This window comes from Nocardia sp. NPDC051787, from assembly GCF_040681325.1.
GTDB lineage: Bacteria > Actinomycetota > Actinomycetes > Mycobacteriales > Mycobacteriaceae > Nocardia.
On sequence record NZ_JBFAYO010000001.1, the window covers coordinates 1 to 56,430 of the forward strand.

The 56,430-nt window shown below is 67.2% G+C and carries 55 protein-coding genes and 2 pseudogenes; 29 read left to right on the forward strand and 28 right to left on the reverse strand.

Features of this window, described 5'->3' with window-relative positions:
* A partial coding sequence (locus AB0M45_RS00005) for a hypothetical protein (RefSeq protein WP_364320671.1) occupies positions 1-216 on the forward strand: 216 nt, incomplete at its 5' end.
* Between the two features lie 374 nt (positions 217-590).
* Here the strand turns inward: AB0M45_RS00005 and AB0M45_RS00010 are convergent.
* A complete protein-coding gene (locus AB0M45_RS00010; protein ID WP_364320674.1) occupies positions 591-1,196 on the reverse strand; it encodes a TetR family transcriptional regulator in 606 nt (201 codons plus the stop codon).
* A gap of 87 nt (positions 1,197-1,283) precedes the next feature.
* Here AB0M45_RS00010 and AB0M45_RS00015 point away from each other — a divergent pair, with 87 nt between their 5' ends.
* From AB0M45_RS00015 to AB0M45_RS00035, 5 genes are all read left to right on the forward strand, one after another.
* On the forward strand, positions 1,284-1,985 hold the full coding sequence (locus tag AB0M45_RS00015) for an NAD(P)-binding domain-containing protein (protein ID WP_364320677.1): 702 nt from the start codon (positions 1,284-1,286) through the stop codon (positions 1,983-1,985).
* A 34-nt stretch (positions 1,986-2,019) separates the two neighbouring features.
* A complete protein-coding gene (locus AB0M45_RS00020) occupies positions 2,020-2,307 on the forward strand; it encodes a hypothetical protein (protein WP_364320680.1) in 288 nt (95 codons plus the stop codon).
* Positions 2,308-2,325: 18 nt separating this feature from the next.
* Positions 2,326-2,553 (forward strand): aldo/keto reductase, encoded by a 228-nt coding sequence (locus AB0M45_RS00025; RefSeq protein ID WP_364320683.1) that lies wholly within the window; start codon positions 2,326-2,328, stop codon positions 2,551-2,553.
* A gap of 263 nt (positions 2,554-2,816) precedes the next feature.
* Positions 2,817-3,554: an SDR family oxidoreductase gene (locus tag AB0M45_RS00030; RefSeq protein WP_364320686.1), complete on the forward strand. Its 738-nt coding sequence runs from the start codon at positions 2,817-2,819 to the stop codon at positions 3,552-3,554.
* 96 nt (positions 3,555-3,650) lie between these two features.
* Positions 3,651-4,169, forward strand: coding sequence for a nuclear transport factor 2 family protein (locus tag AB0M45_RS00035; protein ID WP_364320689.1), 519 nt, complete (start codon positions 3,651-3,653; stop codon positions 4,167-4,169).
* A 264-nt stretch (positions 4,170-4,433) separates the two neighbouring features.
* Here AB0M45_RS00035 and AB0M45_RS00040 read toward each other — a convergent pair whose 3' ends face one another.
* The 6 genes from AB0M45_RS00040 to rpsF all read right to left on the reverse strand — a co-directional run bounded on the left by AB0M45_RS00040 (position 4,434) and on the right by rpsF (position 9,978).
* On the reverse strand, positions 4,434-4,658 hold the full coding sequence (locus AB0M45_RS00040; RefSeq protein ID WP_364320692.1) for a hypothetical protein: 225 nt from the start codon (positions 4,656-4,658) through the stop codon (positions 4,434-4,436).
* Positions 4,659-5,068: 410 nt separating this feature from the next.
* A complete protein-coding gene (gene dnaB, locus AB0M45_RS00045) occupies positions 5,069-7,663 on the reverse strand; it encodes a replicative DNA helicase (RefSeq protein WP_364320695.1) in 2,595 nt (864 codons plus the stop codon).
* 622 nt (positions 7,664-8,285) lie between these two features.
* The gene (gene rplI / locus AB0M45_RS00050; protein WP_364320698.1) at positions 8,286-8,738 is read right to left on the reverse strand and encodes a 50S ribosomal protein L9; all 453 of its coding nucleotides are present in this window, start codon (positions 8,736-8,738) and stop codon (positions 8,286-8,288) included.
* A gap of 17 nt (positions 8,739-8,755) precedes the next feature.
* Positions 8,756-9,007, reverse strand: coding sequence for a 30S ribosomal protein S18 (rpsR, locus tag AB0M45_RS00055; RefSeq protein ID WP_364320701.1), 252 nt, complete (start codon positions 9,005-9,007; stop codon positions 8,756-8,758).
* 57 nt (positions 9,008-9,064) lie between these two features.
* Complete coding sequence (locus AB0M45_RS00060) at positions 9,065-9,601, reverse strand: single-stranded DNA-binding protein (RefSeq protein WP_159841203.1); 537 nt, start codon at positions 9,599-9,601, stop codon at positions 9,065-9,067.
* Positions 9,602-9,690: 89 nt separating this feature from the next.
* Positions 9,691-9,978: a 30S ribosomal protein S6 gene (gene rpsF / locus AB0M45_RS00065; RefSeq protein ID WP_039803204.1), complete on the reverse strand. Its 288-nt coding sequence runs from the start codon at positions 9,976-9,978 to the stop codon at positions 9,691-9,693.
* A gap of 148 nt (positions 9,979-10,126) precedes the next feature.
* Between rpsF and AB0M45_RS00070 the strand changes: the two genes are divergently transcribed.
* A complete protein-coding gene (locus tag AB0M45_RS00070) occupies positions 10,127-11,518 on the forward strand; it encodes a hypothetical protein (RefSeq protein ID WP_364320706.1) in 1,392 nt (463 codons plus the stop codon).
* Positions 11,519-11,526: 8 nt separating this feature from the next.
* Here the strand turns inward: AB0M45_RS00070 and AB0M45_RS00075 are convergent, their stop codons facing one another.
* The 3 genes from AB0M45_RS00075 to AB0M45_RS00085 form a co-directional block, all read right to left on the reverse strand.
* Complete coding sequence (locus AB0M45_RS00075; RefSeq protein ID WP_364320709.1) at positions 11,527-12,150, reverse strand: Tellurium resistance; 624 nt, start codon at positions 12,148-12,150, stop codon at positions 11,527-11,529.
* 92 nt (positions 12,151-12,242) lie between these two features.
* The gene (locus AB0M45_RS00080; RefSeq protein WP_364320712.1) at positions 12,243-13,340 is read right to left on the reverse strand and encodes a DUF475 domain-containing protein; all 1,098 of its coding nucleotides are present in this window, start codon (positions 13,338-13,340) and stop codon (positions 12,243-12,245) included.
* Between the two features lie 163 nt (positions 13,341-13,503).
* Entirely contained in the window at positions 13,504-14,079 is a 576-nt protein-coding gene (locus tag AB0M45_RS00085) for a TerD family protein (RefSeq protein WP_364320715.1), read from the reverse strand.
* Positions 14,080-14,223: 144 nt separating this feature from the next.
* Between AB0M45_RS00085 and AB0M45_RS00090 the strand changes: the two genes are divergently transcribed.
* Genes AB0M45_RS00090 through AB0M45_RS00110 form a run of 5 tightly spaced genes read left to right on the forward strand, consistent with a single transcriptional unit; the run spans position 14,224 to position 20,125 of the window.
* Positions 14,224-15,438, forward strand: a complete 1,215-nt coding sequence (locus tag AB0M45_RS00090) for a hypothetical protein (protein WP_364320718.1) — start codon at positions 14,224-14,226, stop codon at positions 15,436-15,438.
* Between the two features lie 13 nt (positions 15,439-15,451).
* Positions 15,452-16,666, forward strand: coding sequence for an HpcH/HpaI aldolase/citrate lyase family protein (locus AB0M45_RS00095; RefSeq protein WP_364320721.1), 1,215 nt, complete (start codon positions 15,452-15,454; stop codon positions 16,664-16,666).
* Positions 16,663-18,138 carry a phosphoribosyltransferase domain-containing protein gene (locus AB0M45_RS00100; RefSeq protein ID WP_364320724.1) on the forward strand — a complete coding sequence of 492 codons (1,476 nt, stop codon included), beginning with the start codon at positions 16,663-16,665 and terminating at the stop codon, positions 18,136-18,138. Before AB0M45_RS00095 ends, AB0M45_RS00100 begins: the two co-directional genes overlap by 4 nt.
* A gap of 20 nt (positions 18,139-18,158) precedes the next feature.
* Positions 18,159-19,274 carry a cysteine protease StiP family protein gene (locus AB0M45_RS00105; RefSeq protein WP_364321704.1) on the forward strand — a complete coding sequence of 372 codons (1,116 nt, stop codon included), beginning with the start codon at positions 18,159-18,161 and terminating at the stop codon, positions 19,272-19,274.
* Between the two features lie 59 nt (positions 19,275-19,333).
* A complete protein-coding gene (locus AB0M45_RS00110; RefSeq protein ID WP_364321707.1) occupies positions 19,334-20,125 on the forward strand; it encodes an HAD family hydrolase in 792 nt (263 codons plus the stop codon).
* A 55-nt stretch (positions 20,126-20,180) separates the two neighbouring features.
* Here the strand turns inward: AB0M45_RS00110 and AB0M45_RS00115 are convergent, their stop codons facing one another.
* Positions 20,181-20,570 carry a MerR family transcriptional regulator gene (locus AB0M45_RS00115; protein WP_364320727.1) on the reverse strand — a complete coding sequence of 130 codons (390 nt, stop codon included), beginning with the start codon at positions 20,568-20,570 and terminating at the stop codon, positions 20,181-20,183.
* Positions 20,571-20,617: 47 nt separating this feature from the next.
* On the opposite strand from AB0M45_RS00115, the gene AB0M45_RS00120 reads away from it, so the two are divergent.
* The gene (locus AB0M45_RS00120) at positions 20,618-21,415 is read left to right on the forward strand and encodes an MBL fold metallo-hydrolase (RefSeq protein ID WP_364320730.1); all 798 of its coding nucleotides are present in this window, start codon (positions 20,618-20,620) and stop codon (positions 21,413-21,415) included.
* Positions 21,416-21,431: 16 nt separating this feature from the next.
* On the opposite strand, the gene AB0M45_RS00125 is transcribed toward AB0M45_RS00120, so the two are convergent.
* The 5 genes from AB0M45_RS00125 to AB0M45_RS00145 form a co-directional block, all read right to left on the reverse strand.
* Positions 21,432-22,277, reverse strand: a complete 846-nt coding sequence (locus tag AB0M45_RS00125) for a hypothetical protein (RefSeq protein ID WP_364320733.1) — start codon at positions 22,275-22,277, stop codon at positions 21,432-21,434.
* Between the two features lie 203 nt (positions 22,278-22,480).
* Positions 22,481-23,461, reverse strand: a complete 981-nt coding sequence (locus AB0M45_RS00130; protein WP_364320736.1) for a hypothetical protein — start codon at positions 23,459-23,461, stop codon at positions 22,481-22,483.
* Between the two features lie 413 nt (positions 23,462-23,874).
* Complete coding sequence (locus AB0M45_RS00135) at positions 23,875-24,639, reverse strand: AIM24 family protein (RefSeq protein ID WP_364320739.1); 765 nt, start codon at positions 24,637-24,639, stop codon at positions 23,875-23,877.
* Positions 24,640-24,641: 2 nt separating this feature from the next.
* Complete coding sequence (locus tag AB0M45_RS00140; protein ID WP_364320742.1) at positions 24,642-25,340, reverse strand: AIM24 family protein; 699 nt, start codon at positions 25,338-25,340, stop codon at positions 24,642-24,644.
* Positions 25,341-25,349: 9 nt separating this feature from the next.
* Positions 25,350-25,973 (reverse strand): AIM24 family protein, encoded by a 624-nt coding sequence (locus tag AB0M45_RS00145; protein WP_364321710.1) that lies wholly within the window; start codon positions 25,971-25,973, stop codon positions 25,350-25,352.
* A gap of 182 nt (positions 25,974-26,155) precedes the next feature.
* On the opposite strand from AB0M45_RS00145, the gene AB0M45_RS00150 reads away from it, so the two are divergent.
* On the forward strand, positions 26,156-27,628 hold the full coding sequence (locus AB0M45_RS00150; RefSeq protein WP_364320745.1) for a TerD family protein: 1,473 nt from the start codon (positions 26,156-26,158) through the stop codon (positions 27,626-27,628).
* A 28-nt stretch (positions 27,629-27,656) separates the two neighbouring features.
* Positions 27,657-29,225 (forward strand): TerD family protein, encoded by a 1,569-nt coding sequence (locus tag AB0M45_RS00155; RefSeq protein WP_364320748.1) that lies wholly within the window; start codon positions 27,657-27,659, stop codon positions 29,223-29,225.
* 29 nt (positions 29,226-29,254) lie between these two features.
* Here the strand turns inward: AB0M45_RS00155 and AB0M45_RS00160 are convergent, their stop codons facing one another.
* From AB0M45_RS00160 to AB0M45_RS00170, 3 genes are all read right to left on the reverse strand, one after another.
* Entirely contained in the window at positions 29,255-30,967 is a 1,713-nt protein-coding gene (locus AB0M45_RS00160; protein WP_364321713.1) for a glycosyltransferase 87 family protein, read from the reverse strand.
* 29 nt (positions 30,968-30,996) lie between these two features.
* Positions 30,997-33,339, reverse strand: coding sequence for a transglycosylase domain-containing protein (locus AB0M45_RS00165; protein WP_364321715.1), 2,343 nt, complete (start codon positions 33,337-33,339; stop codon positions 30,997-30,999).
* A gap of 547 nt (positions 33,340-33,886) precedes the next feature.
* A complete protein-coding gene (locus AB0M45_RS00170; RefSeq protein ID WP_169811140.1) occupies positions 33,887-34,306 on the reverse strand; it encodes a DUF5318 domain-containing protein in 420 nt (139 codons plus the stop codon).
* Positions 34,307-34,444: 138 nt separating this feature from the next.
* Here AB0M45_RS00170 and AB0M45_RS00175 point away from each other — a divergent pair.
* The 5 genes and pseudogenes from AB0M45_RS00175 to AB0M45_RS00195 form a co-directional block, all read left to right on the forward strand.
* Positions 34,445-34,609 (forward strand): annotated as a pseudogene (locus AB0M45_RS00175) (DUF1707 domain-containing protein); the annotation flags it as partial.
* A gap of 120 nt (positions 34,610-34,729) precedes the next feature.
* Positions 34,730-35,542, forward strand: a pseudogene (locus tag AB0M45_RS00180) (DUF1707 domain-containing protein); the annotation flags it as partial.
* Between the two features lie 4 nt (positions 35,543-35,546).
* Positions 35,547-36,344, forward strand: coding sequence for a DUF1707 domain-containing protein (locus AB0M45_RS00185; RefSeq protein WP_364320752.1), 798 nt, complete (start codon positions 35,547-35,549; stop codon positions 36,342-36,344).
* 112 nt (positions 36,345-36,456) lie between these two features.
* Entirely contained in the window at positions 36,457-37,014 is a 558-nt protein-coding gene (locus tag AB0M45_RS00190; RefSeq protein ID WP_364320755.1) for a PadR family transcriptional regulator, read from the forward strand.
* The gene (locus AB0M45_RS00195; protein ID WP_364320758.1) at positions 37,007-38,107 is read left to right on the forward strand and encodes an inositol-3-phosphate synthase; all 1,101 of its coding nucleotides are present in this window, start codon (positions 37,007-37,009) and stop codon (positions 38,105-38,107) included. The genes AB0M45_RS00190 and AB0M45_RS00195 overlap by 8 nt, the downstream gene beginning before the upstream one ends.
* 237 nt (positions 38,108-38,344) lie before the next feature.
* Here AB0M45_RS00195 and AB0M45_RS00200 read toward each other — a convergent pair whose 3' ends face one another.
* From AB0M45_RS00200 to AB0M45_RS00225, 6 genes are all read right to left on the reverse strand, one after another.
* Entirely contained in the window at positions 38,345-38,770 is a 426-nt protein-coding gene (locus AB0M45_RS00200; protein WP_364320761.1) for a GyrI-like domain-containing protein, read from the reverse strand.
* 9 nt (positions 38,771-38,779) lie between these two features.
* Positions 38,780-39,238: a GyrI-like domain-containing protein gene (locus AB0M45_RS00205; protein ID WP_364320764.1), complete on the reverse strand. Its 459-nt coding sequence runs from the start codon at positions 39,236-39,238 to the stop codon at positions 38,780-38,782.
* 252 nt (positions 39,239-39,490) lie between these two features.
* Entirely contained in the window at positions 39,491-41,767 is a 2,277-nt protein-coding gene (locus AB0M45_RS00210) for a transglycosylase domain-containing protein (protein ID WP_364320766.1), read from the reverse strand.
* Positions 41,768-42,102: 335 nt separating this feature from the next.
* On the reverse strand, positions 42,103-43,002 hold the full coding sequence (locus AB0M45_RS00215) for a carbohydrate ABC transporter permease (protein WP_364320769.1): 900 nt from the start codon (positions 43,000-43,002) through the stop codon (positions 42,103-42,105).
* Positions 43,003-43,108: 106 nt separating this feature from the next.
* Entirely contained in the window at positions 43,109-44,068 is a 960-nt protein-coding gene (locus tag AB0M45_RS00220; RefSeq protein ID WP_364321718.1) for a sugar ABC transporter permease, read from the reverse strand.
* A 108-nt stretch (positions 44,069-44,176) separates the two neighbouring features.
* Positions 44,177-45,478 (reverse strand): ABC transporter substrate-binding protein, encoded by a 1,302-nt coding sequence (locus AB0M45_RS00225; RefSeq protein WP_364320772.1) that lies wholly within the window; start codon positions 45,476-45,478, stop codon positions 44,177-44,179.
* 298 nt (positions 45,479-45,776) lie between these two features.
* Here AB0M45_RS00225 and AB0M45_RS00230 point away from each other — a divergent pair, with 298 nt between their 5' ends.
* Together AB0M45_RS00230 and AB0M45_RS00235 are read left to right on the forward strand one after the other, a co-directional pair.
* Positions 45,777-46,631, forward strand: coding sequence for a DUF2786 domain-containing protein (locus tag AB0M45_RS00230; protein WP_364320775.1), 855 nt, complete (start codon positions 45,777-45,779; stop codon positions 46,629-46,631).
* Between the two features lie 118 nt (positions 46,632-46,749).
* Positions 46,750-47,262, forward strand: coding sequence for a TIGR04338 family metallohydrolase (locus AB0M45_RS00235; RefSeq protein WP_364320778.1), 513 nt, complete (start codon positions 46,750-46,752; stop codon positions 47,260-47,262).
* Between the two features lie 8 nt (positions 47,263-47,270).
* Here AB0M45_RS00235 and AB0M45_RS00240 read toward each other — a convergent pair whose 3' ends face one another.
* Positions 47,271-48,254 (reverse strand): o-succinylbenzoate synthase, encoded by a 984-nt coding sequence (locus AB0M45_RS00240; protein ID WP_364320781.1) that lies wholly within the window; start codon positions 48,252-48,254, stop codon positions 47,271-47,273.
* Between the two features lie 106 nt (positions 48,255-48,360).
* Between AB0M45_RS00240 and AB0M45_RS00245 the strand changes: the two genes are divergently transcribed.
* Positions 48,361-48,765, forward strand: coding sequence for a hypothetical protein (locus AB0M45_RS00245; protein ID WP_364320784.1), 405 nt, complete (start codon positions 48,361-48,363; stop codon positions 48,763-48,765).
* A gap of 43 nt (positions 48,766-48,808) precedes the next feature.
* The gene (locus AB0M45_RS00250; protein WP_364320787.1) at positions 48,809-49,147 is read left to right on the forward strand and encodes a hypothetical protein; all 339 of its coding nucleotides are present in this window, start codon (positions 48,809-48,811) and stop codon (positions 49,145-49,147) included.
* 38 nt (positions 49,148-49,185) lie between these two features.
* Here the strand turns inward: AB0M45_RS00250 and AB0M45_RS00255 are convergent, their stop codons facing one another.
* Positions 49,186-50,355, reverse strand: coding sequence for an acetyl-CoA C-acyltransferase (locus AB0M45_RS00255; protein ID WP_364320790.1), 1,170 nt, complete (start codon positions 50,353-50,355; stop codon positions 49,186-49,188).
* Positions 50,356-50,466: 111 nt separating this feature from the next.
* Between AB0M45_RS00255 and AB0M45_RS00260 the strand changes: the two genes are divergently transcribed.
* Complete coding sequence (locus tag AB0M45_RS00260; protein ID WP_364320793.1) at positions 50,467-50,991, forward strand: helix-turn-helix domain-containing protein; 525 nt, start codon at positions 50,467-50,469, stop codon at positions 50,989-50,991.
* 201 nt (positions 50,992-51,192) lie between these two features.
* On the opposite strand, the gene ugpC is transcribed toward AB0M45_RS00260, so the two are convergent.
* Positions 51,193-52,275 (reverse strand): sn-glycerol-3-phosphate ABC transporter ATP-binding protein UgpC, encoded by a 1,083-nt coding sequence (gene ugpC / locus AB0M45_RS00265; RefSeq protein ID WP_364320796.1) that lies wholly within the window; start codon positions 52,273-52,275, stop codon positions 51,193-51,195.
* A gap of 214 nt (positions 52,276-52,489) precedes the next feature.
* Here ugpC and AB0M45_RS00270 point away from each other — a divergent pair, with 214 nt between their 5' ends.
* The 4 genes from AB0M45_RS00270 to AB0M45_RS00285 all read left to right on the forward strand — a co-directional run bounded on the left by AB0M45_RS00270 (position 52,490) and on the right by AB0M45_RS00285 (position 56,362).
* Positions 52,490-53,284, forward strand: coding sequence for an LLM class F420-dependent oxidoreductase (locus tag AB0M45_RS00270; RefSeq protein ID WP_364320798.1), 795 nt, complete (start codon positions 52,490-52,492; stop codon positions 53,282-53,284).
* 150 nt (positions 53,285-53,434) lie between these two features.
* The gene (locus AB0M45_RS00275) at positions 53,435-55,231 is read left to right on the forward strand and encodes an ABC transporter substrate-binding protein/permease (RefSeq protein ID WP_364320801.1); all 1,797 of its coding nucleotides are present in this window, start codon (positions 53,435-53,437) and stop codon (positions 55,229-55,231) included.
* Positions 55,232-55,957 carry an amino acid ABC transporter ATP-binding protein gene (locus AB0M45_RS00280; protein WP_364320804.1) on the forward strand — a complete coding sequence of 242 codons (726 nt, stop codon included), beginning with the start codon at positions 55,232-55,234 and terminating at the stop codon, positions 55,955-55,957.
* Between the two features lie 108 nt (positions 55,958-56,065).
* Positions 56,066-56,362, forward strand: coding sequence for a hypothetical protein (locus tag AB0M45_RS00285; protein WP_364320807.1), 297 nt, complete (start codon positions 56,066-56,068; stop codon positions 56,360-56,362).
* Positions 56,363-56,430 lie beyond the last annotated feature (68 nt).

The following is a 56,430-nucleotide window of genomic DNA, read 5'->3' on the forward strand; positions in this document are numbered from 1 at the left end:
GTCAAGGGCGAGAACATTCCGGAGCCCGGCATCCCGGAGTCGTTCAAGGTCTTGCTCAAGGAACTCCAGTCGCTGTGCCTCAACGTCGAGGTGCTCTCGGCTGGCTCCGCCATCGAATTGCACCACGGCGACGACGAGATCGACCGCACCGCCGCCAATCTCGGAATTACGCTCTCGCGCAACGAATCCGCATCCGTCGACGACCTCCCAGGCTGATCCTCCTATCGGAGCTGCCGCGCACCGGATATTTGGTGCGCGGCATTCCGAGATATGCGGGGTGCGGCTGTCGAGCGGCCGCCATGTAGATTCTCAGGCCCCATGTCGAGGATCATCGCGATGACCTGTGAGTGGTCCGTCGTTCTCACGACGGTGTCATGCCGTGATTCTCGTTCCAACGTCATTTCCTACCGGTCGAGGTGATCGTGGTACGGCTGCGTTGTTACGGGAGCTGTGGTGGACAAGCGTGGGATCGAGCTGTCTGTTGATCACCAAGGTGGGCCGGTCGATGGCCGGCCCACCTGCTGGCCTCCGCGATGTCAGCCACGCCCGCCCTCACGCCAGTGTGGAGGGCGTGTGCGTTTCTCGCGCTTCTATGGCAGTGGGATGGCGAGCCGGCGTGCGGCCTCGACGACCGCGGCTCGGCGTCGCGCCAGCTCCTGCTTGCTGTCGCCGGGGCCGGCGATCATGCGGGTCACCTGCGGCAGCATCGACCAGTAGCCGGTGACTCCGAGGATCAGCACGTTGAGGATGTCGGGGTCGAGGGAGCCGGTGACCGCGCCGGTTGCCTGACCACGGGCCAGCTGCGCGGTGCGGTCGGCATACATTTCGCTGCGTCGTTGCTCGTCGGGCACGGTTCCCGACATCGTCAGCGCCTCCCATTGCAGTAGCCGTATCAGGTGCGGGTGCTCGGCGAGGTAGTCGAACAGGCGGCCGGCGTAGTCCCCGACGTCCTCGGCGCCGGTGGAGGGAATCGGGACCGAGGCGGTCGCCGTGGCCATCTGCTCGCGCAGCACATGAGCGAACAGGGCTTCTTTGCCGCCGAAGTAGGTATAGATCCGTTCCTTGTTGACCCCGGCCTCCTTCGCGATTCGCTCGATCGTTGTCCCGGCCGGGCCCGTCGCGGCGAATCGTTCCGTCGCGGCGTCGACGATCTTGCGTTTGGTCCCCTCGGTATCCCAGGCCATCCCAGAACTCATCTCCAACGTTGGCGTTGCAATTCTGCACCTAGCGTACTACAGTTGATTGCAACGCCAACGTTGGAGATGGATTTAAGGAGGAAGCGCATGAAGATCGCTGTAATCGGTACGGGCATGGTCGGCCGGGTCCTCGCTGCCCGACTTTCAGGGCTGGGGCACGAAGTCGTGATCGGGACGCGCGACGTGGAGGCGACGATGGTGCGTGCCGACACCGACGCTCTCGGCACGCCTCCGTATGCCCAATGGCAAGCTGAGCATCCCGAGGTCGGCCTGCGAACGTTCGCGGCCGCCGGGGCTTTCGCCGAGCTCGTTCTCAACGCGAGCAACGGTGCCAATTCGCTGCGCGCCCTCGAGCAGGTGGGTGCGGACAACCTCACGGGCAAAGTCCTCGTCGACGTTGCGCTGCCGCTGGACCTGTCACAGGGGATGCCGCCGACGCTCACCGTCGCCAACACCGACAGCCTCGGCGAACAGATCCAGCGGGCGTTCCCGGCGGCACGCGTGGTCAAGACGCTCAACACCGTCTTCTGCGAGGTCATGGTCGACCCGGCCCGCGTGCCCGGCGAGCACACCGTCTTCGTCGCCGGCGACGACGCCGACGCCAAGAACACCGCACGCGAGCTGTTGTCGGCGTTCGGCTGGCCCGAACGCCGAGTCATCGACCTCGGCGACATCACCGGCGCCCGGGGCAGCGAGATGTACATGCGTCTGTACTTCCAGCTCGCCGGACTGCTGAACACCTTCGAGCTGAACATCGAGGTCCACCGCTCCCAGACCGCAAGCCGCTGACAAGACCTCACACCCCAGACCAGGAGAAACGATCATGGCCATCGCCTTGACCCTGCAGTACGACACGCTCACCGTCGACGACTACGCAGCCGCTGGGAAGGCTCTCAACTTCCCTGACGACTGGCCCGACGGGCTGCTCTACCACGACTCCGTCGTCATCGACGGCAAGCTGCGGGTCTACGAGGCGTGGGAGTCACGTGCCGCATTCGACCAGTACGCCGCCGAGAAGATGGCGCCTGTCATCCCCGCGGTGCTGGGCGAGCGTGCCGAGGCGCCCACCATCACCGAGCACAACCTGCACACCTGCTACCCGCGAGCCTGACGAAAGGCGGAAACGCTCATGAAGAAACTGACGCTGAACAACGGTGTGCAGATGCCGATTCTCGGGCTCGGGGTGTTTCAGATGGACGACGAGCAGGTCGCCCAGACGGTGCCCGAGGCGCTCGAACGCGGCTACCGGCTCATCGACACCGCCTCGCGCTACTACAACGAGAACGCCGTCGGCGCTGCTATCAAGGCCTCCGGCGACCAAGCCCGCCCGCCTGCAGGCCAACCTCGACGCCCTTGAGGTCTCGCTCACCGCCGACGAGATGACCGCCATCACGGCGCTGGATCGTCAAGAGCCCAATGCCGGTTTCACCCACCAGGACCCGCGCATGCTCGAACTGCTCCAGCGCTTCGAATAGGGACCCACTGAAACGTCAGCCACCGTGACCCCCGGCCTCCGCGAACCTGCTCGCCGGCCAGGCCATCGCCGGCACGCTGCGGCTCGACATCGGCTGAGCAGCCGCATTCGCGTCGTCAGCCCTACTCGATTCGGACGGAACTGCTATGTCCCACAAGGTTATTCTCCTCACCGGCGGTGGATCCGGGATCGGCCGAACAGGCGCTCGCTCCCTGGCCGACGCCGGGCATCACGTCGTCATCGTCGGACACCACGAAGCCGACCTCGCCGAGACGGCCCGCGAGATCCCCACCCTCGACTACGTCGTCGCGGACATCACCGATACCGACGACCTGGCCCGCGCTGTCGCTTTCGTCACCGACCAGCACGGCCGGCTCGACGTCCTCGTCAACCACGCGGGAACAGCCCCCGTCGTACCACTCGCCGATCTCGATATGGCCGTGTTCGACCAGGTGTACGCCGTCAACGTGCGGGGCCTGGTCGACCTGACCCGCCAATGCCTGCCCCTGCTCAAACAGTCCCGCGGCTCGATCATCAATATCTCCGCCGCACTCGTCGACAACCCCATGGGCTCGATGGCCATCTACTCGTCGTCGAAGGCCGCTGTGAACCATTTGTCGAAGGCGTGGGCCAAAGACCTCGCCGCCGACGGTATCCGCGTCAACCACATGTCCGTCGGGCCCATCGAAAGCCCGATCTACGACAAAACAGACCAGACCTCAGACGAGCGCCGAGCCCACGTCGAGGCCGTCACCGCCCAAGTCCCCTTGGGACGCTTCGGCACTGCCGAGGAAGTCACCGCGGTCATCCGCTTCCTGGTCTCCGACGACGCTGCCTATTTCACCGGCTCCGACTACGCCGTCGACGGCGGTTTCGGCCTCTGAACCAGGCATCAGGACCTGCTCGCGGCTGCTGCTGGCACCTTCGAGCGAACCGGTCCGGCATCGCACCCCCGAAACCCCAAAATAGTGAGGAACCTCATGTCTACCGCACCTTCCGTCCGTTCCTCGTGGTTCTCCGCCCGCCGACGCTGGCTGGCCATCGCACTGACCGCGGTCGCGGCCGCCGTCCTCGCCGCGTGCAGCAGTGGCGTGTCGGCCGACAGCCCTGCCGACACCGCGGCCTCGAATACCGAGCTGGTCCGCCGCTTGTACCAGGCAAACGGCGACCCATCCGCGTTCCGGGAACTCACCGCGCCCGACCTCGTCTGGGATGTCACCCCGGGCTTTCCCGACGGCGGTGTCTACCACGGCGCGGACGGCGTCTTCGAATATTTCGGCAAGCTCATGCCCCGGGTCGACGCCTGGCCGACCGTGGTCGACGGGTACTTCCCGTCGGGTACCGATACGGTATTCGTGGTCGGGCATTACCAGCCGAGCAAGCACGGGGTCTCCGAGTCCGTGCGATTCATCCACGAATGGACCGTCCGTGACGGCAAGCTCACCCGCATGTACCAGGCTGCCGACAGTTCCGTCGCTCAGCGATTGGTCAACAGCTGAGCCCGACAAGAGTCTAGCTCGGCAGGTGAGCACGGAGGGTTCGGGCGATCGGGGTGACCTCGCGGCCGTATGGGGTGACGCTTGACGGTGGGGCCGCCCAAAAGCGGTCCTCAACCCGTGACGGTTCAGTCTTCGCGGATGCGCAGTTTGAACTGCGTCTCGATGAGATTGCCGGACGTCTCCCACCAGCCGATCGAGAGGTCGCCCGTGCGGTTGTGGACAGAACAACCTGCGCAGCAGCACCTTTGGGTTGGTGCAGTGGGCTTAGTGCGGGAGGGCCGGAACCAGAGTGTGCATGGCGGAAATGACTTCGTGGCCGTGATCGGTGAGTCGGACTCTTGTGGTGCTACCCAGTTGGCGGAGTAGGTGCTGGCCGAGGTCGGCTTCCGTCTCGGTGAGGATCGAGCACAGGTCGTTGAGGCCCAGCTCCAAGGCTGCTGCGGCAGATTCGTAGGTCTTGTGTCGGGCGGTGGCCGTGAGGATCTTCACTCGGTGAAATCCCGCAATCGAGGTGCTTCTGCCCGAGCCGCCACCGGAATGTCCGCCACGGTGCGGAATCGGCGACCAGATCGCCGACCTGCACACCCTCCCAGGGGATTTCAGCGGTAACTCCGCTGGAGCGGCGATACGAGACCGCCGAACCGTGCAGGTCAGACGGGCTGTGCACCACACGCGCTCCTCACGTCGCACGATCTTGTGATGAGCAGGATGCCACCGGAACACATCCGCGCGTGACCGAATCCGATCATCGGCCCACGAACAAGCCGCTACGGGGCGGATCGGTCTGTCAAGGGACCTGACGGAGCGCCCGGATTCTCATTCCCATGTCATAAATGACATCGCCATGACATCGCGACTGAGAATATGACACGCGATTTGAGAATCTACACGCCATCAGCTCAGCCGCGCGCCATATCCACGAATCGTGACAGATGCAATTGGTGGGCGACGGTAATCGTCGCGGTCGGCCCGTTGCGGTGCTTGCCGAGAATCAGGTCGGCCTCGCCACCACGCGGGTCGTCGCGTTCGAAGGCATCCGGGCGGTGCAGCAGGATGACCATATCGGCGTCCTGTTCCAAAGATCCGGATTCGCGCAGGTCGGAGACCATGGGGCGCTTGTCGGTTCGCTGTTCGGGACCTCGGTTGAGCTGGCTGATCGCGACCACGGGGACTTCGAGTTCCTTCGCCAGCAGTTTCAGGTTTCGGGAGAAATCCGAGACTTCCTGCTGGCGGGATTCGACCTTTTTACCGGAGGTCATCAGCTGGAGGTAGTCGACCACGACGAGTTTGAGGTCGTGGCGCTGCTTGAGCCGTCGTGCCTTCGCGCGAATTTCCATCATGGTCAGGTTCGGTGAATCGTCCACGAACAGCGGCGCTTCGCTGATTTCACTCATCCGCCGCGCCAGTTTGGTCCAGTCGTCGTCACTCATCCGCCCGGACCGCATATCGCCGAGCTTGATCTTGGCCTCTGCCGACAGCAGCCGCATGACGATCTCGGTGCGGCTCATCTCCAACGAGAAAATAACGCTCGCCAAGCCGTGCTTGATCGAGCAACTTCGCATGAAATCCATTCCGAGAGTGGAATTGTGCGTCGGGACCATCGAGCGACCGGCCAGATACAGATGGTCGGCGTTGTCCACTTCGACGCAGCGCACCGGAACGGTGTCGATCCGGCGCACGTCGACGATGAAACGTGAGTTCGATCGGACGGTGTTGCGGCTGGCGCGCCGTTCTTTGTGCAGCATCGCCTTTCGGTGCAGGCCGAATACCTCGTCGTCGGTGGCGAACGTAATGGTGTACGCGGTGGACGATTCTTCGGACCGACCGCGGACTCGTTTGGTGGAGACGTGGCAGCGGTAGCCGAGGCTGACGATCAGCTCCTGCACGTCCCGGACGAGTCGTGCATTGGTGGCGCTGAACTGCACCGAGCCGCCATGCGTAACGGTGCCGTCGGTGTCCAGCAGACCTGCCAGCAGTGCACGGCGTTGCTGTTCGGAGGCCCGAAGGTACTCGATAGGGATGTGCTTGTTCCCGAGTACGCCGAGTGCCCGCAGCCGCGCCTGTACACTGCCCACGGTGTTTCGGCACCTTTGGCATAGGCGCAAACCGATCGACCGCTCGCCGCAATTCGGGCAGCGGGGCGCGGGGACCGGAACCGAATAAAACCGTGCCTTTCCGCCACAGGAGCGCCCACAGGTTCGGACCTCGCTGGTGGACGGAACGAATTCCCGTCCACACACTACGCACTCGCGAGCGGCAATCGGCTCGTCGGCAGGCAGGCGGAGTTGGTAACGCAGTCGCGCCGACTGCGACGGCACGGCGACGATCCCCTCTGCCTCGACGCGCACCACAATCTCCGGGTCGGCACACGTGAGCTGCGCGGCCGCCGATGTTCCATCGCCGAGCCAGGCGCCCAGCGTGTAGGGCGGCACCGGCAACGCGCGCGCGGGCAGCCGTAGCGCAGCGGTGTTGGTGACCGAGTGATTGAGCTGGCGATCGGCCGTGTCGCATCGCAGCGTGCGCGCGATCTCGGCGGTGGTCCGCACCTGGGCGAAAGTCCGCCTCGACCGCCGAGACGACCTGGTCTCGGTGAGCCACTGGTGCTGTTCGTCCGCGACGAGCACTGAGCCGTCCGAAAACTCTACTTCGTAGCAGGGGCGCCCGGACATGACCTCGGTGGCCGCCACCACACGGGTGGGAAAGCCGTCGGCATCCAGCAATTCGTCGCCGACCTGGATCTCACCCATCGTGGTCCATCCGGTAGGCGTAGGCAGCGGAGTGCCCACCGCCAGGGCTTTGCCAACTCCAGGGCGTGCCGCGACGATGATCATCTGTCCCGGGTGCAGGCCATTGGTGATTTCGTCGAGTTCGGTGAAGCCGGTGGGGACGCCGAGGGAGATGCCGCCGCGGCTGGCGATGGAGTCGATCTCGTCCATCGTCGGCTGGAGCAGTTCCTCGAGCGGGAGGAAGTCTTCGCTGGTGCGGCGCTCGGTGACCTCGTAGACCTCGGCTTGGGCGCGGTCGACGACCTCGGCGACATCCTGGCCGTCGGCGCCGGCGTAGCCGTACTGCACGATGCGGGTGCCCGCCTCGACCAGGCGACGCAAAATGGCTTTCTCCGCGACGATTTCGGCGTAGTAACCGGCGTTGGCGGCCGTGGGCACGGTCTGCGTGAGCGTGACCAGATACGGTGCGCCGCCGATGCGCTTCAGTTCGCCGCGGCGGTCCAGCCCGGCGGCGACGGTGACCGGGTCGGCAGGTTCGCCACGCCCGTAGAGATCGAGGATCGTGTCGTAGATGGCCTGGTGGGCGGGACGGTAGAAATCGCCGGGGCGGATCGCCTCGACCACATCGGCGATGGCGTCCTTGCTCAGCAGCATGCCGCCGAGTACCGATTGCTCGGCCGCCATATCATGGGGCGGCTGGCGGCCGAAGTCTTCGCCGGGGGGTTCGGGCGGGAAATCCGTGTGTCCGCGGTCATCGGTGGCTGTCACCTGACTCGACCGTCCTCTCTACCCCACGACCGGGTTCCACACCCTGTTGACTCGTTCTACCCCCGGGCACCGACATGTTCGTCACCGCCGCTGACCAGGGGGCCAGCTATCGCCACGGCACCCGCCCGTGCACGCCGTTCGGGCGGTGCGCACACGGCGATGCGAAGAACCTAGGCGACCCGGAGGGCACCCATCAAACCGGACTGTGCACATAGCTGTGGATAACTTGGGGAGAGTTCACCTAACGGATGTGCACCCCCTGTGTACAACTTGGGGAAAACCCAGGTGAGCGCAGTCGAACATGCAGATAGATAGTGAATTCCGCATTTCGCACCGTGTGGATTAATGAAGGTACGGCGTGTCGGCCAAGTTGAACAGCCGGGCGTGTTGGGTTAACAGCATGTGAGGTGAATATGACTTGAATCACAGTATGGCCGGTCCGATTCACCGGTAGTCCACAGGCTCGAAAAACCGATGCTCCACCGCCACGTGATGAGCAGGCCAAATGCCCCGAATGACGCCCCGGTCAATTGGCAAACAATTAGCTATTTATCAACCCGTGGCACAGTCAGGACCACCCCCGTGTGTCGCCACGGGAGTGGTCCTCGATGGGATGCCCGAATCAGGCAGCCGTGACCGTCAGGTCGAACTTCGCCACCACATCCGGGTGCAGGTGCACCACGACGACGTGCTTGCCGGTCGTCTTGATGTGTGCCTTCGGCAGTTCGATGCTGCGCTTGTCGACGACGGGACCACCCGCCGTCTTGATCGCGACCGCGACGTCCGACTGGGTCACCGAGCCGAACAGCTTGCCGGTGCCAGCGGTCTTCACGGTCAGCGAGACCGCCTCCAGGCCCTCGATGGCCTGCTTCAGCTCGTTGGCGTGGTCCAGGTTGCGGACCCGGCGGGCTTCCTGCGCCCGGCGGATGCCCTGGACCTGCTTCTCCGCGCCACGGGTGGCCACGATCGCCAGGCCGCGCGGGAGCAGGTAGTTGCGGCCGTAACCGTCCTTGACCTCCACGGTGTCGCCGGGGGCACCGAGGTTGTCCACATCAGCAGTCAGAATCAACTTCATTTGCGTGCCTCCCTTTCTCAGCGAGCCGTCGACACGTAAGGCAGCAGAGCGACCTCACGCGAGTTCTTGACCGCAACCGCGACATCGCGCTGGTGCTGCACGCAGTTGCCGGTGACGCGGCGGGCGCGGATCTTGCCGCGGTCGCTGACGTACTTGCGCAGCAACGCCGTGTCCTTGTAATCGATCGAGACGGTTCCGGTCTTGCTCTCCTTGCAGAACGAGCAAGCCTTCTTCTTGAGCACCTTTTCGCGCGCGGGCGCTTTAGGCATGGTCTTTTACTCCGTAATCATTGATGGCCCGAATCGAGCGGGCCGATGTGGCCGTTCTCAGAACGGCGGTTCGTCATCCATGCGGCCGCCGCCCCCGAAGGAGCCGGCCGCGGGCGCACTGCCCCAAGGGTCGTCCTCGGCACCACCGGAACGCCCACCGCCACCACCGGAGGAGGCATAGTTGCCACCACCGCCGGAGCCCGACCCGAAGCCGCCGCCACCGCTGCCGCGGCTGGTCTTGTTGACCTTCGCGGTGGCGTAGCGCAGCGAGGGGCCGACCTCATCGACCTCGAGCTCGACGACCGTGCGCTTCTCGCCCTCGCGGGTTTCGTAGGAGCGCTGCTTGAGCCGTCCGCTCACGATGACACGGGAACCTCTGGTCAGGCTTTCGGCAACATTCTCCGCGGCTTCGCGCCAGATATTGCAGCGCAGGAACAGCGCTTCGCCGTCTTTCCATTCGTTCGAATTACGGTCGAACACCCGGGGGGTCGACGCGACGGTGAAATTCGCCACCGCCTGTCCCGCCGGCGTGAATCGAAGCTCCGGGTCGGCCGTCAGATTTCCGATGACGGTGATGACCGTGTCGCCTGCCATTGTGGTTCCTCCTGCTCGGTGTGCAGTCCGCGTCTCGCTGTTGCGCTAGAGCCTAAGCACAGGCTCCGACGCAAACGAGGGTTGCCGGACTACTTGTCGTGGCGCAGAACCTTGGTGCGCAGCACCGACTCGTTGAGACCGAGCTGGCGGTCGAGCTCGCTCACGGTGGCGGGCTCGGCGGTCAGGTCGACCACGGCGTAGATGCCCTCGGCGTGCTTGGCGATCTCGTAGGCGAGCCGGCGGCGGCCCCAGATGTCGACCTTGTCGATCTTGCCGCCCTCGGTGCGAACGACACTGAGCAGGTTGTCCAGCGACGGACCAACAGTGCGCTCGTCCAGGCTCGGATCGAGGATGACCATCACTTCGTAATGACGCACGGACCAATCACCTCCTGTGGACTAGGAAACGGCCACGGACGGTCCGTGGCAGGAGGGTTCGTTGCGTCAGCAACCCGACAAGGCTACATGAGCGGTATTCGCCGGGGTTCATCGGCATGGTCCGGCTGGGCCGCTTAGGGTGGTTGTCATGCCGACCGGACTCGCCGCCCGCGACCTGCCCGCGGGCCGTGTGCGACGCTCCGCGGCGTTGGCCGCCGTGGTGGTGCTGCTGTGCGGCCTCACCCTCGCATTGGCGTATGCGAACAAGGCGCGCTGTGCGGGTGCGCCGTTCGACCGGGACGGCCGCAGCACGGTCTTCGACGTCATCAAGGATTCGGACGTCTGTTACTCGGATATCCAATTCCTCTGGCTCGGCAGAGACATCAACGAGCACGTCTTTCCCTATGTGAGCGGCGGTATCACCGAGGACGGCGCTCTGGTCGGTGGAGCGGTGGAGTATCCGGTGCTCAGCGGGGTGCTGATGTGGCTCGGCGCAGTCGGCGCGGACAACGACGCCGAGTTCCTGCGGTATTCCGCCCTGCTGCTCGCGCCGTTCGCGCTGCTGACCGCGTGGATGTTGGCCCGGCTGGCCGGTCCAGCCGCCCTGCTGTGGGCGGCTGGACCGCCGCTGGTGCTGTATGCCTTCCACAACTGGGAGCTCCCGGTCGTGTTCACCTCAGTGGCGGCTGTCTACGTAGTCGGCGCGCTGTCCCGGTTTTCCTTGCGCACCAGGGGAGTCGCGGCCGCGGTCTTACTCGCTCTCGGATTCTGTCTCAAGCTGTACCCCGGGATCTTCGTCCTTCCTTTGCTGGCGTACGTGCTCACCGGGGGCGTCGAACGCCACAAGGATGAGTCTGCTCGCGGTCTGGATGTCCGCGGTGCACTGCTCACCGGGGCCGCGGCAGTCTGCACCGTCGTCGTGGTGAACCTGCCGTTCGCGCTGTCGGGTTACGAGGGCTGGCGCGCGTCGATCACCTTCCAGCAGTTGCGCCAGGCCGACATCACCACGAATTCCATTTGGTACTGGGGACTTCGGCCGATGTTCGCGCACGACATCGCGGGCGAGGCGGCGTTCCAGCAGGTGGTGTCGATCGTGTCCCCGATTCTGGTACTCGCGGGCTTTGCGCTGGCCATGTGGCTGGGCTGGAAGCGATATGTCGTGACGCGCGTCTTCCCCTGGATCGGCGTGAGCGGTGCCATGCTCTGTGGATTCCTGCTGTTTCACAAGGTGCATTCGCCGCAGTACACCTTGTGGCTGGTGCCGTTCCTGGTGCTGCTCGAGGTGCCGTGGTGGCTGATCGGCAGCTACCTCGTCGCCGACGCGGCCATCGGGATCGGGGTGTTCCGCTACTTCTACTCGATGGGGTCGGGCACGTCGGTCGAGCTGATGGAGAACATCGTCCAATTCGGAGTGTGGGGACGCGCGAGCCTGCTGGTGGTGCTGTTCTTCGTGTTCCTGTGGGCGCTGCCGCGTTGGTACCGATCGGTGTCGCCGTCGGCGCCGCGGTCCGACCCTCGTGATCTGGTTCCGATTTCCTAGGATCCGCCCTACTTGCGTGCGCTGTGCCACTGCATGCCCCAGTGGTAGGCCTGGTCGATCTCGCGCTGGGCGCCGTTGATGTAGTACACCTCCCGGTGCACGGTGATCCCGGCGCCCTGGTTCTGCAACAGGGCGATGGCACACGAGCGGGCACCGTCCACCGGGGAGTCGAGCCGGACCTCGATCTGCGGACCTGCCGTCGGGTAGAGGGTCACCACGCCATCGGCGGCGGCCCAGTTGGGCACGCCCTCGTAGATGCAGGCGAAGATCAGGATGCGCCGGAACAGCTCGGGCCTGGCGAGGTTGATGTGCATGTTCTCGCCGCTCCCGGCCGAACCGCTGCGATCGTTGCCGTCCAGTTCGATGTAGGGCTCGACGTCCAGAGCGCCGAAATTGTGCCCGATCGCCTGCACGACACCTTTAGCGCCGTTGGACAGTTCATATAGGCAGCCGAGGCCCAGATCGACCGGCTTGGAGCGGCGGAAAAATCCTTTGGGACCGCTCGACCAGTTCAGGTTCACCAGCATGGTGCCCTGCTGTTCGCCCGGCTTGGTCAGGTTGATGCTCGGTGTCGCCTTCGACAGCGTCACCTTGGACAGGTTGACGCCGCCGGGGTTGCCCTCGATCACCATGGCGTGCTCCCCCTCTGTGCAAACGAGAGCGGCAGCGGCCATCCCTGGGGACGGGCCGCTGCCGCAATGGGTCTTCGGCTGGATGCCGGGAATCAGCCTACCGGCGTGGGTTCCCGTTCGCTGTCCAGTTCTTCCTCGTCCGAGCGGCCGTTGCGGATGATGCTGCTGAGGAACGCCGCGCCGATGAACCCGACGCCGATCAAACCCGTGACGAGCTCGTTGACGTGCACGCCGATCGAGATGAGCAGGATCACCGCCAGCGCGCCGATCGCCCAGTGCGCGCCGTGCTCCAGGTAGACGTATTCCGAGAGGGTGCCCTTGCGCACCAGGTACACCGTGATCGACCGGACGAACATGGCGCCGATCAGGCCGAGGCCCAGCGCGATGATGATCGGGTCGGAGGTGATGGCGAACGCGCCGATCACGCCGTCGAAGGAGAACGACGCGTCGAGCACCTCCAGGTAGAGGAACAGGAAGAAGCCCGCCTTACCGGTGGCCTTGGCCAGCTCGGACGGCCCTTCGATCTGTTCCTCGGTGTGGAACATCGAGCCGAGCCCGTCGACCGCGATGTAGGTGATCATGCCAAGCAGGCCGGCCGCCAGGACCGTCGAGCGGTGCGCCTCGTCGGAGACGAACTCCGCGGTCAGGATCAGACCGGTGCCCGCGACCACTATGGAGAGCATGTCCAGCTTGCCCGCCCTCGCCAGGGGCCGCTCCAGCCAGCCGAGCCAGGTGATCTCGCGCTCTTCGAAGATGAAGTTGAGGAACAGCAGCGCCAGGAACATGCCACCGAAGGCCGCGATCTGCGGGTGCGCGTCGGTGAGCAGTTTCTCGTAGCTGGGGCTGCCGTCGGGGAAGGTCAGCGCGTCGTTCGGTGGAGGGTTGAGCGCCAGGTCGAAGGCCTGCACCGGATCCAGTCCGGCCGTGATCCACACGATGGCCAGCGGGAAGACCAGGCGCATACCGAAGACGGCGATCAGCACGCCGATGGTAAGGAAGATCCGCTGCCAGAACGCGCTCATGCGTTGCAGGACGGTGGCGTTGATCACGGCATTGTCGAACGACAGCGAGACCTCGAGGATGCCGAGGATCGCGGCGAGCGCGAAGGCGGTCGGCCCGCCGTATACGAACGCCACCACGAGCGAGAGCACCGTGACGATGAGGGACATGCCGAATATGCGCAGGACCACGCTGGGACCTTTCGTGAAGTAAAAACGAGTCGGCGAGGGTTTGCTACCAGCGTGGCCGCTGGATCGCCGGTTGTCCAACGCTGTTCCCAGGGCGCACCGGCATGCCTGGGTCGCATGGCGAGGGGGCCCGTCGCCGGGCCCCCTGCGAACAGCGAAGAATTCTTTAGACGTTCACGCCGTAGTCACGGGCGATGCCAGCCAGGCCGGAGGCGTAGCCCTGGCCGATCGCGCGGAACTTCCACTCCGCACCGTTACGGTACAGCTCGCCGAAGACCATGGCGGTTTCGGTCGAGGCGTCCTCGGTGAGGTCGTAGCGGGCGAGTTCCTCGTTGTTGCTGCGGTCCACCACGCGGATGTAGGCGTTGCGGACCTGGCCGAACGACTGCGAGCGGGAGTCGGCGTCGTAGATCGAGACCGGGAAGAAGATGCTCTCGATGGTGGGCGGGGTGTTTGCCAGGTCGACGTTGATGACCTCGTCGTCGCCCTCGCCCTCGCCGGTGCGGTTGTCGCCGACGTGCTCGATCGCGCCTTCCGGGGACTTCAGGTTGTTGAAGAACACGAAGTGCTGGTCGGACAGGACCTTCTTGTCCGCGCCGGTCGCGATGGCGCTCGCGTCGAGGTCGAAGTCGGTGCCGGTGGTAGTCCGCACATCCCACCCGAGGCCGACCGAAACAGCGGTCAGGTTAGGCGCCGCCTTGGTCAGCGAGACATTGCCGCCCTTGGACAAACTGACACCCATGCGGGATTCCCTTTCAATAGTCCGTCATTGGTTCCCAGCATGTCCGAATCGCCGGGTACGCCATACGACAGTAGTAGGTTTCCGCGAAGTTGCGTAGGAACCCGCGTAACCTCGGCGAACAGGAAGATCTCCTACCATCGGGGCGTGGCAGGCCGAAGGCGTGGTTGGTTCCGGTCGTCGGAGAACGACGAATGGATCGAGCACGCCCGCACCGCGTTGGCCTCGGCGTTTCTCGATATGGATCGGCGTCAGAGCGCGGCCGACGCGGCGGTGCACGCGGCCGATCAGGTTTTCCCGGAGCGGCGGACGGGCGCGCGCTGGGAGCCGGTGCGCGACAGGTGTTATGGCGCGGGCGAGATCTACCTGGCGCTGAGTGAGGAGTTGGACCGTGCGCAGCGCGGCGGCACGGCGATACCGCATGGGCAGCAGCACATCGATGCCGCGGTGCGGCAGCTGACCGACGTGGCCCGTGCCGTCGACGAGTTCTATCACGGCAACCGGAGCGGGCTCGAGGAGGCGGTTGCCGTGCTCGGTGCGGTGCCGCAGCTGGTGCGGCAGGTCAAGCTCGCCGCGGCGGCCGTGCGCGGGCAGGCCGCCGAATCCGAATTCGCGAATTATCCCTCGGTGCGTGAACGCGCGGCCGCGGTAGATGAGGCGCTGGTCACACTGGAAGCCATCGGCTCCGGTGCACCTGGCGCCGTGCGCGGGGCCGCGAACCAGCTGCAGAGCGCCACCAAGGAGTTGGCGGAAGCGTTGGCGCAGGCCCCATCTCGGTCCGCCGCGGCGCGGACCGCGATCACCTCGGTGACCACTCGTCTCGCCGCCGTCCGGACCAGGGCCGAAGGGGCCGGACCCGCGTACTCGGCGCTGCTGCGCGAGTTCAACGCTGCGAGTTCGGCGGATCTGGCCGACAATGAGCGGGAAAGTCGGCGAGCCATCGAGGCCGCGGAGGCGGCTCTGGGCAGGGCGCGTGCGGCAGCGACGGAAAACAACCCGGAGTTTGCACTTGATCTGACCACATCCGCGCGCGGGTTCCTCGCCGAGGCCGAGCAGCAGGTAGATGCCGTCACCAAGCGGCTCACCTTGCTGCGTGCGATCCGGGGTGACCCGCAAGAACACGCCAAGGCCGTACGATTCCGGCTGCGGGATGCGCAAATGCTCGCGGAGAGCCGCGGGCTGGTCGCCGAATGGGGATCGGTGCTCGACGCGCAGGCGGCACGGATCGACCGAATCAGCGAAACACTGTCGGGGCGTCACCCTGACTACTGGGCCTATGTGGCGGAATTGGATGCCGTCACCGAATTCATAGCCGGGATAGTGGATCGAATGAGAAAACAAGCAGGACCACGACGAGAATGAGGATGGGGCACCGATGACCGCAGGCATCGCCGTCCAGCAGGAGGTTTCCCTGCGGAAGCGAATGCCGCTGCGCCACTTCCGGCAACTGCACGGCCCAGAGGCGAGGCGTCTTTTTCACCGGCAGCCCGAACCGTTCGCCAGCGACCGCACGGATCGGGAATTACTCGCGATCGGGCTCGGCGCGACGCTATATGCGCCCGCGACCAGGCCCGATCTTGCCCTGACGATCAGTAAACGGGCTGAGCACGGGGTGTGCTCGATGGTGATCGATCTCGAGGACGCGGTCGCCGACGACGAGGTGGAGTACGCCAAACAGCAGACCGTCGCCGCGCTCGATCTGCTCGCGACCGGCCACGACGCCAATCCGTTGCTGTTCGTACGGGTGCGCGACGCCGACACGATCACCGAGCTCATCGAGCAGCTGGGGCCCGGGGCGCGGGCGCTGACCGGGTTCGTGTTCCCGAAGTTCGACAGCGTTTCCGGAACGAAATACCTCAACGCCCTGAACGTGGCCGCCCAGCGTCTGGACCGGCCGCTGTACGGGATGCCGGTGCTGGAGTCGCCGTGCCTGGTGCACCGGGAGACCCGCGACTACGAGCTCACGCAGATCGCGGCGCTGCTGGCCGCGCATCGGGACCGGGTGCTCGCGGTGCGGGTCGGCGCGACGGACATGTGCTCGACCTTCGGCATCCGGCGGGATCGCGACCTGACCATCTACGACGTGCGGGTGGTGGCCGACGTCATCGCCGACATCGTGAACTATCTGGGGCGCGCGGACGGAACGGGTTTCGTCATCACCGGCCCGGTGTGGGAGTACTTCGCCGACCACGAGCGGATGTTCCGGCCGCTGCTGCGCACCGCGCCGTTCGAGGAATCCGACGCCGTGCCGTTCCGGCAGTACCTGGTCAGCCGGGACCTGGACGGATTGCTGCGGGAGATCACTTTGGATCGCGCCAACGGCATTCAGGGCAAGACGGTGATCCATCCGTCGCATGTGGCCGCCGTGCACGCGCTGTCGGTGGTGACGCACGAGGAGTACTCGGACGCGCTGGACATTCTGCGGGCCGATGTCGGCGGTGTGGCGGCCTCGGGTTACCGGAACAAGATGAACGAGATGCGGCCGCATCGCAGTTGGGCGCGGCAGACACTGTTGCGCGCCAGGGTGTTCGGCGTGGCGAACAAGGGAGTGTCGTTCGTGGATCTATTGACGGCGTTGGTCACCGTATGAGCCAGACGGCGACCGAGTTCGGACACAACGAAATACCATGGGCGACCAGAACTCTCGGTATCGGTTTGCATCACGATGCCGAGCGTGACGCGGATTGCCTGCGCTCGGCCCAGCTGCCGATCACGGCGCTGATCCGGCCGGGGATTCGCCACAACAATCCGCGCCGTGCGCACCTGCTGGTGTCCACGGTGCTCGGCAAGCATCTCCCGACCGATCCGCGGGTGGTGCTGGCGGCGGGCGATCACCTCGGTGATCTGGTGCGCGAGGTGCTCGGCGAGCGCGAAGCGGTGGTGCTCGGCTTCGCCGAGACCGCGACGGGACTCGGCCACTGCGTGGCGGCGCGGATCGGCGCGAGCTGCTATCTCCACTCGACCCGTCGCGAGGTGCCGCACGCGCAGACCCTCGCCGGGTTCGAGGAGGGACATTCGCACGCCACCTCGCATCTGCTGCAACCGGCGCCGGCCGACATCTTCGTCAATGATCTGCCGCTGGTGCTGGTCGACGACGAAATCTCTACCGGCGCAACGGCGATCGACGCGGTGCGTGCGCTGCACGCCTTTTCGCCGCGGTCGCACTACGTGCTGGCGTCGCTGGTCGACCTGCGTGGTGCCGCCGACCGCGCCGAATTCGACGCGGCCGCGGCACAACTCGGTGCGCGCATCGACACGGTTTGTCTCGCCACCGGACGGGCGACGCTGCCCGATGGACTGGTCGACGCGGTCGGCGCGCTCCCCGAGCCCCTGCTCAACCCGACCGCCGGGCATCCCGGCTCGTTCCGGCGGATGGAACTGCCCTGGCCGGCTTCGGTACCGGAGGGTGGCAGGCACGGGATACTCGCGTCCGACACCGAGGCGTTCGAGGCGGCGCTGATCGCCGCGGCCGCGGTGTTGACCGCGCGGCTCGACGCTGATTTCGCTGGTCGGCCCGCTATCGTGCTCGGTCACGAGGAGCTGATGTATCTCCCGCTGCGGCTGGCGGCGCTGCTCGCCGGAACCGGTACGCCGACGCGCTTTCAAACCACCACGCGATCGCCCGCGTATGTGCTGGACGAGCCGGGATATCCCTTGCGACGCGGGTTCCGGTTCGTCGCGCCGGAGCCCGGCGACGCCGCGCCGCGCTACCTGTACAACGCGCACTGGCCCGATGATTCGCTGGAGCTTTTCGAGGCCGATATGGCGGGGCTCGGAGTACTGGTCGCCGACGCGGCGTCGGGCGGCGAGGATGTCGCGATCATCGATGACGGCGTCGACAGCGGCGCGGAGGGCGACGGTCCGGTGTCCGATCCGGTGCTCGTCGTCGTGGTCGACTCGCCCGCCGACACCGCACAGCTGCGGGCCGAGGGCGGATTGATCGACGTGCTGACCGCCTCCGGCGCCGACGTGCTGCTCGCGGTGTTGCGGGAGGCCGACCCGCGGCGACTGCACGAGGAACGCGCCGAGTCGCCGGGAACAGGGAACGGGAGCCGACTATGACGACCACGAGGGTGGGTGCGTTGCCTGTTCCGCTGCACGGTCCGGAGTTCGGATCCTATGCCGGCGATGAGGTTTCCTGGTTGCTGAAGGATCTGTCCGATGTCGATCTGGAGCGTGACGTCGCCGAGCGGGAACGGAGGATCCAAGCCGGTCAGGCGCATTACGCGGAATCGCTGCCGATCGAATACCAACCGGACGCGCAATACCGGACGCTGTTCGACGAAGTGCTCGCGGCCAGTGCCGAGCGGCTCGCGCTCGCCGTCGCGACAGTGTCGGAACTGGTCGTCGCCGAACGCGGCGAGGACATCGTGCTGGTGTCGCTGGCGCGGGCGGGCACGCCGGTCGGCATCCTGATGCGCCGCTGGCTGCGCGCGCGGCGGCCGAGCCTGGCGGTGCCGCACTACGCGGTGTCCATCGTGCGGGATCGCGGCATCGATGCGGTGGCGCTGGACTATCTGGCCGAGCACCACGACCCGGATTCCGTCGTGTTCGTGGACGGATGGACCGGCAAGGGCGCGATCACCCGCGAGCTCACCGAGGCGCTGGACGCCTACCGTGCGGTCGGGGGTGCGCGATTCGACGACGAGCTGGCCGTGCTGGCCGATCCCGGGCACTGCGTGCGCACCTACGGCACCCGCGACGACTTCCTGATCGCCTCGGCCTGCCTGAATTCCACGGTCTCCGGCCTGATCTCGCGCACCGTGCTGAACGAGACGCTGATCGGACCCGGCGATTTCCACGGCGCCAAGTTCTACCGGGAACTGGCCGGTGACGATGTGTCCGGACGGCTGCTCGACACCGTGAGCGGCGCCTTCGACGCGGTCCGCGATCGGGTAGCGGGCGAGGTGGCCGCGATCCGCGCGAGCGACCGCACGCCCACCTGGACCGGCTGGGCTTCGGTGGAGAAGGTCAGGGAGCGGTACGGCATCGCCAGCGTCAACTTCGTGAAGCCCGGCGTCGGCGAGACCACTCGGGTGCTGTTGCGGCGAGTCCCGTGGCGGGTGCTGGTCCGTGTGGCAGACGCGCCGGAGCACGCGCATATCCGGTTGCTTGCCGCCGCCCGTGGGGTTCCTGTGGAAGTCGTCGATGACCTGGCATATTCGTGTATGGGATTGATCAAGGACGTGCAGCAGTGAACCTATCTCGGAGAGTGCAGCGAAGACGTGCGCTGATCGCGACCGACCTGGACCGGACGATGATCTACTCGCGTAACGCCTTCAACACCACCGCCGACGTGCCGATGGTCTGTGTGGAGCATCTCGAAGGGGCGCCGCTGTCGTTCATGACCACCACCGCGGCGCTGCGGATGCAGTCCCTGACCGAACCCGCCGCCGTCATTCCCACCACCACCCGCACCATCAAACAGTTCACCCGCATCCAGTTGCCCGGGGCGCCGTGGCGTTACGCGATCACCAGCAACGGGGGCAACATTCTCGTGGACGGCGTACCCGACCTGAGTTGGCGCATCGATATCGATGCCAAGGTGCGCGCTGGCGGCGCCACCTTGTCCGAGGTGACCCGGGAACTGCACACCCGCATCGATGATTCATGGGTGACGAAGTTCCGGGAGGCCGACCACCTGTTCTGCTACCTGGTGGTGAAACCCAAGGCCGTCCCCGACGGATTCCTCGCCGGATGGGACGACTGGTGCCGTCCGCGCGGCTGGTCGGCCTCCCAGCAGGGCCGAAAAATCTATACCATGCCGCTCGCCGTCTGCAAGAGCCGCGCGGTGGACGAGGTACGCAAGCGCCTCTGGGAAAGCGGGGAACTCGCCGACGACGCGAGGGCCCTTGCCGCAGGTGATGGCGCCCTGGACGCCGAAATGCTGCGCGCCGCCGATTCCGCCATCCGCCCCCGCCACGGCGAACTGGAACAACTCAACTGGACCCATCCCAACCTCACCGTCACCCGCGCCACCGGCATCCTCGCTGGCGAGGAAATCATCAACTGGTTTATCAAAGCGGCGCCCAGCCACTCGGACACATAGGCTTTCGCACCTGCTGTGGTCGACCCGTGCACTGGCGAACCGGATCAGTGAAGCATCACACCGGTTCGAAGGTGGACTTGAAGTCCGGGCATTCGACCAGCGGGTCGTGGGTGCAGGTGCAGGCGTGGCGGAGGCTGTCGCGCATGCGGATGAGGCGGGCGATGTCTTCGTCGAGTTGGTTCGCTTTCTCGGCCATGCGGGCGCGTAGTTCGGCGTCGGTGGGGGAGGCGCGGAGGAAGCGGGCGATTTCGGCGAGGGTGAAACCGGCGCCTCGGGCGCAGGTGATGAGGGCTAGGCGACCCAGCACGTCGGGGTGGTAGGTGCGGCGCAGGCCGTTGCGGCCGGTCGCGGCGACGAGTCCGCGTTTTTCGTAGAAGCGCAGGGCGGAGGGGGCGAGGCCGGTGTGTTCGGCCACCTCGGCGATATCGAGCAGGACGTCGGTCATCTTGGCTCCTTGACTTGAACCGCGCTTCAAGTCACAGACTAGCTCGCATGACAGTTCATCACCTCAATTGCGGATCGGTGCGGCAGATCGAGGCCACCTACGACGGACCAGCGCCCGCCCACGCGGTCAACCACTGCTTGCTGGTCGAGACCGAATCCGATGGGCTGGTCCTTATCGAGACGGGCATCGGGCTGGACGATGTCCGCGACCCGGCGGGCACTCTCGGCGCGGACTGGGTCGCGATCTCGCAGCCGGTCCTGTCCGAGGACGAGACCGCCATCCGGCAGGTACGGCGTCTGGGCTACGACCCCGGCGACGTCCGGCACATCATCCTCACCCATCTCGACGTGGACCATTGCGGCGGGCTGCCCGACTTTCCGCACGCGCGGGTCCACGTGCTCGCCGCCGAACTGGCAGCGGCCCTGGCCGAAGCACCGAGTTTCCGCTATCGGCCCGCGCACTGGGCGCACGACCCGCAGTGGGTCACCTACCCTTCGGACGCCACCGGAAAGTGGTTCGGCTTCAACGCGATTCAACCGAAGGATCTGCCGGAAGACTTCCAGCTGATTCCGCTGGGCGGGCACACCGCGGGCCATACCGGCGTCGCCGTGCGCGATGGGGAGCGCTGGCTGCTGCACTGCGGCGACGCCTACTACTACCATCGCGAACTCGATCCGGCTCCGCAGCCGCATCCGATTCTCGACATCGTGCAGACCAGCTCCGAAGTCCACCATGACCTGCGACTGGGCACCCAGGCGCGGCTGCGCGAACTACACCGCGATCACGCCGGCGAAGTCACCCTGATCAGCGCGCACGACCCCTGGGAATTCCAGCGCGCAAGCTGAGCGGCCGCGCAATCGGTCATCGCCGCCGCCAGCACTGGGCAGTGTCGCCGAGGTTCCACCATGAGACGTAGTCCGGGTCCTGCTCGAGCCGGGTCCAGTCGGCGTCCAGGATGTCGAAGAACGCAGTGTCCGCGGTGCGTCCGCCGCGCGGCTCGCCGATGTAGACGAGTGTGCAGCCACCTGCCTCCTGATAGGCGGTGAGAGTGGTCGAGGCCATGCGGTCTTCCCAGCCGGGCGGCCAGCAGAGGAACAGGACGTCGGCGGCGTGGGCGGCGGCCAGATCGGCCGTCGACGCGGGTGGTGTCGCGGTGGGATGCCACGTCGCGAGTTGTCCGGGGGCGGCGGGGAATGCCGTATTGGTCATGAGGTCGGGCGGATGTGAGTCGAAAGCGATAGTCGGTACACCGATCCGGGTGAGTTGATGCGCCCAGTAGCCGCGCCCCGACCCGACCTCCACGATCGGCCTGCCCTCCGCGACGTCCGCGACCCACCGCAGCGTCGCCGGGGACGGAATGGCATACGCGTAGGCGGCTTGCAGGAGGATCTGCGCATAGGCCAGACGAGCGCTGCCTTTCGGGTTTCCGCCGTTCACCTCGGGGCGCGCGGCACGCTCCGGCGGCCCCGGCGAGACCGCGGCGGCGACGATGTCCCAGTACGGGTTCGTGCTCGCGCCGCCGGTCATGTAGTGCAGCAGGTGCAGGTCGAAGGTGGCGTCGGCGATGTCGTCGCCGGTGCCGGGCAACCGGCCCGCGGTAGCCCAGTAGTCCGCGACGCGCGGATACGCTGTCGCGAACGTGGATTCGTCTTGGACCAGGTTCGTCAGCGCCGTGCGACGCTGCGGCGAGAGCGCCAAGTCAGCCATCCACCGATTCTCCGCCGCCAGCGCCTCGGGTCGGCGAGCATCGAGACGATTTCACCATACCGACGCGAATCCTTTGCTGTCCGTACGCTATCCGCCTGGCCACTCGCGATACCCGTGCGCGGTGGACCGGTACTCGGCGACGCTCGGACACGCCGTCGCGAAGGCGTATTCGTGCGTCGAGCCGGGCAGATGCTTCCCCGGGCTCAGCCGCCGTCGCGCATCGACACCAACCCGCCGAGCGTTCCGAGGTATGCCGCTCCATCGGGCCCGATAGCGATCCCGGCGTAATTGTTGTTGAACCCGGGGCCGGTGCCGGACAGTTGCTTCCACACGGTCGCACCGGTGCGGTAGTCGAGAGCGGTCCAGTACCAGGGATCGCTCGGCTCGGTGCCCTTCGTGTAGGTGTAGATCAGTCCGGTGGCGAGCGACAGCTTGGGCACCACCGTCGGCGCGGCTTCGACCGAGTTGGTCCAGGTCACCTGGCAGCCGCTGCCATCGGCATCGATGTCGACGCGAGCGAAACCCGGGGTAGTGGTCTTGCCGGACGCGGTCGCATCGGGGTGTGCATAGCCGTAGTTGTTCTCGACGATGAGTGAGCGTCCCGCGCCGATCAAAGAGTTCTCGGTGGCGCCGCGGCCGGGCTCGAACACCGGTACCGCGCAGACCTGCCGTTCGGCGACCGAGGGCGCTGTGCGGTAGACGACGACGTTCATCGGGTCGGCGTTGTCGGTAATGGCGACATAGCCGTAGGGAAGGATGGTGGGTGTGGTGCCGGTCCCGTCGTCCACCTGGCCCGGTTTGCGCTGGTTGCTGTTGGCGTAGGTGACCTGCCAGGTGATCCGTGGTGCGCCATCCGGACCCGCGTCGAAACGCAGGAGTTGGCGGTTGGTGGCGATGTAGACATCGCCGGCCGCCCCGACCGCGAACGAGTTCTCGATCTGGTTCTCCGTGCCCATGCCGAGCCTGATGACCTGGGCCGCACCGGTATCCGGATCGAGCGTGCCGACGACGCCGTTCGTCTTGGCCACGAACCAGATCAAGCCGTTCGAGTCCGGAAGCGCGGAGTTCAGCGTCTCGTCCGGACGCAGCACGCCGGTCAGGTCGTAGTCGCGCATCAGTGAAAAGCCGTCGGCGGCAGGGGTTTCAGCGAAGGTCTGAATATGTCCGGTGCTGGTGCCGACCACCGCGGTCGAACGCTACCGAACCGCACTCACTGCCGAGCAGCAGGGAATCGGTCCGCGGCGCCCGGCCGAGCGGGCCGGGGCGGGTATACGTATCGCTCATCCAGCCGTCGTTGTGGACGCCCGAGTTACCGTTCGGCGCCAAGTATGGGTGCTGCGGAACCGGGGCGATGCCGGTGACCGGTTCGCCTACCGCGGGTGCGCCGAGAAATCGTGGAACACCGGGTACGGCTGGAACCGAAGGAATCGGTACCGCGGCGGCGGGCGCCGCGACCGCCGCGATAGCTGCTGCCGGCAGCGCTACGCGCAGGATCCGGGAGGAGAGAATGTGAAACACGGGTGAACGCTATCCAGGTCCTCTGCGTCGCGAATCCCCCGAGCGAGTGTGGGCGGATCCCCCGCGCGAGTGATTGCGCTCAGTACTGCTGCTGCCCGGCCAGCTTTTGCGCGATCACACCTTGCAGCCGTTGCAGGCCGCCGACGGTGATGCCGCTCTGGAGCTGTCCCTCGATGGTGCGCACCAGCACCGAGTCGCTGAGCACCTTCTCGCTGGACTGGATCAGCACGGTTCCCGCGCCGGTGAAGTCGAACTGGCGCTCCTCACCGGAGTTGACGCCCAAGGCCGCCGCGCCCGCGGCCAGGAAGTCGGTGACCCACCGCTGGTCGTAGTGGTGGCTCGGCGAGGGGCAATCCGCCCAGCCGACCAGCGATTCCGGGTCCACCCGCAGCGGCGGCTCGGCGAACATGACCGGTCCATTGGACGAGGCGAGGAACTTGCCGGTGCCGATGAGGGTGAGGAATCCCGGCACGATGGACTGATTCAGCGACAGACCCGGCTCGAACGCCAGCAGGTTCGCCGCCCGGATGGTCAGGTTGCCGTTGTCCTCCAGGTCATAGGAATTGATGTCGTAGCCGCGGTCGCCGATGATCAGCTTGCCGTGTCCCTCCGCTACGACGTAGTCGCCGGTGAACAGGGGCGCGGAGAACTGCTGCGACACCACGTGCAGCAGACCGCCGTGCAGACCGTGCGTGAGCATCTGGAACCGCATATCGCCGTAGTAGGCGATCATCGCGCCCTTGCGCATGAACCAGGGCTTGTTCAGGTCGATGCAGTAGGCGTAGCTGTTTCCCGGGATGTTGTCGCTCTCACCGAGATTCATGGGATTGAGGATCTGGGACATGCTCACAACTTCTCTTCGGAGGCCTGCACATAGACGACGCCCTGCCCGACGCAATGCAACTGCATCGCCTCGCCGGCACCGCGGCCGACCGCGTCCCGCCAGCTCAGCGCCGTCTTCAGCTCGGTCTGCACGTTGCCGTAGGCGGCGACGAACGCTTGCGGGTCGACCACGATCGGATTCGGGCCGCCCACTTGCAGTTCCAGGAACCCTCCGTGCGCGAGCAGCACCGCCGCGCCCTGCCCGGACAGCTGGGTGGTGAACATGCCTTGGCCGGTCAACGCGCCCGACGCGGCGCCGCGCAGCGCGCCCATCAGGCCGCCGCCACCGCCTCCGCCGCCCGAACTCATCACCGACACCACCGAACTCTGCAACCCGGCGGTGTTGGCCAGCAGTCGCGAAGCCTCGACGCGCAGTGTCGCGCCCGGCTGCATGTGCACCACATGCACTTCCAGGCCCGCGAACCCGTAATGCACCTCGCCGGTGCCCTGCGCCAGCATGGTGCGCTCGTGCTCGCCCGCCATCGCGCGCCCGGCCAGCCGCATCACGCCACCCATGCCGCCCATCCCCTGGCCGCCCGGAATCTGATGCGGCGCAAAGGAAACGTCGCCGGTGTAGAACAGCATCGCGCCGTTGCGGGCGACCACGCCGCCCGCCATCCCGACGTCGACTTTGACGACCTTGCCGTTGACATTCTCGAACATCGCTGGTCCCTACCGTTCCGCAGGCTGGATCGACACCACGCCCTGCCCATCCCAGCGCAGCGAGAACGCCTCGCCGGCGTCTTGGCCGACGAAACTGCGCCAGGACACGTCGGTGACGAACGACTGGTTGAGGTTGCCGCGCGCGGCGACGAACGCGTCCGGGTCCACCACCAGCGGATACTGCGGCGACACCCCGAGGTGAATGAGCGGCCCGCCCGCCGAGAGCAGCGCGACCTGCCCCTGGCCGGAGACGGTGGTGGTGAACAGGCCCTGCCCGGAGGACGCGCCGCGCACACCGGCGAAACGCACGTCGGTGCGCAGGTTCCCGGCGAAGGCGAGCAGCTGCTGCGACTCCACTTGCAGCGTCTCGTTGTTCAGGTCGACCACGGTGACATGCTGGCCGGTGACCGCGAAGAAAACCCGGCCGTTGCCGGAGCACTCCATCAGAGACAGCTTCTCGCCGGTCGCCCGCCGCTTGAGCCCGGCGAGCACGCCGTCGCCCCCGCCGAAACCGGCCGACTTGAACTGTACATTTCCTTCATAGGCGATCATCGAGCCGGAAATCGCCCTGAGGCTGGTTCCGGCGAGGTGGGCCTCGATCACCTTCTTCGATTGCTCGAACAGTTGCGCCATGGAGTGTTTGCCTGCTGTCTCGATCGGGAACACGGTGTGATCGCCGTATTCCATTCTGCGTGCCGTCACCCTAACCGATGTGCCGGCGCGTGTCGGGGTAGCGCGGCCGCTCCGTACGAGCGGTGCCGAGCGCGTTTCTCGTAGAGTGTCAGGCGTACGCACCGACAAGCGAAGGGTCGAACTTGTCCGCAACACTCGCCAAGGGCCAGAACGGTCCGCTGGCCACCAACGACGTGGTGATTTCCGTCCAGCTCCCGACGCCGGCGGATCTGTCGGCACTACTGGTCACCGAGCGGGGCAAGGTCCGTTCCGACGCCGACTTCGTCTTCTTCAACCAGCCGGCCGGTCCCGGCGTGAATCTGCAGCCCGCTCCCGCCGGACAGCCCGCGTCTCTGGCGGTGTCGTTGAACGCGGTGCCCGCCGACATCGACCAGATCCGCGCGGTGATCACGCTGGACGACGCGAACAGCACCTTCGGCCAGTTCGCCGCGCCGACCGCGATCGTGTCGGACGCGGCGGGTAACCGCCTGTACGAGTACCGGATCGACGGCCTGAACACCGAGTCGATCGTGATCGCGCTCGAGCTGTACCGGCGCCAGGGCGCGTGGAAGGTCCGCGCGGTCGGACAGGGCTACGCCGGTGGGTTCGCCGCGCTGGTCACCGACCACGGTGTCACCGTCGACGACACGCCAGCCCAGCCCGCGCAGGCTCCCCAGCCCGCGCAGGCTCCCCAGCCCGCGCAGGCCCCTCCGCCTCCGCCTCCGCCTCCGCAGCCCGCGCAGGCCCCGCCGCCTCCGCAGCCGCCCGCCGACTACCCGCCGCCGACCACCCCGGCATACCCGACGCAGCAGCAGGCGCCGCAGCACTCGCCGCCCGGTTCGTACCCGCCGCCGCCCGGTCCCGGTTACCCGCCGCAGGGCGGTCCGGGCTACCCGCCGCAGGGCGGTCCGGGTTTCCCGCCGCCCGGCCCGGGTTACCCGCCGCCGCCCGGCCCGGGTTACCCGTCGGCCCCTCAGCCCGCGCCGCCGCCTCAGCAGCCGCAGCAGCCCCCGGCAGAGGTCAGCTTGACCAAGGACCGGCCGGTCAGCCTGGTGAAGGGGCAGCGGGTCACGCTGCGTAAGGAAGGCACCGCGCTGACCTTCGTCAAGATGGGTCTCGGCTGGGATCCGGTGCGCAGCCGCGGCATGTTCGGCAACCGCACGGTCGATATCGACCTCGACTCCTCGGTCATCATGTTCGCCGACATGAACCCGGTGGACGTCGCCTACTACGGCCAGCTGACCTCCAAGGACGGCTCGATCCGCCACCAGGGCGACAACCTCACCGGTGAGGGCGAAGGCGACGACGAGGTAATCCTGGTCGACTTGACTCGTGTTCCGGCGCATGTGACCACGCTGGTGTTCATCGTGACCTCCTACAAGGGCCACACGTTCGAGCAGGTGCAGAACGCGTTCTGCCGCTTGGTCGACGGCGCCAACAACGGCGAATTGGCCAGGTACACCCTCGCGGGCGGCATGCCGTTCACCGCCATGGCGATGGCCAAGCTGTACCGGGTGGGCAACGATTGGAAATTGCAGGCGCTCGGCGAGGGCTTCCAGGCCAAGCATCCCGGTGAGGCCGTGCCGCAGCTCGGCCGGTTCCTCGTCAACGGTTGATCTGCGGGGCGAACAGCAGGGCGGATACGTGATTCAACTGAAGGCCGGTCAGAACATTCCGTTGACCGGTGAGGTCGTTCGTTTCAGTGCGAAAGCCGAGGCTGCCCTCGATGTTTCCGCGCTGGTGGTCGCCGAGAACCTGAAGGTGTTCTCCAGCGACGATTTCGTCTTCTACAACCAGCCCGGCACGGCCGGTGTCGCTTTGGCCGCCGACGGGGTGACGATCACCCTCGCCGACGTCCGTCCGGACGCCAAGGCGGTGTTGCTGGTGGTGAGTGCCGATCCAGCCGCGCCTCCGAGCGGTGACGGGCTCGGGCCGGTGACCGCGACGCTGTCCGAGAACGGCAGCGCCACAGCGGAATTCGCAATGGCATCGACAGCGGGCGAGACGGCGCTGATCTGCCTCGAGGTGTACCGGCGCGGCCCGGCGTGGAAGCTGCGTGCCGTCGGCCAGGGCTATGCGGGCGGACTCGCCGTGCTGCTCACCGCGCACGGCGTCGACGTCGACGGTGATGCCGCACCGCCCGCACCCGCACCGCAGCCGGACGCGCACACCGTGGCCGATCCCTTGGCGGACGATGCGACCAGCGGCGCGCCGCTGGAAGTCGGACACGGCCTGGAACGGCTGTGGATGGTCTTCGAGGACGCCGCGCGGTCGGCCGCCGCTCTCGTCTCGGCGCGCGAATACGCGGCCAAGCGATTGGATCACGAGCTGTCGCTTGCTGTTTCCGATCCCGCGACGAGGAACACCCCGGCGGCCGAGGAGGCTCGCCGCGCCGCGCAGCAACGCAACGACGAGCTGATCGCCGTCGCCGAGCACAACCACCAGCGCGACGCCGATCAGCTGAGGCGCGAACTCGCCGAGGCCGACCGGGTGCTACCGCCCGCGCTGGCGTCCTGGGATTCGCCCGCCTGGGACAAGCCGCCCGCGGCGAGCGATGGCATCCGGCTCGGCGAGCTCTACGCGCTCGATCGCGGCCCGCTGCGCATCCCGTATTGCGTTCCCGTGCCGCTGAATCGGCCGCTGTGGATTGATACCGAGTCCACCCGCGCCGTCGCGCCCGTGGTGGGAGCGCTGCTCGCACGACTGCTCGCCACGACGCCGCAGCGGCGGGCACTGGTCGACATCATCGACCTGACCGACGCGTTCAGCGGCTTCACCGGCCTGCTCGCGCCGGTGCTGAACGGACCGCCGGTCACCGACCACGCCGATATCTCGGCACGCTTGCAGGCACTGGTGGACGCCGCCGAGCTCGCCGAATTGGCATATAGCAGTGGCGCTTTCACGCCGCCGAGCGAACACCGGGTCCTGTTGGCAGCGGATTTTCCGCATGGCTACCAGAGCTCGGATGCGCAGCGCATCGGTGCGCTGATGGCGCGCGGCGACCTGATCGGTCTGTCCACGGTGATCGTCGGCGCCAACGAATCCGATTCCGCCGACGCCACCGTGGCGTTGCTGTCGCAGTCGTGCAGGCACCTGCCCACCGTCGGCGGTACCCCGCTGTTCGATCCGTGGACCGGCAGCGCGTGGCAGCTGGATCTCGATATGCTGCCGCAGGAGCCGGGGCAACAGGCACGCTTCCTGCGCACCCGGTGAGCGCTCGAGGTGGCTGATCGGCCGGGCGGTCAGCCACGTGCGACGGTCACCCGTGGCCGCAGCGGCTCGGGTAGCCATGGCAGCAGCGGATCCGGCATCCGGTCGACAACGCCACCGGCCGGGTCGTCGACGTAGTCGCGGCGGACCAAGTCTTCCTCCGGACGGTAGATCTGGCGCACGATCAGGGCGCACAGCCCCACCACCGCGAGGTCACGCAGCACCACCGTGCCGGTGAACCACTGCTCGGGCAGTCCCTTGCGGTCCAGGCCGAGGTAATAGAACATGCGCGGCACCCAGACCAGCGTGTCGACGGTCATCCAGGCCAGCAGGATGCGCCGGTGCGGCAGCGCGAGCACGGCGAGCGGCACCAGCCACAGCGAATATTGCGGGCTCCACACCTTGTTGGTCAGCAGGAAGGCCGCGACCACCAAGAAGCACAGCTGTGCCAGCCGCGGGCGCCGCGGCGCGGTGAGACCGATATAGCCGATCACCGCGCACGCCACGACGAACGCGAGCAGTGAGACCGCGTTCAGGATGACCGGCTGCTCCCCGTGGTCGAGTACGCCGTCGAAACCGCGCCAGCCGGTGAACGAGGAGATCACGTTGTAGATCGAGTCCGGATCGGCGTGCCGGGTGGTGTTCAGCCGGAAAAACTCTCGCCATCCGTTCGGGTACAGCGCGGCGATCGGCAGGTTCACCGCCAGCCAGGTACCCAGTGCCGCGGACACCGTGACGGACGCGGCGCCGAGCGGGCGGGCGCTGAGGAATTGGACGCGGTAGGGCGTCTCACGTACCCACGCCAGGAACGACGGCCAGCCGTCCACATCGCGTATCCGCAGGCCGAGGTGGTTGCGCGGAATCCGCTGCATCGTCTCGCTGCGCAGGCACAGCACGACGATGGGTCCGAGCAGCAGCAGCGGATACAGCTTCGCGGCGCCGCCGAGACCGAGCAGGATGCCGGCGAGCACGGGTCTGCGCCGGGCCCAGGCGAGCAGACCGGTCGCGGCGAAAGCCGTTGCCAGGGCGTCGAAATTGGTGAACGCGTGCACGATCACCAATGGCGAGCAGGCGACCAGCGCCGCGTCCCAGATCCGGCGGCCGGCCAGCAGCGCCGAGCCCCAGATGGTGACCAGCCAGGCCATCGCGAGCCCGAACGCGACGACGTTGAAGTAGATCACCACCTGCAGCGCGCCGGGCAGCGGCGCGGCGTCCCAGCTCTTGGCGATCCGCATCGCGAAATACTGGTACAGGCCCGAGAGCACCGGGTATTCCATGTACCGGACTTCCCGGCCGCCGTCGGGGGTTTGCTCGATCCAATGTTTCTTGTACGGGAAGGCGCCCTCGTTCAGTCGTTCCGCGCCGTAGAGCGGCACGGTGTCCGAGTAGCACATGGCCACGTATTGGCGGCCGTTGTTCCAATCGAGGGTCAGGTCGCCGTCCGCGCCGGTGGTCTGCTGAATGCAGCCCGCCTTGCCGAACCAGCCGAGTGCGAGGAACACGACCGCGAATGCCAGCAGCACACGCATCGGCGTCCAGAACCGCACCCGTCCGATCAGGGCGTGATCACCGACCGGCCCGCCGATCACCGTGGACAGCTGGGCGGTGAGCGAATCGTTGCGGCTCGGCCGGTCTCGCGCGTCCGCCGAGCGGAGATCCGGTGCGAGCGGGGCGGGCGCGGCGTAGTAGGCCCCACCGGCCCCTACCCGGTCGGATAGCGGCGCCCTCCCGTTCCGTGGCTCCACCAGCTGCTGATCGGTCACGGAACCCGAGGCTACCGGCCCCGGGTCGGGGGTGCTCCAGTCGTCCCCGCGTCGTTGCCGTTCCCGTTGTTGCCCGCGCGTGGCGTGCCGGTAGCCGTCGGGGACGAACCGTCGGTGGGTGCCACCGGCTGGCCGGGAAGCGGGCCCGCGTCCTGCTCACGCTGCTGCTGTGAGCGCGGCTGCTGGGGTGCGGGCTGAACGCCGGGGACCGGGATGACGATGCCGGGGAAAACCTCCACCTGCGTCGGCGCGACTACGACCGGAGGCAGCAGCGGGGAATCGACGGCGGACGGCGGGGTGTAGGGCGCCGACCATTCGGGAACACCGGCCTGGCCCTTGATCGGGGCGGGCTTCGGGAAGGCTTCGTTCGTGGTGCCCTTCATGGCGCCGTCCATCGTGGCCTTCCAGATATCCGATGGCAGGCCGGAGCCGTAGATCATGCCGCCACTGGCATTGCGCAACGGATCGCCCTGCTCGGTGCCGACCCAGACCGCGGTCGACAGCGACGGGGTGTACCCGACCATCCAGGCGTCCTTGTTCTCGCCCGTATCGCCCAGCTGCGCGGTACCGGTCTTGGACGCCGATTCGCGGCCGCCGGCCAGGCCGTGGTTGCGCGAATAGCCCGCGATCGGCTTCATCGCGGCGGTGACGTTGTCGGCCACCGCCGCCGAGACGCGCTGCTCGCCGGCGACCTCACCGCGGTCGAGCAGGACCTGGCCGTCGGCGGTCACCACCTTCGACACGAAATGCGGTGCGTGGTAGACGCCGGAGGCCGCCAACGTCGCGTAGGCGGAAGCCATGTCGAGCGGCCGGGCCTGGTACTGGCCGAGCACGATGCCGTTGTTCGGGCCGGAGCCGTCCGGCTCGGTAAGCGTCTTGCCCACGCCCGGAATAGTTTCCGGGATGCCGAGCTTGTGCCCCATAGCGGCGATCTTCTGCGGGCCGTTCTGCATGTCCAGCTGCATGCGGTAGAAGCTGGTGTTCAATGACCGTTTCAGCGCCTCGGCGATGGTGCACATGCCGCACTGCTCGCCCTCGACGTTGGTGATCTTGATGCCGTTCACGGTGATCGGCGAGCTGTCGTACATCTGCGAGAGCGGGATGCCCATCTCCAGGTTCGCCGCCAGGCCGATGACCTTGAACGAGGAACCGGTCTGCAAACCCGCGTTGGCGAAGTCGTAGCCCTGTCCGTCGTTGCCGCCGTAGTAGGCGCGCACCGCGCCGGTGCGCGGATCCACCGAGACGACGGCGGTGCGCAAGTTCTCCGGCTCGCCGTCCATATTCTTCGTGACCGCGTCGACCGCCGCCTGCTGCGCCTTCGGGTCGATCGTGGTGGTGATCTGCAGACCCGCGGTGTTCAACTGCTGCTCACTGATGCCCGCCGCGGAGAGCTCCCGGAGTACCTGAGACTTGATCAGGCCCTCCGGTCCGGAGTCCTGCTCCTTGTCCCTGGTCGCCGCGAGCGGGACCACCTGGGGATACTGCAAGCCCTGCCGCTCGGACGCGGGCAGGTTGCCGCTGGAGACCATGCCGTCGAGCACGTAGTTCCAGCGGGTCTTCGCGCCCTCCGGATTCTTCTCCGGGTCCAGGCTGGACGGCAGCTGGATGGTGGCGGCGAGCACCGCGCCCTCGGCGACGGTCAGTTCCTGGACCGGCTTGCCGAAGTAGGACTTGGCCGCCGCGTCGATGCCGTAGGAGCCACGACCGAAGTAGATGGTGTTCAAGTAGGCGGCGAGGATCTCGTCCTTGCTCCACTGGCGTGCCATCTTGGCCGAGATGACCAGCTCACGCATCTTGCGGGTGAGCGAGCGCTCGTCACCGACCAGCGCGTTCTTCACGTACTGCTGGGTGATCGTCGAGCCACCACCCGCGCTTTCCTTGCCCAGGACGTTGTCCCTGGCCGCGCGTGCGAAGCCAGAGATCGAAAAGCCGGGGTTGGTGTAGAAATCCCGGTCCTCGGCCGCCATCACCGCGTTGCGCACGTGCGGCGGAATCTGCTCGATGGTGACGTCGGTCCGGTTGCCTTCCGGCGGAACGACTTTACTGATCACGGTGTTGCCATCGGCGGCGAGGATGGTCGCGACCTGGTTGGTCTTCAGGTCGCCCGGCTGCGGCACCGACACCGTGGTGTACGCGGCCAGGAAGATGCCGCTGGGCACCAGGATGGCCAGCGCGACGAGGACGTAGAGGGTCCGGCGGACGATGCGCCAGGGCGACTTCTTCTGCTCCGCGGGCCGACGCCTACCTGGTCCGTCGGAGCCGCCGCTACCACCGCCACGGCGCGGGGGCGGGCCGGAGGGCGGGCCACCCGCGGTCTGCCTGCGTTCACCGGTGCTGGGCCCGGCTCCGGGCACGCGACGGCCGTTGCGATCGACCGCAGGGCGCTGGCCGGTGGTCGGGCGGGGACCGGTGGCCGGACCGCGCCGGCTGCGCTCGGCCGCCGTCTCGGTCGGCGAGCCGGGGCGCTGGATCTTCTGGGTTGCCTGCGGGCCGGGGGCGCCGCGATCGGGCACGCCGCGATCCGGCTGCGGCGGGCGCCCAGATTGCGGTGGACGGCCCTGCTGGGCCGGGCGCCCCTGTGGCGGGGGTACGGGACGGCGCGGCGGCTGCGGGCCGCGCGGCTCGCCGGAGAACGGGGCGCCGGGACGCGCGCCGGGCGGAGTGCCCGGGCGGGCGCCGGGCGGAGGCCCGGGACGGGGATTCTGGTACGGGTTGGGACCTGGAGGTGAATTGCGTTGCGGACGGCTGCCATGTGGTTCATCGCCGTAAGGGGACTCGTAGGGCGAATTCACTGACAAGATCTCCATAACTCGTAGCGGTCCAGGTGGCTATCGGCGGTGGTCACCGCGGCGGACACAGGCCAGTTCCGCGAGTCACCCGCCGGGCAGATGACCAGGCACTTCATTCGGCGGCGGTGCGCCGGTTCGCGCGTGTCCCGGTGCGGCGGCGTGGTGGTGCCGGCGCGGAACCGAGCACATAGGACTGCACCAGATGATTCCAGCTGCAGGTCCGGCAAACCTCGACGACATGAACCGAGAACTCCTCGCGGGTCTCGGCGAGGCGCGTGAGCTCCTCGGGTGTGCGAGCCGATCCGGCGACGGGTCCGAGGCCATCGCCGAAGACCCAGGATACGAGGGTCAGCTGTTCTTTCCTGCAGATGGGGCATGTGACCTCGCTCCCCCGGCCGTGGAACTTCGCCGCACGCAAGAGATAAGGATTCGCATCACACACCTCGGCGACATCGACACGGCCCGCATAGACGTCAGCCAGCAGCGACCGGCGCCGGAGGGCGTAGTCGACCACTTGCCGCTGAATTCGCACGAGAACCAGAGTAGCGGTGTTGCCATCGGGCCGCCCCGGGCTGTGCGGATTGCCCGATCGGCGATCCGTGCGCGTACCGGCGCGTCGCGGTCCCGGTCGGACTACGATCCGTCTGTGTCCACCGCAGCACCCGGGCGCATGCGCGCGCGTGACCTCGACCGCGCCGCCGCGTCCAGCCTGCTGGATGCCGCCTACGCCGAGGGGCAGCTCGGCGCCGACGAGTACCACGACCGAATCGCGCAGGCGGCGGCCGCGCGCACGCTCGGCGAATTGGCCCGGCTCACCGCTGATCTGCAAACCCCCGGTCGGTGGTCGGTGGTCGCCGGCGCGGGGGAGTTCGCCGCCGATCGGCCGCCGGTCACGCGAAAAGTGTTGCGGCGCTCGGCATTCGGAACAAGTTATCCCGGTCACACCCGGGCGCGTGATGCCGATCGCGCCACTACGCGCGAACTGCTCGACCTCGCCCGCGCCGACGGCCAGCTGACCGAACAAGAACACGACACCCTCACCGAACTCGCCGCCGAGGCGCGCACCCTGGGGGATCTGGACGATCTGGTCGCGGACTTGCAGCGGCCCGGCAACCTCGCCCCGCCGCCACGTCCACCGCGCTCGCGCCGCCGCCAGTGGTACCTGGGTGCCGTCACCGTCGCCGCGGTGACGGCCGCCTGCGCCGGATTCCTCGCGGTCACCCGGGCGGCGGACGAACCGCGACCCGCGGCGCAAGCCGCGCCCGTGGTCGATCCAGGAACGGTGCAGCCGTTGGTGGTCCCGACGCCGAGTCTGGTCACCACCGACGGAATCACCACGTTCCTGCGGAACTACCAGCGGAAATTCGGGGACCTTCAGGTAGACGAACTGCGCATGTACGACGAGTACGCGTCGATCGTCCGAGCGGTGCCCGGTCAGCCGAACCGAAAGGTCGAGTACGACTACCGCGGGGGTTTCGTGCAGTCCCGGCAGATCGAAACACGCAAAGCCGACACGCCGTCGGTCGATCTGGGTGGGTTGAACGTGGAGGCGCTCGGCCGTGCGCTCGCCGACGCGGCCACCATCACCCGAGTTCCCGGTGGCGTCATCTCGCATTTCGCGGTGCGGGTGAACGACAACAGGGTCTCCGCCGAACCCGGCAACCAACCCGTCATCGAGGTCTACGTGAGCAACTCCGTCAGGGAGTCCGGCCACTTCATGATGACCCCGGCGGGCGAGGTGCGCCGCGTCTGGCCGTTCAAGGGATAAGACCATGGCGACAACCCGATACAGCGGCATTCGCGCCCGCGACACCGATCGCGCCGACGTGTGCGGACTGCTCGACGCCGCGCTGGCCGACGGACAGCTCACCGACAGCGAGCACGCCGCGCGGACCACCACGGCCATGCGCGCCAAGTCCTTCGGTGAACTCGACGCGTTGATCGGTGACCTGCAGATTCCGGGCGAGCTGGCGAACGCCCCTGTGGTCCGGGTGGACCGGCGTCGTCCGCGGCGCCGGCTGGCGCCGCTCTCGATCGTCGTAGCGGCTGCCGTGGCCGGTGCGATGGTCGGCGCGTTCAGCCGGTGTGGCATAGATCTGCCGGGGTCGTCGGAGAACGTTCCAGATCTGACCACCGGTGCGGGTCTCGCCTACTTCCTCGCGGAGTACCGGGCCGAATTCGGCGATCTGACCGCCGACGAGGTGACGCTGTATCCGAAGTACGTGATCGTGGACCGGCAGACGCCGGGCAACGCGGCCGAGACCAGTGACTACCGCTACAACGGCGACTTCCGCACCTCCACCACCTCGGAGCGCAAATCCGGGACGCGCACCTTCGACCTCGCGACCGTCGACGTGCCTGCCATCGCCCGGCTGCTGGCCGGTGCGCCGGAGACGGTGCGGCTCCCGGACGGTGTGATCACCCACGTGGTCGTCGAGTATTCGGCGCACAGCACCGTCGACCTCGGCCCCGTGATGGACATCCACGTCAAGGGCAAAGGCAGCGCGTCCGGCTATGTGCGGGTCACTCTGACGGGCGAGCCGCTCGCCGTCTATCCGCCCTCTCGCTGAACTGGCACCTCGTCCACCGATCGGCGACGACTGTGCACGGATGTATCGCTCCGATATAGTGGAAAGTCGCATCCATCGGTTAGGTCTGAACACAGTCAGGGGGTGAAGCCCGGTGCTCGAACTGGCAATTCTCGGGCTGCTCCTCGAATCGCCCATGCACGGTTACGAGCTGCGCAAGCGGCTGACCGGCCTGCTCGGGGCGTTTCGGGCCTTCTCCTACGGATCGCTCTACCCGACGCTGCGCCGAATGCAGGCGGACGGGTTGATCGCCGAGGAGATCCCCGCCGGCGCGACGACACGCCGTGCGCGCCGGGTTTACCAACTGACTCCGGCCGGACGGGAGCGGTTCAACGAATTGCTCGCCGATACCGGACCGCAGAACTACACCGACGACGGCTTCGGCGTTCACCTCGCCTTCTTCAGCCGCACCCCCGCGGAGGCGCGGATGCGGATCCTGGAGGGCAGGCGGCGTCAGGTCGAGGAGCGCCGAGAGGGGCTCCGGGAGGCGATCAAGAAGGCCAGCGGGTCGTTGGATCGCTACACCCGGCAACTCCATCAACTCGGACTCGAATCAAGCGAGCGCGAAGTGCGCTGGCTCAACGAGTTGATTGCGGCGGAGCAATCGACGAAGGCGGCACCACAGAAAGAGGGAAATATCGGCCATGAGTGACGACAAAAAGGCTGACAACGCCACAGAAGTTCGCGTCGCCATCGTAGGTGTGGGCAACTGCGCCTCGTCGCTGGTCCAAGGCGTGCAGTACTACAAGGACGCGGACGAGTCCTCGACCGTTCCCGGGCTGATGCACGTGAAGTTCGGGCCGTACCACGTCCGCGACGTCAAGTTCGTCGCCGCGTTCGACGTGGACGCGAAGAAGGTCGGCTTCGACCTGGCCGAGGCGATCTTCGCCAGCGAGAACAACACGATCAAGATCTCCGACGTGCCGCCGAGCGACGTCGTCGTGCAGCGCGGCCCCACCCTGGACGGCATCGGCAAGTACTATGCGGAGACCATCGAGCTGTCCGAGGCTGACCCGGTCGACGTGGTGCGGGTGCTGAAGGACAACAACGTCGACGTGCTGGTGTCCTACCTGCCGGTGGGCTCGGAGGAAGCCGACAAGTTCTACGCGCAGTGCGCCATCGACGCCGGTGTCGCGTTCGTGAACGCCCTGCCGGTGTTCATCGCCTCCGACCCGGTTTGGGCGGAGAAGTTCACCAAAGCCGGTGTGCCGATCGTCGGTGACGACATCAAGAGCCAGGTCGGCGCGACCATCACCCACCGCGTGATGGCCAAGCTGTTCGAGGATCGCGGCGTGCAGCTCGACCGCACCATGCAGCTCAATGTCGGCGGCAACATGGACTTCAAGAACATGCTCGAGCGCGAGCGGCTGGAGTCCAAGAAGATCTCCAAGACCCAAGCCGTCACCAGCAACCTCAAGAAAGAGCTCGGCGCCAACGACGTGCACATCGGCCCGTCCGACCACGTCGGCTGGCTCGACGACCGCAAATGGGCCTACGTCCGCCTGGAGGGCCGCGCCTTCGGTGACGTGCCGCTGAACCTGGAGTACAAGCTCGAGGTGTGGGACTCGCCGAACTCGGCGGGCATCATCATCGACGCGGTGCGCGCGGCCAAGATCGCCAAGGACCGCGGCATCGGCGGACCGGTCATCCCGGCCTCGGCCTACCTCATGAAGTCCCCGCCCCAGCAGCTCGCCGACGACGTCGCGCGTACCCAGCTCGAAGCCTTCATCATCGGCGCAGAGTGACGTGAGTTCAACCGGCAAGGCCGTGCATCGGATTGCATGAGTCACCCCGCAAGGTGAGTCGTCGGCAATCGGTCGGTTTCGAGCGCAGCGAGACCGTGCATTGCCCGTTCGCGGCCCGGCTCGCTTCCGAGTGGCCGTCGCGCAAGCGACGAAGTCGCAAGCGGCGGTCGCTCGGAAGCGAGCCACAAGGGGGCCGCGAAGACGCAGCGCCGCAGGCGCTGCACGTCGAACACAGCTCTAGTCCAGCGAGACGTAGACCTCGACGGAGGCCGGGCCGGTGTAGCGCTCGACCTCGGCGGTGTGGGAGCGGGTGATGGTTCCCGCGTTCTCCGCCTTCGCGACCTGGGCCCATGCGGTGCGCAGCAGGTCGTAGGGCTTGTCGGCGACGACGAACTTGGCGTAGCGGCCAGGCGGGATGATGGTGAGCACGTCGCCCGGGTCCAAGTCCTCGATCCCGGCGAGTTCGTAGCCGAGCACGGCGACGGCATGGTCGTTCTGGCCGATATAGGCGGCCACCCGGGGCACGTTCTTCTCCCGCGCCAGATACCGGTCCCAGGTGAAGTTGACCAGGTCGAGGTCGCGCGCGGTGACCTCACGGCCGGCGAGCGGCACGGTGAGGCCCGCGACCATGCTCTGCTCCAATGTGACGATCTCGAAATCCACTGTCTGTTCCTACTCGTCGACCTGATCGTCCGCCAATGCCACGAAGACTTCCGCCGTGCGCGCATCGGGATAGTGCTCCCAGTCGCCGGTATAGGCGCGCACGAGGCGGCCCGAGGCCTCCGCGTCCCACACCGCGCGCCAAATGCTCACGATGGTGTCGCCGAGGTTGTCGCCGCTGGCGATGAACCGGGCGAACCGTCCGGCGGGCACCCGGGCGAGCACGTCACCGGGCAGGAGATCGGCCAGGCTATGACAGCGGTAGCCGACGATATGAGTCAGGTACGAATTGATCTCCGGCGCATGGTCGACGTACGCCGTGGTCGGCGGTCCGGGCAGCTTGCGAGCCAGGTTGCGCTTCCACGCCTCTTCGACTTTCGCGCGGCGCGGCCCCTCGACCGCGAGCGCGGGGCTGCGAAGCACCGTTCCCGCCACCAGCGTCTCGGGTTGGTCAACGACATTGAAATCCACCGGCGTAGCCCCTATGTCTCGTCTGTCTCCAATTGGCGTCGCTCCCGGTGCCCTTCGTGGTGACGCAGGCTACCGCCTCCGGGCCCGTCGCTCGCGCCGCGCTGTCGTCGCTCGAGCGCATATCCTTCCGCATCGTTTCCGCGGTTTCGGCGTCGGCCCGTTTCCGACGCACTCGCTGTTCGCTCTCACTCTGGCAAACGATGCTGCCATGTCATCCGTTCCGCCGGGCCACGGAAGGTCACAGCATCATCGCTATCCCGGAACCGGAATGCTCAGTCCCGGGAAAATCTCGACTTCCCTTGGCGGCTGCGTGGTGGGCGGGATGATGACGACGGGCTCGCGCTGCGGCGACTGCTGCGGCGGATTCAGGATGTCGTAGGCCCCGCCGGAGGGCTTGCTCTGGTTCGGCTGCGTTGGTGTACCGGGGAACTGCTCGATCGGGGTGCCGTCGAGCGCGTCGTCCATGACCTGTTTCCAGATGTCGGCGGGCAGACCGGAGCCATAGATGTCGGCGCCGCGCGCGGTACGGATCGGCTGCGACCGTTCGGTGCCGATCCATACCGCCGTGGACAGCGCGGGGGTGAAGCCGATCATCCACGCGTCCTTGTTCGCGTCGCTGTCGCCGAGCTGGGTGGTGCCGGTCTTGGCGGCCGAGGGACGGTTGTCCTTCAGCCCGTGCCCGTTGGAGTAGGCCGCGATCGGGGTCATCGCCTGAACGGTGTTCTGCGCGATCGCCGGGGAGATGCGCTGCTGGCCCGGCGGCATCTGCTTGCCGACCTGCTGGTCCGGGGCGCTGCCGCGATCGAGGAGCACCCGCCCGTCACCGGTCACCACCCGCTGCACGAAGTACGGCTGGTGGTAGACGCCCGAAGCGCCGATCGTGGCGTACGCCGAGGCCATGTCGATGGGCCGGACCAGATACTGGCCGAGAACGATGCCGTTCAGCGGTTTTCCACCGTCCTCGGACAGCGTCTTGCCCGCCACGCCGGGCATCTCCTCGGGAATGCCCGCCGCGTGCGCCGCGTCGGCGATGGACTGAGGCCCGTCGAACATCGACATGGTCAACCGGTAGAAGCTGGTGTTCAGCGAGCGCTTCAGCGCCTCGGCCATGGTGCACTTTCCGCAGGACTCGCCGTCCACGTTGGTGATCCGGGTGCGCCTGTCGGTCACCGGGGAACTGTCCAGCACCCGAGACAGCGGAATGCTCTGCTGCTGCGCGGCTATCACCGCGAAGACCTTGAATGCCGACCCGGTCTGCAATGGCGCCTGAGCGAAGTCGAAGCCGATGCCGTCGTGCCCACCGAAGTAGGCGCGCACCGCGCCGGAGCGTGGATCGATCGACACCAACGCCGCGCGAAGTTCCGGAGGCTGGCCATCGAGCCGATCATGTACCGCATCGAGCACCGCCTGCTGTGCCTTCGCGTCGATGGTGGTGGTGATCTGTAGTGCGCCGGTGTTCAATTCGCGTTCGCTGATGCCGGAGGCGCGCAGCTCGCGCACCACCTGGTTGCGAATCAAACCCTCCGGACCGCGGGTCACGTTGTCGTCGGGGATCTCGGAGAGGGGGATGATCGGCGGAAACATCGTCGCGTCGCGATCACCCGGCGCCAGCACTCCCATCTCGACCATGCCGTCGAGCACGTAACGCCAGCGTTCCTTCAGATCCGGCAGATGGGTTTCCGGGTCGAGGATCGACGGCGTCCGGATCAGCGCGGCCAGCACCGCACCCTCGGCGAGGGTCAGCTGGTTCACCTGCTTGTCGAAGTACGCCTCGGCCGCCGACGCTATCCCGTAGGCTCCGCGGCCGTAGTAGATGGTGTTGAGATAGGCGGCGAGGATATCGTCCTTGCTCCACTGCCGCGCCATCTTCGCCGCGATGACCAGCTCGCGCAGCTTGCGCGTGACCGTGCGCTCGGAGCCGAGGAAGGCGTTCTTCACGTACTGCTGGGTGATCGTTGAGCCGCCGCCCGCGTTGTCGCGCCCGAGCAGGTTGTCGCGGACGGCGCGGAGGAAGCCGGAGGTCGAGTAGCCGGGATTGGTGTAGAAGTTGCGATCTTCGGCCGACAGCACCGCGTCGCGTACCGGCCGCGGCACGTCCGACAACGGGACCGGCGTCCGATTGCCTTCGGGCGGAACGACCTTCGCGATCACGGTGCTGCCATCGGCGGCGAGGACGGTGGCGATCTGATTGCCCTGCATCGCCGTCGGGTCCGGTATCTCGGCGCTCCAGTACGCCAGGACGGATAGCAGCGCCGGCACCACGCCGAACAGGATGAACAGGGCGAGCAGGAGACGACGGACGCGTTCAGCCCTAGTGGGTGGCCGTGGATCCGGATCGTGCACCGGAGGTGGCGTGGGATGCCGCTGTTTTCCGCGAGCCGTGTTTCGCTCGTGTCTCGTCCGCGCGGTCCGGTTCAGCGCTTGGGTCCGCTCGTTCCGGCCCGCGCTCGAGGAAAACAGTGCGGGCCGGGGGTTCCTCTTGGCGCCGCGTGTGCGCCCTGGCGGTTTGCGGAACGAGCTCACGATCATCTCCTCCCGGAGTGTCGGACGAACCCACCTGCACGAACACGATCGGAAAAGAGTATTGAGGAACCGAGTTTACCGTGTCGCTTTACAGCGGCTTCCGCTTCCGTATGGCCGACTCATCCGCGACATATTGGTGGGCGTGTAGCCCGCACCGGCCGACGACGAACTGCCCGACGAGCGCCCAAGCGCAGCTCCGGCCCGTCGAGCTGCCAGACGTCGCTAACCCCAGCGCCGATTACCACGTGAGGCAACCATATCGGCGCTACCACGGGTTTCGAGCGCAGCGAGACCGAGCATGTGCCGCGAACACGCCGCGCCCGCGCGGCCGAAGACACAGCTCAGCTCTTCACGCCGCCCGCGGTGAGGCCGGAGATGATGCGGCGCTGGAAGAGCAGGACCATGATGACCAGCGGGATGGTGACGATGGTGCCCGCGGCCATGATCGCCGCGTACGGCTGCACCAAGGGGTTGTTGCCGGAGAAGCGGGCGATCGCGACGGTGACGGGCTCGGTTTTGTCGCTGGAAAGCAAACGGGCCAGGAGATATTCGTTGACCGCCGCGATGAACGCCAGGATCGCGGTGGTGAACACCGCGGGAGCGGCGAGCGGCAGCATGACCAGACGGAATGCCTGCATCTTGGTCGCGCCGTCGATTCGCGCCGCTTCCTCGAGCTCCCAGGGCAGTTCGGCGAAGAAGGACGCGAGGATGTAGACCGTCATCGGCAGCACGAACGAGATGTTCGGGATGACCATCGCCTGGTACTCGCCGATCCAGCCGAGGCTGGTGAACAGCTGGAACAGCGGAGTCACCAGCACCACGACGGGGAACATCGAGGCGCTCAGGATCAGTCCGGACACCACGTATTTGCCCCGGAAGGTCAGCCGCGCCAGCGCGTACGCGGCGAACACGCCGACCACCAGCGCGATCACCGTGGTGGCCGCGCCGATGACGACGCTGTTCACCAGCGCCTTGCCGAAGTCGTTGCCGCGGCTGGTGTCGAACGCGTTGCGGAAGTTCTCCAACGTGACGTGCGTCGGCCAAGGCGTGTTGTCGAAGGTGTAGTCGGGGTCGCGGAACGCGGTGACCGCCATCCAGTAGAACGGCGCCAGACCCCAGACCAGCACGATCAGGGCACCGAGGTACAACCGCACCGAACCGAGCCGCTTCGTCCATGGAACCGGCTGCGCGGCGGCTTGGTTCGCCTGCGCGGCGGGCTTGTTCGTCGTCTGCACGGACATCAGTGCGCCTCCGGTGTCGTGCTGGGCACGTGTCTCCTCCGGCCCTCGGTGCTCATGCGGGTCACCCGCACCCGGTCGGGCTGGAGGAAAGCTTCGCGATTGTGTCTCATCCGGCCCTCCGCTGCTCCTCCTGGGTGCGAACCGCGTTCGCGCCCAGGACCTTCACCAGCACGAACGCCACCGCGAAGATCAAAAGGAAGGTGATCGTAGACAACGCGGCCGCGCTGTTGGGTCCTTGCCGAACCTGCTCGACCACCAGGATCGACACCGTGCGGGTGGACGGGTTGCCCAGCGTCATGATCGCGGGCAGGTCGAACATGCGCAGCGCGTCCATGGTGCGGAACAGCACCGCGACCAGCAGGGCCGGTTTCAGCAGCGGGAGCGTGATCTGGGTGAACCGCTGCCAGGCCGACGCGCCGTCCACCCGCGCCGCCTCGTACACGTCGGCCGGGATCACTTGCAGACCGGCGAGCAGCAGCAGCGCCATGAACGGCGTGGTCTTCCAGACGTCGGCCGCGATCACCGCGAACCGTGCCGGCCACGCGTCGGAGGTCCACAGGATGTGCGTGCCGAGGACCCGGTTCACCACGCCGTCGTACTGGAACATGAACTCCCACAACCGTGCCGTGACGGCGGTCGGGATGGCCCACGGAATCAGCACCGCCGCGCGCAGCAGCGCCCTGCCGCGGAAGGTCTTCCCCATCACCATGGCCATGCCGAGGCCGAGTGTCAGCTCGAGCGTGACCGTCACTACCGTGAAGAACAGCGTGACGCCGATGGCCAGCCAGAATTGCGAGCCCAGGTTGCCGGTCGGGCAGGACACCATCTCGCCGGTCGCGACCTGACACTGCTGCAGCAGCCAATGCGTGTAGTTGGCGAACCCGGCACTGCCGCCTTCGACGAACATGCCGGTCGCCGGGTCGAGCCCGGAGTCCTTCTGGAAGGACATCCACAGTGCCCGGACCACCGGGTACCCGATGACGACCGCGAGCGCGAGCAGCACCGGCGTGACGAACAGCCAGGCTTTTCCGGAACGCCGCAGTTCCAGCGCTATCGTCGCGGCGATGCCGCGTCCGGCCGGAACGAAATCTTTCGGCGCGATAGTCGCCGCTCCCGAAGGATCCGACACCGTTTCTCTCTCCTGCGGGTTCGTCGGGTCCGTTGCGCTCACCGCTTACGATCCGGCGGTCTCGATGCCCTTCTGCATACCGGTGATCGCGTCATCGACGGACTTGGTTCCGTTCAACGCAGCATAGGCGTTGTCCTGGATGGCTTTGGACACCGCGGGATAGAACGGGGTCACCGGGCGCGGCACCGCGCTGGCGATCGAGTCCTTGAGCGCGGGCAGGTACGGCATCTTCGCGATCAGCGCCGGGTCGTCGTACATCGACGCGCGCACCGAGGGCAGCGCGCCGGAGGCGACGATGTGCTGCGCGTCCTCGCTGATCAGGAAGCGCAGGAAGTCCAGCGCGGTGGCCTTGTTCTTGGAGAACGCGCTGATCGCCGCGTTGTAGCCGCCGAGGGTGGAGGCGCCGACGCCGTTCTCGCCCGGCAGCGGAGCGACCGCGAATTTGTCCTTCACCGCGGAAGCCTCGCCGCCGACGTCACCGAAGGTGGACGGCCACGACCGCAGGAACAGCAGCTTGCCTTGCGCGAAGGCGTTGCTGGACTCCGGCTCCTTGAAGGTGATGGCTTCCTTCGGGATATCGCCGTTGTTGTACGAGTCGACCACTACCTTCAGTCCGGCGCGCGACTGCGGGCTGTTCACCGTGGGGGTCTTGCCGTCGGCGCCGACGAAACTGCCGCCGTAGGCGTTGATGACCTCGGCCGCGTTCACCGTCAGGCCCTCGTAGGGCGCGAACTGGCCCGCGTAGCAGCCGATGTTCTGCTCGCGCGCGATGTGGCACTGGGCCAGCATCTCGTTCCAGGTCTTGGGCGGGTTGGGCACCAGGTCCTTGCGGTAGAACAGCAGGCCGCCGTTGGTGTTGCGGGGCGCGGCGTAGAGGGTGTTGTTGTAGGTGGCGCTGGCCACCGGCGGGGACAGCAGCGCGCTGGTGTCGATGGCGAAGGAGTCCTTCAGCGGCTGGATCCAGCCCTTGGCGGCGAACTCGGCCGTCCACGGCACGTCCAGGGCGACCACGTCGTAGTTGGACTGCTTGGAGCGCATGTGCTCGACCAGGTCGTCGTACTGTTGCGAGGCGTCGTTCGACTGCTCTTTGAACGTCACCTGTTCATCGGGGTGCGTGGCGTTCCAGCGCTCGATCAGCTGCTTGACCGCGCCGGTCTCGGTGGTGTCCTTGCCCTCGACGTAGGTGATCGGGCCGCGTCCGGTGAGGTTCTGGCTGATCGGGCTGCCGCCGCTGTCGCTGGAGCAGGCGCTGGTGAACGTCGCGGTCAGCAGCGCGACCGACGCGGCCGCCACCGCGGCCCGCGGCGCGAGCGACCAACGTAGGGCCGACACCTTCTTCACAGCCATCGCAAACACTCCAGGATCGTTCGTGAGCGGCAGCACACCCTGCCGGTGCACAAGGCAAGATACATGGTGTCGATCCGGCACGCCGGAGAGTGGCGGGAACTCCTCGTTAGGCGGCTGCCTCGCCTTCGCTCGGCCCGGCGCATAAGCGGCTGCCTCGAGCCTTCGCTCGGCCCGGCGCATAAGCGGCTGCCTCGCCTTCGCTCGGCCCGGCGCATAAGCGGCTGCCTCGAGCCTTCGCTCGGCCCGGCGCAGGCTGCGGACGGACTTCGTCCGGCTGCGCCTTTTATGCTTGGGGCTGATGACTTCGCCGAACGCGGTTCCCGATCGGATGCTCACCCGCATCGGTGGACTGCTGCGCAAGGCCGAATCCACCGACAACGAGCACGAGGCCGAAGCGTTCCTCGCCGCGGCCCAGCGGCTGGCCACGAAGTCCTCCATCGACCTCGCGGTCGCGCGGGCGCACATCGCTGGGCGCGAGCGCAGGCCAACGCCGGTGCAGCGGATCATCCCGATCGGCGAACCGGGCAAGCGCGGATTGCGCACCTACGTCCAGTTGTTCGTCGCGATCGCCGCGGCCAACGACGTGCGCTGTGATGTAGTCAGGACTTCGACGCAGGTCTATGCCTACGGCTTCGACTCCGACATCGACACCTGTGCGGCGCTGTACGCCAGTCTGCTGGTGCAGATGGTGCGGGCCTCCGATCAGTACATCAAGTCGGGGGCCTACCGGTCGGCCACCATGGAGAAGATCGTCGTGGAGAAGCGCTGGGGACGCCAGGTTCGGCGCCGGGTGCAGGTGCCGGTCGCGGGCGTGACGGCACGGCTGAACTTCCAGATGGCTTTCGCGGCGCGGATCGGGCGGCGGTTGGCGGAGGTGAAGGCGGAAGTCGAAGCGGAGGTGTTGCCCGGCGACGCTGACGCGACCGGTACCGCCTTGGCTCTGCGCGACAAAGAGATCGAACTCACAGACTTCTACTCGCGGACATCGGAGGCGCGCGGCACCTGGCGCGGGCCGCAGGAGTCGACGGGGCATTCGGCGGCGGCGCGGGCGGCCGGGGATCGCGCGGGCAGAGCAGCACGGATCGGCACTTCACCCGAACTTCCCGCTGCCCGCGGGCAATTGACCTCGCCCGACGCGGGCGGACCGCCGTGAGCGGCGAGTGCCCTGCGGGAGCGGGCGAGCCGGGTCGCGTGCACGAGGCGGACGCGCTGGGGGAGAATCGCGTGTTCCTCGTCGGGCATGGTTCGGCACCGACCGTGGAGCAGCGTGGATGACCGTGCGCGACAGTCAGCGCGCCAAGGTGTACGACGCCGAACAGTTGGTGCGCGGGGTATTCGATCGAGCCGACGAACATGGCGCGCGAACCGTCGAGCTGTACGGCTCGCATCTCACCTTGCCGATCGAGCGCCGCTTCGCCTCGGTGGAGTCCGTGCAGAGCTACGCGGACAAGGTGCTGGCGCTCAACTGGGTTCGGGCGCGGTGGGAACGGGCCACCGCGCCGGTGCGTGTCCGTGCCCGCGGCGGAGTGTCCGCCGCGCATTACGAGGCTGCCGAGGCCGTCCTCGCGGTCCCGCTACACACCGGCGGTACCGCTTGGGCGCTGCGCGAACTGGTGATCCTGCACGAATTGGCGCATCACCTGGAATCTGCTCCCGCGTCCGTCGCCGCGCACGGCCCGGAATTCTGCGACCGGTATGTGGAACTCGTCGACGGCGTCGTCGGCCCTGAAGCGGCGTTACTCCTACGCGCCACCATGCTCGGCTGCGGTGTACGGCTCGGGTAGCTTCCGAGCTAGACCGTGGGGCTCTGCCGAACCAGGGCCGAGACGCGGGCGAGTCGCTCCTGCCACCAAACGGTGCGGTCGGGGTCGGGATGGCGGTGGCGTTCCACCAGTTCGGGGTCCGGTTGGGGTGGGGTGCGGAGAACCGGGAGGTAGCCGTCGACCGGGCGCAGCGAGCCCGGTGTCACGTCGCCGGTGAGCAGGCTCAACGTGCCGAGGCCGCAGGCGAAGTCGAGTTCCGGGAGCGCACCGGCCAGCGCCAGCTGGGCGGCGAGGCCGACGCTGGTCTCCAACGCGGAGGAGACCACGCAGGGCAGGCCCGCGGCCTCCGCCACTTGGATGGCCCGGCGGACGCCCCCGAGTGGGGTGCACTTGAGCACGGCGATATCGGCGGCCCCGGCGACCGCGACCCGCAACGGGTCCCCGGCGCGGCGGATGGATTCGTCGGCGGCGATGCGGACCTCGACGCGGCGGCGCACCGCGGCGAGCTCCTCGATGGTCCGGCACGGCTGTTCGACGTACTCCAGGCTGCCCGCGGCCTTATCGATCCGATCGATATGGCGCACGGCGGTGTCCACGTCCCAGACGGCGTTGGCGTCGACCCGGATGGCACCGTTGCGGCCGAGCGCGTCGCGCACCGCCTCGACCCTGGCCATATCCTCCGCGAGTGAGTCGGGATGGTCGGCGACCTTCACCTTGGCGGTGCGGCAGCCGGACCGGGCGACGATCGCGTGCGCCTGCTCCGGATCGACCGCGGGCACGATGCAATTGATCGGGATCCGGTCCCGCACCGGCTCGGGCCACCCGACCGTGACCTGCTCGACGGCCGTGGCCAGCCACGCGGCGGCCTCCTGGTCGTCGTATTCCGGGAACGGACAGAACTCGCCCCAGCCGAGTGGCCCGTGGATCAGCATCCCCTCCCGCACCGTGATGCCGCGGAATCGGGTCCGCATCGGAATGGCGTAGACGACGCTCTGCGTTGCGAAATCGCTCATTGCCGGTCAGCTTATTCGGCGTCGATGTCCGATCGAGGGATTGCGCAGGTGTACTCGAGTAGTTTCGCGGAGTCGGCGCGGAACGGAAACGGGGATCGTCGACCACATGACCGAGACAGGCTCCCAGCAGCCCTGGCCGTATCACTACGGGACCCCCTCGCCGCCCGCGGCCGGCAGGCAGCCCCTGCGGGCCTGGGACCTCACGCTCGCGGCTGTGTTGTATGTCGGCGCGGTAGCTCTCGGCTTGATCGCTGCCTATTTCACTGTCTTCTTCGCCTTCGCTACCGACCCGTGCTCGTACGGCACATGCCGCACCGAGTACCTCACATGGGCGTTCGCGGTGTCCTGGGGCGGCACGGCTCTCGCGCTGCTCGGCACGCTCGCCGTGTTGATCGTGGCCGTGATCAAGCGCTGGTACCTGTGGTTCTGGCCGGTGCTCGCGATGCTGCTGATCGTCGGCTCGTTCTGCGGCGGCCTCGCGCTGGCGGGGCAGGTCTATACCGGACGGTGAGACTCGAGATGCTTTGTGGCCGTGTGCCGGTCATGCTGAAGGTATGGCGCGGCATCTCCGGCGGCGGTTGACCGATTTCCTGCGCGTGGCGCTGGGTTCGGTAATCGTCCTCGGATTCGGTTGGCTGCTCGCCTCTTTCGTCCCGCTGTACGAAGTCCTCGCGCGTGACGGCCGGGACGGGCGCGGTGTCGGGTATCTGCCGTGGGCGCAGGTCATCGCCTGGACCGGCATCGCGGCATCGGTACTCGCCGCGCTCGTGTCGGTGCTGGAGAAGGTGCGCCATCGCAAACCGATCGCATGGACCCCGCTGATGGCGGTGCCGCTGATCCTCGAATCCTGGCTGGTCGGCTTCCTGATCGCGATGGTGCTCGTCTCGATATGAGCGCGGTACCCGCCCCTCGACGGGTACCGCGCGCTGGTTCACAACCGTTCGAGGATGGTCGCGTTCGCCAAACCGCCTGCCTCACACATGGTCTGCAAGCCGTAGCGGGCGCCGCGGTCCTGCATGGCGTGCACCAGGGTGGTCATCAGGCGCGCGCCGGACGCGCCGAGCGGATGCCCGATGGCGATGGCGCCGCCGTTGACGTTGACCTTGGCCAGATCCGCTCCGGTGTCGTGCGCCCAAGCCAGCACCACCGGCGAGAACGCCTCGTTGATCTCGATGAGATCGATGTCGGACAACCGCAGTCCCGCGCGCTGCAACACCTTTCCGGTCGCGGGGATCACGGCGGTCAGCATCAGTAGCGGATCGTCACCGGCCACGGCGAAGCTGTGCAGCCGGGCGAGCGGTTTCAGCCCGAGTTCCGCGGCGCGCTCGCTGGTCATGATCAATACCGCCGCGCTGCCGTCGCTCACCTGACTCGCGGAGGCAGCGGTGATCTCCCAGCCGATCTGTGGGAAGCGGGCGGCCATGGCCGGGTCGTAGTAGGCGGGACGGAGGGCGGCCAGCGTCTCCAGTGTGCTGCCCACCCGGATGCCCTCGTCGGTGGCGAGTCCGTTGATCGGCGCGAGTTCCCTGGCGAACAGCCCGTTCTTGGTGGCCAGGGCGGCCTTCTCGTGGCTGCCGAGCGCGAACTCGTCGAGCTGGGTGCGGGTCAGCCCCCATTTGGCCGCGATCAGCTCGGCGCTGATGCCTTGCGGCACCAGGTCGTCCGGGTACCGCTCGGCGAAACCGGCCCCGGAGATGTCTTCCGAGCCGACCAGGTTGGCGCCCATGGGCACTCGGCCCATCGACTCGACGCCCGCGGCCACGACGATGTCGTAGGCGCCGGCGATGACGCCCTGCGCGGCGAAGTGGATCGCCTGCTGGCTACTGCCGCACTGCCGATCGACTGTGGTCGCGGGGACGGATTCGGGATATCCGGCGGCCAGCGCGGCCCGCCGGGTCATGTTGGCGCCCTGCTCGCCGACCTGGGTGACGATGCCACCGATCACGTCGTCGATGAGCGCGGGATCGATGCCGCTGCGGTCCACCACCTCGCGCAGGCTGTGGGCCAGCAGGTCCACCGCGTTGACGTTGTGCAGTGCGCCGTTCGGCTTGCCTTTGCCGATCGGGGTGCGTACCGCTTCGACAATCACCGCGTCTCTCATGGTGCTTCCTTCCGGACCGAGAGCCGGGCCGCTATACCTGACTCTATTAACACATAGTCAGAATAGTCCTGGCAATAGTTGAGGCAAGTCAGGATCGGTATGATGTTCGTCATGGCAGCAGTGATGGAAGGACCGTTGGCGGATCTGAACTCGTGGAAGGCCGAGGAGTGCTCGATCGCGAAGGCGCTCGACATCGTCGGCACCCGCTCGGTGGTGCTCATCCTGCGCGAGGCGTATTACGGGACGCGCCGGTTCGACGGGTTCGCCAGCCGGGTCGGCATCACCGACGCGGCCGCCGCCACGCAGTTGCGCAAACTCACCGAGGCGGGCCTGCTGGCGAAACAGCCGTATCAAGAGGAGGGCAAGCGCACCCGGCACGAATACGTGCTCACGCCGATGGGGCGGGATCTGCTGCCCGCGGTGCTCGCGCTCATGCAGTGGGGGGACGCGTACCTACAGGCGGGTCCGGCTCCACTGCTGCTGGTCGAGGAGGCGACCGGTGCTCCGGTGCGGGTGCAGGTGCGCAGCGAGTCCGGCCGGGAGATCGAGCTCGAGGAGCTCGGCGTGCGGCTCAACCAGGAGTATGTCCGGCAGCGGCGGCAACGCGGGTCCGGCGGGGGAGTCCAGGAGGCGTGACAGCGGTCGAGACGCCGTGGCCGGTCCCGTCGACCGGATGACGTTCCGCGCGACGCCTGGCTGAGGCGGCCGAACGGACGTGACGCGTCCCCGGTCCGTGGTTCCCGTCGGCGGTTCGACGCCGGGGCAGCCCACCGGCGTCGGCGGTCGACCGGACCCGCTCGCCGGACTGGTTGGGCGAGCGGGCTTTTCCGCGCGAGCTCAGTTGAGCCGACGGCCGTCGGTGTCGAAGAAGTAGATGTGCTCGGGATCGGTGGCCAGCCGCAGTCGGGTGCCCTTCGCGGGTGGGTTGCGCCAGTCCGCGCGCGCCACAATGGTTTCCCCGGTGCCGTCGGTTCCGGTCTCGGTGACGGTACGGCCGTAGATGTAGGCGTCGGAGCCGAGCTCCTCCACCACATCGACCTCCATCTCGATGCCGGAGCCGTTGCCCAGCTCGAAATGCTCGGGCCGGATGCCGACCGTCACGGTGGTCCCGGCCACGTCGGCGACCGAACGCGGCAGCGGGAGTGCCTGGCCGCCCAGCGCGACCCGTCCATCGGTCACCGGAAGCGTGAACAGGTTCATGGCGGGCGAGCCCATGAAGCCCGCGACGAACACATTGGCCGGATCGCGGTACAGGTCGCGCGGCGTGGCGCACTGCTGCAGCAGGCCGTCCTTCAGCACGGCGACGCGATCGCCCATGGTCATCGCCTCGACTTGGTCATGCGTGACGTACACCGTGGTGGTGCCGAGCCTGCGCTGCAACTGCGCGATCTGGGTGCGGGTCTGCACCCGCAGCTTGGCGTCCAGGTTGGACAGCGGCTCGTCCATCAGGAACACCTGTGGCTGACGCACGATCGCGCGGCCCATCGCGACTCGCTGGCGCTGACCGCCGGACAGCGCCTTCGGCTTGCGGTCCAGGTAGGGCTCCAGGTCGAGCAGCTTCGCCGCCTCCAGGACCCGCTTCTGCTTTTCCGCCTTGGCGACCTTGGCCAGCTTCAGCGCGAAGCCCATGTTCTCCGCGACGGTCATGTGCGGGTAGAGCGCGTAGTTCTGGAACACCATGGCGATATCGCGTTCCTTGGGCTCGGCGTGCGTCACGTCGTTCGCGCCGATCAGGATGCGGCCGTCGTTGACGTCCTCCAGCCCGGCGAGCATGCGCAGCGAGGTCGATTTCCCGCAGCCGGACGGGCCGACCAGCACCAGGAACTCACCGTCCGCGATCTCCAGATTCAGCCGATCCACCGCGGGTTTGGCGGCACCGGGGTAGAGCCGCGTCGCGTTGTCGAAGGTCACAGTGGCCATGACGAATTCACATCCCATCCCGGCAGGAACGTGCCGGACGATCCGAGTAAGGGCGGCACGATCCTACTGGGTCGGCGCGGTGCGCGGGCAGGTTGTGTGCGGGCCCGCACGGTCAGCCGACCGGGCGCGTCGACGCGCCGAAGCGCCGCCTGCGGGAACCGGACCACGCCGGTAGCCTCGATCGGGGAGTCCGCCCGAGCGACGAGGAGCACGCATGAGTCGTCCAGTTCGTATCGGAGTTCAGCTGCAGCCGCAGCACGCGCCCGAGTACGGGCTGATCCGCGACGCGGTGCTGCGGTCCGAGGACGCGGGTGTCGACATCGTGTTCAACTGGGACCACTTCTTCCCGCTCACCGGCGACCCGGACGGCGCGCACTTCGAGTGCTGGACGATGCTGGGCGCGTTCGCCGAGCAGACCGAGCGGGTGGAGATCGGCGCGCTGGTCACCGGCGGCGGCTACCGCAATCCGGACCTGCTGGCCGACATGGCGCGCACGGTCGACCACATCAGCGGCGGCCGCCTCATTCTCGGCATCGGCGCGGGCTGGTTCCAGAAGGACTACGACCAGTACGGCTACGACTTCGGCACCCCGGGCAGCAGACTCGCCCTGCTGAAGGAGAACCTGACCCGGATCACCGCCCGGCTGCGCAAGCTCAATCCGCGGCCGACCCGCGACATCCCGATCCTGATCGGCGGCGGTGGCGAGAAGAAGACGTTGCGGCTGGTCGCCCAGTACGCCGACATGTGGCACACCTTCGCCGACCTGGATCTGCTCGCGCACAAGAACCAGGTGCTCGCCGACCACTGCGCCGCCGTCGGCACCGACCAGGCGCGCATCGAACGCTCGGTGCAATGGCCGGGTGCGGCCAGGGCGCAGAGTTTCGTGGACGCGGGCGTGACGACGTTCACCGTGGGAGTCAGCGGGCCGGACTACGACCTCGGTGAACTCGAAACCGCCATTCGGTGGCGCGACGAAGTCAACCCGGAACCTGTCAGCGGAATCGCCTGAGCACGGTAGCTCGGCCGCGTGATCCACGACGGCGCGGCATTCGGATCGGCGTGAACGGAATTCTCGACCACCGCTGGGGCAACGATTCGCGCCGTAGCGCCCTCGGGGTAGCTGCGAAATAGCAAATTCCCGCGGCTAGGGTTGTCCGTCATGGCTGTTCTGCCCGTTGTGCGGTCTCGTGCGCTGATCGCCGTGATATTGCTTGCCGTCGGTCTGAGCGCGACGGCGTGCGGTTCCGGATCGGACGACGCGTCCACCGAGCGCAACCTCTGCGCACCGCCGGGCCTGGCCGCCGCGTCCGCCGCGCCCACCAATCTGGCCTCCTCGGCGACCGCGGGCACCGACCGATACACCACCGCGACGACCGTGCCGCCGGCTTCGATCGACGTCTCGAAGCTCGGGTTGATCACGCCCGGCAAACTCAGCGTCGGCACGCTCTCGGACGCGCCGCCGAGCATTTGCGTCAACCGGCAGGGCACCTTCACCGGTTTCGATAACGAGCTGCTGAAGGCCATCGGCGCCGAGCTCGGCCTCCAAGTGGAGTTCTCCGGCACCGAGTTCGCCGGGCTGCTCGCCCAGGTGTCCGGCGGCCGCTTCGACGTCGGGTCGTCGAACATCACCACCACCGACGCTCGCCGCCAGCTGGTCGGTTTCACCAATGGCTACGACTTCGGCTACTTCTCCCTGGTGGTGCCGAACGGCAGCGCCATCAAAGGGTTTTCCGATCTCGGGCGCGCCACCAGGATCGCGGTGGTGCAGGGCACGGTGCAGGACGAGTTCGTGGTGAACCAGCTGCGCCTGAACCCGGTGAAGTTCCCGGACTACAACACCGCCTACGCCAACCTGAAGTCCGGCCAGGTGGACGCGTGGGTCGCGCCGTCCGCTCAGGCGGAAGGCGCGATCAAGCCCGGTGACGGTATTTCGGTGTCGCAGAACACCTTCAGCCTGGACAACTTCGTGGGCTATGCGGTCGCCAAGCACAATCAGCCCCTGATCGATGCGCTCAACAGCGGATTGGACGCGGTGATCGCGGACGGCACCTACGCCAGGCTCTACAGCGACTGGGTGCCGAGGGAATTGCCGCCGGGCTGGAAGCCTGGTTCCAAGGCCGCGCCCACGCCGCAACTGCCGGACTTCGCCGCGCTCGCCGCGGACGAGCAGCAGGGTGACACCGAGCAGAACGTGCCGAAATCCACGGTGCGGCAGTTGCAGGATACGTTCTTCGACTGGTCGTTGTATCGCACGGCTATTCCCGATCTCTTCAAGACCGGCCTGCCGAACACCTTGATCCTCGCGGTGGTTTCGGGTGCGCTGGGCACTGTGCTCGGCATGCTGCTCGCGGTCGCCGGAATCTCCCGCACCCGCTGGCTGCGCTGGCCCGCGCGGGTGTACACCGACATCTTCCGCGGACTGCCCGCCGTGGTGATCATCCTGCTGATCGGCCTCGGTGTCGGTCCGGTGGTGCGCAATCTCACCGGCAACAACCCGTACTGGCTCGGCGCCGTCGCCCTCGCGTTGCTCGCCTCGGCCTATATCGGCGAGATCTTCCGCTCCGGTATCCAATCGGTCGAGGCGGGTCAGCTGGAAGCGGCGCGCGCCATCGGCTTCGGCTACCGGCAGGCGATGACGCTGGTGGTGATCCCGCAGGGCGTGCGCCGGGTGCTGCCCGCGCTGATGAACCAGTTCATCGCGCTGATCAAGGATTCCTCGCTGATCTACTTCCTGGGGCTGCTCGCCACCCAGCGCGAGCTGTTCGCGGTCGGCCGCGACCTCAACGCGCAGACCGGGAACCTCTCGCCGCTGGTCGCCGCGGGCCTGGTCTACCTGCTGCTGACCGTCCCGCTCACCCACCTGGTGAACTACATCGACCGCCGGATGCGCACCGGACGTCCCGACCAGCCGATCGACCCGATCGAGACCGCAACGATCACGGAAGGGCGCGGATAGATGAGTGCCTCCCTCACCGGCACCGGACTGCATTTGACGCTGGGGCACAACCACGTGCTGCGCGGCATCGATATCCACGTCGACGCGGGCAAGACCGCCACCGTCATCGGGCCGTCCGGCTCCGGCAAGTCCACCCTGCTGCGCGTGCTGAACCGGCTCTACGAGCCGGATCAGGGCGACGTGCTGCTGGACGGCAAGTCCGTGCTCACCGAGAACCCGGACCGGCTGCGCCAGCGCATCGGCATGGTCTTCCAGCACTTCAACCTGTTTCCGCACAAGACCGTGGCGGACAACGTCGCGCTCGGGCCGCGCAAGCTGCGCGGCCTGTCCAAGGACGAGGCTCGGGTGCTGGCCGTCGAACAGCTGGAGATCGTCGGACTGGCGGAGAAGGCCGACACCAGGCCTGCCAACCTGTCCGGCGGCCAGCAGCAGCGTGTCGCGATCGCGCGGGCGCTGGCCATGCGGCCGGAGATCATGTTCTTCGACGAGGCCACCTCGGCGCTGGACCCCGAGCTGGTCAAAGGGGTGCTCGCCCTGATGAGCGACCTGGCCTCCGGCGGCATGTCGATGGTCGTGGTGACCCACGAGATGGGTTTCGCGCGCACGGTGTCCGACAGCGTGGTGTTCATGGACCAAGGGCAGGTCGTGGAGACCGGCTCACCCGACGCGTTGTTCGACAACCCGCGGACGCCGCGGTTGCAGAGGTTCCTCTCCCAGGTGCTGTGAGCTGCGCCCGCCCTCCAGCACACTGAGAGCAATCTCGATTGATGCGCATCTGCTAATGTATTGAGCATCACGATTCCAGCTATCCGATCAAGGAAAGAGGGGAATTCGATGACCACAGCGCATGCGCAGCACACCGGCCACGATCACGTCCACGGCCCGGACTGCGGCCACACCGCCTTCCAGCACGGCGATCACACCGACTACGCCCACGACGGTCACCTCCATCGTGAACACGCAGGTCACTACGACGAATGCGAGCCGTCCGGGCACACCGAGTGCGCTGATCACCCGCATCAGCACGGCCCCGACTGCGGCCACGAGGCCATCCAGCACGGCGACCACGTCGATTACATCCACGACGGGCACCGCCACGCGGCCCACGACGGTCACTTCGACGAGCACTGATTCGCTGGTACCCCGGTCCCGGTAAGGCAGGTGATCGAAGAGCGCGAGATTCGCACTGCGGGGTTCCC

Excerpts from the sequence above, each read along its gene's own strand:
- AB0M45_RS00245 (WP_364320784.1), top strand. The coding sequence starts at position 48,361 with ATGACCGAGACAGGCTCCCAGCAGCCCTGGCCGTATCACTACGGGACC.
- ugpC (WP_364320796.1), bottom strand. The coding sequence starts at position 52,275 with ATGGCCACTGTGACCTTCGACAACGCGACGCGGCTCTACCCCGGTGCC.
- rpsR (WP_364320701.1), bottom strand. The coding sequence starts at position 9,007 with ATGCCTAAAGCGCCCGCGCGCGAAAAGGTGCTCAAGAAGAAGGCTTGC.
- AB0M45_RS00095 (WP_364320721.1), top strand. The coding sequence starts at position 15,452 with ATGACCGCAGGCATCGCCGTCCAGCAGGAGGTTTCCCTGCGGAAGCGA.
- AB0M45_RS00075 (WP_364320709.1), bottom strand. The coding sequence starts at position 12,150 with ATGGTGATCGAGGGCAACCCCGGCGGCGTCAACCTGTCCAAGGTGACG.
- AB0M45_RS00285 (WP_364320807.1), top strand. The coding sequence starts at position 56,066 with ATGACCACAGCGCATGCGCAGCACACCGGCCACGATCACGTCCACGGC.
- AB0M45_RS00260 (WP_364320793.1), top strand. The coding sequence starts at position 50,467 with ATGGCAGCAGTGATGGAAGGACCGTTGGCGGATCTGAACTCGTGGAAG.
- AB0M45_RS00225 (WP_364320772.1), bottom strand. The coding sequence starts at position 45,478 with ATGGCTGTGAAGAAGGTGTCGGCCCTACGTTGGTCGCTCGCGCCGCGG.
- AB0M45_RS00010 (WP_364320674.1), bottom strand. The coding sequence starts at position 1,196 with ATGAGTTCTGGGATGGCCTGGGATACCGAGGGGACCAAACGCAAGATC.
- AB0M45_RS00035 (WP_364320689.1), top strand. The coding sequence starts at position 3,651 with ATGTCTACCGCACCTTCCGTCCGTTCCTCGTGGTTCTCCGCCCGCCGA.
- AB0M45_RS00120 (WP_364320730.1), top strand. The coding sequence starts at position 20,618 with ATGACAGTTCATCACCTCAATTGCGGATCGGTGCGGCAGATCGAGGCC.
- AB0M45_RS00275 (WP_364320801.1), top strand. The coding sequence starts at position 53,435 with ATGGCTGTTCTGCCCGTTGTGCGGTCTCGTGCGCTGATCGCCGTGATA.
- AB0M45_RS00270 (WP_364320798.1), top strand. The coding sequence starts at position 52,490 with ATGAGTCGTCCAGTTCGTATCGGAGTTCAGCTGCAGCCGCAGCACGCG.
- AB0M45_RS00215 (WP_364320769.1), bottom strand. The coding sequence starts at position 43,002 with ATGTCCGTGCAGACGACGAACAAGCCCGCCGCGCAGGCGAACCAAGCC.
- rplI (WP_364320698.1), bottom strand. The coding sequence starts at position 8,738 with ATGAAGTTGATTCTGACTGCTGATGTGGACAACCTCGGTGCCCCCGGC.
- AB0M45_RS00060 (WP_159841203.1), bottom strand. The coding sequence starts at position 9,601 with ATGGCAGGCGACACGGTCATCACCGTCATCGGAAATCTGACGGCCGAC.
- AB0M45_RS00210 (WP_364320766.1), bottom strand. The coding sequence starts at position 41,767 with ATGATCGTGAGCTCGTTCCGCAAACCGCCAGGGCGCACACGCGGCGCC.
- AB0M45_RS00030 (WP_364320686.1), top strand. The coding sequence starts at position 2,817 with ATGTCCCACAAGGTTATTCTCCTCACCGGCGGTGGATCCGGGATCGGC.
- AB0M45_RS00125 (WP_364320733.1), bottom strand. The coding sequence starts at position 22,277 with ATGGCTGACTTGGCGCTCTCGCCGCAGCGTCGCACGGCGCTGACGAAC.
- AB0M45_RS00140 (WP_364320742.1), bottom strand. The coding sequence starts at position 25,340 with ATGTTCGAGAATGTCAACGGCAAGGTCGTCAAAGTCGACGTCGGGATG.
- AB0M45_RS00015 (WP_364320677.1), top strand. The coding sequence starts at position 1,284 with ATGAAGATCGCTGTAATCGGTACGGGCATGGTCGGCCGGGTCCTCGCT.
- AB0M45_RS00280 (WP_364320804.1), top strand. The coding sequence starts at position 55,232 with ATGAGTGCCTCCCTCACCGGCACCGGACTGCATTTGACGCTGGGGCAC.
- AB0M45_RS00185 (WP_364320752.1), top strand. The coding sequence starts at position 35,547 with ATGGCGACAACCCGATACAGCGGCATTCGCGCCCGCGACACCGATCGC.
- AB0M45_RS00240 (WP_364320781.1), bottom strand. The coding sequence starts at position 48,254 with ATGAGCGATTTCGCAACGCAGAGCGTCGTCTACGCCATTCCGATGCGG.
- AB0M45_RS00100 (WP_364320724.1), top strand. The coding sequence starts at position 16,663 with ATGAGCCAGACGGCGACCGAGTTCGGACACAACGAAATACCATGGGCG.
- AB0M45_RS00115 (WP_364320727.1), bottom strand. The coding sequence starts at position 20,570 with ATGACCGACGTCCTGCTCGATATCGCCGAGGTGGCCGAACACACCGGC.
- AB0M45_RS00250 (WP_364320787.1), top strand. The coding sequence starts at position 48,809 with ATGGCGCGGCATCTCCGGCGGCGGTTGACCGATTTCCTGCGCGTGGCG.
- AB0M45_RS00145 (WP_364321710.1), bottom strand. The coding sequence starts at position 25,973 with ATGGCGCAACTGTTCGAGCAATCGAAGAAGGTGATCGAGGCCCACCTC.
- AB0M45_RS00085 (WP_364320715.1), bottom strand. The coding sequence starts at position 14,079 with ATGGGTGTCAGTTTGTCCAAGGGCGGCAATGTCTCGCTGACCAAGGCG.
- AB0M45_RS00070 (WP_364320706.1), top strand. The coding sequence starts at position 10,127 with ATGCCGACCGGACTCGCCGCCCGCGACCTGCCCGCGGGCCGTGTGCGA.
- AB0M45_RS00110 (WP_364321707.1), top strand. The coding sequence starts at position 19,334 with ATGATCTACTCGCGTAACGCCTTCAACACCACCGCCGACGTGCCGATG.
- AB0M45_RS00230 (WP_364320775.1), top strand. The coding sequence starts at position 45,777 with ATGACTTCGCCGAACGCGGTTCCCGATCGGATGCTCACCCGCATCGGT.
- AB0M45_RS00025 (WP_364320683.1), top strand. The coding sequence starts at position 2,326 with ATGAAGAAACTGACGCTGAACAACGGTGTGCAGATGCCGATTCTCGGG.
- AB0M45_RS00135 (WP_364320739.1), bottom strand. The coding sequence starts at position 24,639 with ATGTCCCAGATCCTCAATCCCATGAATCTCGGTGAGAGCGACAACATC.
- AB0M45_RS00195 (WP_364320758.1), top strand. The coding sequence starts at position 37,007 with ATGAGTGACGACAAAAAGGCTGACAACGCCACAGAAGTTCGCGTCGCC.
- AB0M45_RS00235 (WP_364320778.1), top strand. The coding sequence starts at position 46,750 with ATGACCGTGCGCGACAGTCAGCGCGCCAAGGTGTACGACGCCGAACAG.
- AB0M45_RS00020 (WP_364320680.1), top strand. The coding sequence starts at position 2,020 with ATGGCCATCGCCTTGACCCTGCAGTACGACACGCTCACCGTCGACGAC.
- AB0M45_RS00255 (WP_364320790.1), bottom strand. The coding sequence starts at position 50,355 with ATGAGAGACGCGGTGATTGTCGAAGCGGTACGCACCCCGATCGGCAAA.